The sequence below is a fragment of the Streptomyces sp. NBC_01549 genome (assembly GCF_026339955.1).
In the GTDB taxonomy this organism is placed as follows: Bacteria; Actinomycetota; Actinomycetes; order Streptomycetales; family Streptomycetaceae; genus Streptomyces.
On sequence record NZ_JAPEPW010000007.1, the window covers coordinates 1 to 57,419 of the forward strand.

Below are 57,419 nucleotides of genomic sequence, written 5' to 3' on the forward strand. Positions count from 1 at the left end.
CGAACACCGGAAGGAGTACATGCGACATGCCGCAGCCCACACACCTCGACCGCCGAGGACGCACCACCACCGGCCCGCCGGAAGCGTCACGCAATACACGCGAGCGCGCCCACCCCCACGGCCGCAACACGCCCGAGCAATCAGGACAAACCAACTCGCCCCTCACCAGGCGAACCTCCACCCGCGCCGGGTCGACCTCTACCGTGAGCACAGCGCCTCCGCGCGCTACACGGCCCTCCCGGCGCTCGGCCAAGAGATACCGGGAGGGCCTTTCACATGCCCCTCGTCGGCAAGGTGCCGCCCCAAATCTGCACCTCTTCGTCGGCAGGCACGCTTACCGATCTTGTCGGCGCAAAGCTGCCCAAAGTGCCGCACTCGTAGGCATTTTCAATGACGTCTAACACCCGCCTCGTACGTCCTCGGCCGCCCGCGCGGGATGAGGCGCGACCACCGCCCCGGCCCCGGAGCCGACCGGGGTCATCGATGGACCCAGCAGCGCACTGGCGGCACTGGCCGTCACGGCAACGGATCCGAGTACGCCGTACATGAACGCTCCCCATCTCGACAAGGAACAGACGGGCGGCGAGCCGGCGCTCCCGGCCCGGTTGCCGCCGCCCGCATCACCTCACCACGCCCCGCTGCCGATGCCCCGCCGGCACGTACGCGCGTTCGGGTGAGCCCGCGTCCGGAGCGGGTCGCGCCGCCGCCCGCCAGTCTCACAAAGCGGCTTCGGGCACTGAAGTGAAGAGGCCGCCGAGCCGGGACTCAGCCTGCTCCACGGCTCCGCCGCCCGCGCCGTGGATGCGGTGACGGATTCGGCCAACTAGCCTCTCTCTAAGGCCAGTTGGGCCGTTCTTGTGTGCTCGCGGGTCGACACGCTTCGGTGGGCGGCTGATACGTTGAACCGTGGCCCAACACGACGGACGGACAGCCGATCCACAAGGGCCGGAGCCCACCCCGCTGTGGCGGAACCGGGACTACAACATCTGGTGGTCCGGGGTGGCGGTGTCGAGGCTGGGCACCAGTGTTTCCACCTTGGCGTTCCCGTTGCTGGTGCTGGCTTCCACCGGGTCCGCCGCCGCTGCCGGGGGTGTCGGTACCTGCGGCAGTGTCGGTCTGGTGGCCGGTCTGCTGCCCGCGGGGGTGGCCGCCGACCGCTATCCGAGACGTGCTCTGCTGATCGGGTCCTCACTGGTCCAACTGGCCGCCATGGGTGTCGTCTTCGGGATCGTGGCCGCCGGGCGCCTGTGGCTGCCGCTGATCGCGGTTGTGGCGCTGGTGCAGGGCCTGGCGTCGGCGGCGTTCGCCGGCGCGGCGGCACCGCTGGTGAAACGCATCGTCCCCGCGTCACAGGTCAGGACCGCCTTCGCCCGGGTCGAGGCACGTGACTACGGTGCCCAGCTGGCCGGAGCACCGCTCGGCGGGGCGCTGTTCTCATGGGCGCGCTGGGCACCGTTCCTCGTGGACGCCCTGTCTTTCGGGGCCGTCGCCCTCGCCTGCCTGTTCCTGCGCACCCCCCTGGGACCCGACGCCATCGAGCGGTCCGCCGGCCGCCCTGCGCTGCGCCGCGACCTGGGCGCGGGGCTGGCGTTCATCCGGGGCAGCGCGTTCCTGCGGTACGCACTGCTGTGGATGGCGCTGATGAACCTGTTCTTCACCGGAATCGGTTTCATGTTCATCGTCACGTTGCGGCACCACGGCGCGTCGCCCTCGCAGATCGGCGCGGCCGAGTCGATCGCCACCGCGTGCGGCCTCGGCGGCGCGCTCGCCGCCGGATGGGTCGTGCGACGCCTCTCCGGCTACCGGATCATCCTGATCGTCTCCTGGATGGTCGCCGCGGGCGTCGGCGGGATCGTGCTGCTGGCGTCCCGGCCGTGGCTGGCGGCCCTGTGTCTGGGTGCGAGCATCCTCTTCGTGACTCCGCTGAACGTCGTGTTCGCCAGCGGCATGGTGGCGATGGTTCCGGACGCGATGACCGCACGCGTCATGACATCGGCGAACATGGCCTCGCAGTCGTGCGGCTGGCTCGCCCCGGTGGTGTGCGGCGCGCTGGCGGACGGTCTCGGAGTCCAGGTCCCTCTGATCGCCATCGCCGTCGGCCTGGCGGTGCTGGCGGTCGCCAACCATGTCGTGCCGGTCGTACGCCAGTTGGGCGAACCGCCGGAGGGCGGCGGGGAATCGGAGTCCCGCGCCGACCCGGACGGACAGACCGTCCTGTGAGACGGGCCGCCGGCCCGGGGCTCGGCGGCGTCACCCGGCGGCGGACGCTCCCACGACCAGGCAGGTGTAGTCCACGCCGATCTCGCCGCCCTCCTCGGCGTCGAGGAAGGCGGCCACCTCGCCCAGCAGCCGCCGCCGCAGCGCCTCGGGCAGGGCGAGGTGGCGGCTCTCGGTGGCCAGCAGTTCGCAGAACTGCCGGGAGGTGAGGCGGGTCTGCCAGGGCACGGCGATCCTGGTCACGTGCCGGAATCCGTGGGATCGCAGTTCCTCGGCGTAGTCGTCGAGGTCGGACTCCGACAGGGAGACCCGGCCGCCCGGCCCGGCCGGCAGGCCGCCGGGGAGGACAGCGGCATAGACCTCGTTGAGACGGGGCGCGTCGCGCAGCGCGTAGGAGCCGAAGTTCCAGGCGAGCAGGATCCGGCCGGTCGCGCCGAGGCACCGCGCTGCCTTCTGTGTCCGTTGTCCGGGGCGCAGCCAGTGCCAGGCCTGGCCGCACGCCACCAGGTCGAACCGCCTGCCGTCCGGCTCCCATGTCTCGAACGCGCCGACCTCGACCGCCAGCCCGCCCGCCGAGGCGACCTCCGCCATCCGTGGGTCCGGCTCGACCCCGGTGACCTCGTGGCCGAGCGTCGTCAGCGCGGCCGCGAGCTTGCCGGTTCCGCATCCGATGTCGAGTGCGGTGCCCGGCGGGCCGGCGCCCAGGGCGGCCAGGGTCCCGGTGAGGGCTTCGAGGGGGTAGCCGGGGCGCAGTCGGTCGTAGTCGTGCGCGCGGGCGCCGAAGCTGGTGGGTGCCCACGCCGCTCGGTCCGTCACATCAGTCCTCCGATCAGGGTCACGAACGTGTGCTGCGGGAGGAAGAGCACATAGGTGCCCACCGAGGCGAGGCTGAAGGGGACGAGGCGTTTGGGCAGCAGTGCGGTGAAGGCGGCGTGCGTGAGCAGGCCGAGAAGTGCGCCCGCCGGCCAGGTGGCCGGGAAGATCAGCAGGAGAGGGAGCACGGCCTCCACGGCGATCGTCACCAGTGAGGGCAGGAGCCAGCGGCGGGCGGCGAGCGCGGGGTCGGCGGTGGCGAAACGGCGCGTGAACCAGTCGGGGAAATAGTATTCGCGCCGCCCCGGGGGCAGTTCGTCGCGCAGCGAGACCAGTTGCTCGAACATCTTCTGCAGAGCGTCCCCGCTGGTGAACTGGCGGGAGGCGGCCTTGAACCAGGCGCTGCTCCAGTACACCTGGAACATCAGCACGACGGCGGCGGCCTGCGGCCAGGAGGGTCCTGTCGGGGCCCGCGCGGGATCGAAGAACGCGGCCGGGGACGGGGCGTCCAGCAGCGACTGCAGGCTCAGATAGGCATCGGCCCCGGAGGCGAAGACGAAGGGGACGCACATCATGCCCAGGAAGAGGGTGTTGAACTTGCGGTCGAAGGTGAACTCGAACATGCACCAGGCGGCCACGACTGCCGCGGCGAGCGGGGTGAGCACCCCCGCCAGCAGACACAGCACCGCCAGGGCCCGGGCGGCGTAGAAGACCTTGAACGCCGTGGGGCTCAGCAGCACCTTGACGGCCATGTCGTCCTGCTCGTACCGCCAGCGCACCAGTGACTTGGGGTGGAGGTCGAAGAACCGCGCCATGCCGTAGACGTGGTCGGCGGTGATCTTCCACAGCAGGGCGGCTGCCAGGATCAGGCGGAAGCAGCACAGCGCCGGTCCGGACGCCGTGCCGTGGACCGGGAAAGCGGTCGCCAACAGGTCATGCACGCACGACCCTGCCGTTTCTGACCGCGATCCTGATGTGGCCGAAAGGCACCAGGAGTACGCCGTCCCCGACCACACGCAGGCCGTGTTCCTCATCGAGGTAGCGCACCAGCGAGGCGAGCGCGTCCGGGGAGCCGAAGTGGTCCTGGCGCAGTTCGTACTCCCAGGGGCAGACGGGCCGCCCGTCGCGTACGTCGTGCAGCCGGGCGCGGTAGCCGCCGACGTGGGAGAACATCGCCCAGGAGCCGAAGGACCCCGGCGCGGTGAAGAACCCGCGCCACACCAGCCAGGCCACGGCCCCGCAGGCGAGGACCGCGGCCGCGACGTCATTGACCATGCCGGCTCCTTAGGGAGGTCGGGTCAGCAGGTGGGGGCACCGGTCACAGGACCATGGACGGGACGGGCCACCGGTCGATGAGGCAGGGAGCCCACCAGTCGAGGCCGCCGAAGTCCAGCACGAGGTGCTCGGCGCGCAGTGCCACGAGGACATCGGGATCGACCCCGCTCACCTGCTGCTGCTCCAGCAGGGCCACTGCTTGCAGGTATGCGGGCTGGAGCAGGTTGAACCGTTGCAGCACTCCGTCCCGCCGGTCGCGGATCTGTACGAAGCCGGGGCCTCGGCGCCAGACGCAGCGGCCGATGTAGAACCGGTTGCGCCACTCGGTGAGACGTTCGGCCGACCGGGCGCCGTCGAGGGAGGCGGGTGGCTGAAGGTGTGTCAGGTCGCGTGCGGTCAGGGCCGGATCGGCGCGCCGGCCTGCCCGCAGTTGCCAGCGCACCAGCAGGCCGCGGGCGGTGGCGACCCGGACGAAGTCGAGGGCGCGCAGATCGCGGGGGGTGGGCGAGCTCAGGTTGACGGGCTCGTGGAGTTCGGCGTAGCGCACGCCGCGCGCGTACAGGTCGTGCACTTGACGCGTGGGCAGCGAGCCGTTCGAGGTGGTGGACGGCGGGGTCAGGAGATCGTCACGCATGTGGGCTCCTCGGCCAGTTCCAGGGCCAGCTCGGGTCCGCCGCTCTGCGAGTCGCGCCGGATGCGGCACAGCAACTGGTTCTCGTCCTCGGTGGCGAGGTGGACGGCACGGTCGGCCTCGACGAAGATCAGTCCCTGTCGTCGCCAGTCGCCCAGCAGGGCCTCGACGCGGTTCTCGTCCCAGGCGTGGCCGGCCTGGGCCGTGCGGCGTACCAGTTGAGCGACGGACCTGGGGTCGTGCAGGGCGCGGAACAGTTCGGCCTCGACGGGGTCCTCCAGGGCCATGGACCGCCAGGAGAAGCCCGGCCGGGAGTTGGTGAGCGTGATGCGGTCACCGAGGTCGACGTAGGACAGGCTGCTGCGGATGTAGTTGTCGGCCCACTCCTGAAGGGCTTCGGCGAGCCGTTCGGCGAGCTTGCGGTCGATACCCTGGGCGGGAGTGTCGAACAGGTAGGCGAGATCGGCCAGTTCGGCCTCCGGGAGGTCATAGGTGATCTGGTACTGCGAGTTCGGGCGCCGGTCGGCGAAGCCCAGCTCGGGGCGGTCGAAGTAGGGGCTGAAACGCTCCAGCGCGATCCTGTTCGCTCCGGTGCTGGGGTGGAGGTGGTGCAGGGCCGGAAACTGCTCGATGAGGGGCAGGTAGTCGTCCTGGGTCTCACCCGGGAACCCGTACAGGTAGTTCCACGCCACCGACAGCCCGTGGGTCTCGGCGTCCCGGAGGAAGCGGATGTTGTGGGTGCCGCTCACGCCCTTGTCCATGATCTTCAGCACGCGGCTGCTGAGGCTCTCGATGCCCGGCTGGACGCTGACCACACCCGCCGCACGCATCTGGGCGATCTGCGGCAGCTTCATGTTCGACTTGACCTCGTACTGGATGCGCAGGTCGAAGGGGGCCTCGGCGAGCTTGTCCAGGACGGAGTCGAGGTAGGACATCTCCAGGATGTTGTCCACGGCGTAGAAGTCCAGCACATGGTGGCGCCCGGCGAGCGTGAGGATCTCCTCCAGATAGGTGTGCGGGCTCTTGCTGCGGAAGGTCATCGCCGAACCGTTGAGTCCGCAGAACGTGCAGTGGTGCTTCTCGCCCCACCAGCAGCCGCGCGCGCCCTCGACCACGAGCACCGGCTCGTACCAGGACTGCACGCGCGAGCGCCTGAGGCGCTCGAAGTAGGCGTCGAAGTCGGGCGCGGGGATCTCGGACGGCGCCAGGAGCCGCTCGGTGGACGGGTTGCTCACGCTGGCGCTGCCGTCGCGCCGGCACAGGCCGGGTATGTGCGAGGTCTCCGGCTCGCCGTCGGCGCGAAGGGCCTCGACAAGTTGTGGGAACGTCCGCTCCGCCTCGCCGCGTACGACGTAGTCGAGGAAGTCGAAGTTGCGGTGCAGCGCCTCCCCTTGCGGACCGTCGCAGTTGGCTCCGCCCATGACGGTCGTCGTGCCGGGGGCCAGTTCCTTGATCCGGCGCAGCAGTGCCAGTGACGCCACGTTCTGCTGGAACGTCGAGGTCGCGCCCACGAGATCGGGACCGTCGGCGACTATCTGCCGTGCGGTGGCTTCAATGAAATCGGGAACGATCCGGTGCAGTCGCAGACATGTCTCCAACTGGTTGTCCGTGATCTTTCCCTTCAATCCGGCGGTGAACTCGTCGACCCGCCACGAAGGGTCCTTGTAGAGGGCGGAAGAGAACACCCAGTCGCCGCATCCCAGGAAATAGCTGTGCAGGGAGAAAAAGCTGAACTCCGGGGATCCGAGTCCTCCTTGCTGGTCCATCCAGTCGGCGAACTCGATGTTGGCGTAGACGGTCTTCGTCTCGATGTCCGGGAATGTGTCCGCGATCCTTCGCGAAAGGATCCCGAGTGCGAGCGAGGGGGTTGCTGTCGTGGCCCACGGCATGCAGACCAGCGTGATCTTCATATGCCCTCCGGCGTGAGCCCGTGTCTCCCGGGCGGAAGCACGGAGCAAGGCTTGGAAGCGAGGCCGCGCTGGTCAGAAGCTGACTACCACCATCACCGATATCACCGTAGAATCGACGTCTTTACGGTTTTCCATCTGCGGGTCGTTGTGCACAACGGTCTTCTCCATGGCGCTCCTCCCCCCGGCCGCTCGATGGTGACAGGGCGGGCATGGCATTCGGCTCGCCCCGACGAGGTGACCCTGCCATGCCGATGTTCTTTGAACGCTTCCGGTGCGACCGGATCTTCCGGTTGCGCCGGAAGCGTCTGAAAGACCCCCCGGAAATCCGGCCGGGTTCCTTCCGGACAGCGTCAGAAACTGACGCCGACGCTCACTGTCACCAGCGCGGAATCCGGATCGTCGATCTGCGGGTCGTTCTCCACGACGGTCTTCTCCATGATGTTCCCTCCCCTCCGCTGCTCGATGGAACCGGCACTCGAAAGGTGCGAAAACAGCGCCAGCACGTCGTAACTCTCCGAGAGTGTGGCGGGCGCGGAACGGCCTGTCGTGCCCTGTTCCACTCAGCGGAACCGAAGGCCCGAAACGGCCGGTCCGCTGCCCGGCCTACTGGGGCAGGACCGGGATGTGGCAGGACGGCCTGCCGGAGGTGGCCGCGGAGCTCAGGCGGTCGAGGATTTCGGCGCGCAGGAAGTCGTCGTCGGGCAAGCCGAGTTCGCCGGTGAGGGACAGGGCCCGAATCCAGGCGCCGCGGGCCGCGTCGGGCTGGTGGGCGCTGCGGTGTGTGTCGCCGAGGCAGAGCAGACAGGCGGCCTCGCTGCGGCGCTCGCCGGTGGCGCGGAACAGCTCCGCCGCCTGCCGGTAGCAGTCGACCGCCAGCTGGTACCGGCCCAGGTGATGATGGATGTAGCCCAGACTGTCCAGGATGTGGGCCTGCCCGTCCACGTCCCCGGCCTCGTGCGCGAGCTCAAGGGCCTGCTCGCAGTGTGCCAGCGCGCCGAGGTGGTCGCCGAGGTTGGCCTGCCGCCAGCCGATGTGGTTCAACGCCGCGGCCTGTCCCGCCCGGTCGCCCGCCCTCCGGTAGTGCTCCAGACTCCGGTACGCGTGCTCGAGCGCCTGCTGGGGGCGGCCCTGTGCCCCCGACATCCGCGAGAGATGCTGATGTGTACGGGCCTGCCCCGCGTCGCTGCCCAGCGTGCCGAACAGCTCCAGTGCCCGCAGGTAGTGCTCCCGGGCCGGCCCCGGGCGCTTCAGCCGGTCCAGCGCCAGCCCCAGACCGCGGTAGGAACCTGCCTGTCCGGCGAGGTCGCCCTCGCGTCGGGCCGCCGCCAGCGCGCTGCGCCCGGCCGCCAGCAAGGCCTGCCAGTACCCGTGCCGGTCCAGAAAGCTGGTCAGCACCGTGACCAGCCGCCACACATGGCCGTCGAAGTCCGGCGGCGGCTGCCGCACGATCTCCAGCAGTACCGCGTGCTCGGCGACGAGCCAGGCCCGCGCCTGCCCGTAGTCGGCGGGCTCCCCCACGTTGGACCCCGGCGCGGCCGGCCCCGTCGCCACCGGATTGGGCTGCGGGGTCACCAGGACATCGGCCGCCCTCGCGGTGTGCAGGTAGTGATCCATCATCCGGTGCAGCGCCGCCCGCCGTACCCGCTCACCGTCGTAGGCGGCCGCCAGCTCCCCGGCGTACACCCGCAGGAGGTCGTGGAACGTGTAGCGTCCCGGTACGTGCTCGGCCAGCAGGTGCCCGCCGGTCAGTTCACTCAGCAGTCCCCGGGCCCGTTCCGGTGACACCCCCGCCAGCGCGGCCGCCGCCGCCTGTCCCACGTCCGGCCCCGGATGCAGCGCCAGCAGCCGGAACATCCGGGCCGCACCGGTGCTGAGCGCGCTGTAGGACCAGGAGAACACCGCCCGCACCTGGCTGGCCTCCTCTCCCCCGTCCAGTGCGTCCAGCGGGCCGCCCGCCTGCCGCAGTTCATCCGCCAGCGCTCTGAGCGGCCTGCGCGGCTGTACGGCCGCACGGGCCGCCACCACCGCCAGCGCCAGCGGCAGTCCCGCGCACGAGGCGACGATGTCCGCCACGGCCTCCAGCTCGGCCGCCACCCGTCCCGCCCCGAGCCGCTCCGCCAGCACGTCCCGCGCCGCGTCCGGACTCAGCGAGTCGACCGCCAGCAGATGGGCGCCCTCCGTCACCGCCAGCCCGGTCAGCCGGTTCCGGCTGGTCACCAGCGCCATGCAGCCGACCGCGCCCGGCAGCAGCGGACGGACCTGTTCCTCGTCCCGCGCGTTGTCCAGCACCACGATGATCCGGCGCCCCGCCAACAGGCTCCGGTACAGGCTTACTTGGGCTTCCAGGCCCGGCGGCACCCGTTCGGGCGGCACCCCGAAGGCGTCCAGAAACCCCCGTACCGCCTCCGTCAGAGGCACCGCCGCCCCCTGCGGATCGAATCCCCGCAGGTTCACATACAGCTGTCCGTCGGGGAATGCGCCTGCCACCCGGCGCGCCCAGTGCACCGCCAGCGCCGTCTTCCCGACCCCCGCCATGCCCGACACCGCCGAGATCACCACCGCCGCGGATTCTCCCTCCGCCGAGGCGAGGATCGCCGCGAGGTGGGCCAGTTCCTCGTCACGTCCGGTGAACCCGCGTACGGCCATGGGCAGTTGGGCGGGACGGTCGCCCGGTCGCGCCGCCGCGGACGCCGGCTGCATCGGGGGCTTGGGCCGCGAAGCGGACTCGGACTGGTGGCCCTGCAGGATCGCCTGGTGCAGTTGCCGCAGCGCCACTCCCGGATCCGTGCCCAGCTCCTCCGCCAGCCGCTCACGGACGGCGGCGTAGCAGTCCAGTGCCTCCGCGCTGCGCCCGGTGTCGTGCAGCGCTCGCATCAGTGCTTCGGCCAGGGGTTCTGCCAGTGGATACTCACCGAGCAGGCCAGTCAGCGGGCCGATGACGGACGCGGGATCACCCAGGCGCAGCTCCGCGCGGGCCCACCCGACGGCGGCGTCCTGGCGCTGACGCCGCCAGGCCTCGCGCATCCGCGCCGCCCACTGTCCTTGCAGACCGGACAGGGGGTCTCCGCGCCACAGGCCCAGTGCATCGCCCAGCAGCCGCGCCGCCCGCGCCGGGTCGGTCCGCTCCACCGCCCGTGCCTGGTCGATCAGTTGCCGGAACCGGTACACGTCCACCTGGTCCAGGCGGGCTTCCAGCAGGTACCCGCCCGAGCGCCGCACCAGGCGTAAGGGCTCTCTCGCCGTTTCGGCGGCCTGTTCGCACATCCGCCGGATCCGGGCGACATGGGCGTGCACCGCGGCCCGCGCCCCGTTCGGCGCACGCGTGCCCCAGACCCGCTCGATGACCACGTCGACGGCGACGGGCCGGCCGACGTCCACCGCCAGGGCGGCCATCACCGTACGGCGTTGCGGCGGGCCCACCTCCACCACGTGGCCCCCCACCGACAGTTCCACAGGACCGAGCAACTGCACGTCCACCATGTCGTCTGCCTCCCCTCCGGGAAGCGTCCTCCCCTGGGCGACAAGCATTCGACAAGGTTTCAAGCCACACTCCAGTGCCAGTCTGCTGGGGTGCGGTCGAACGGACGGGCCATGACCGCGCCCCGTCCGAGCACGGCGGCAGGGGCCGTCGCCTGCCGGCCGCGCAACGGGCAGACGGGGGAGGCGGGAGCGTGACCGGACGTGGAGTGATCGCACCGGGGATGCTGGTGGCGGTGCAGCGGTCGGAGGTCATGGCGGAGGTCATGCCGGGAAATCTTCCGTCGCCGCCACCGGCACCGGCATCCGAGTCCGCAGGTGCGGCCGCAGGCGCGGCTGGTGCGACTGCCACGGCTGGTGCGCCTTCGGCGGCGGGCGTTGGCGGACGGAGCGTGCTGGAAGGTGCTTTCGCGTTGCTGGAAGCGGTGGAACGGGCCGTGGAGGCCGGGCCGACCAGGCTGGCGTCCGAATGCGGGCTGCCCAAGACGACCGCGTACCGGCTGCTGGAACAGCTGGCGGACCTGGGTGCGGTGGAGCGGTGCCGCGGGAGTTACCGGGTGGGCCTGCGGATGTTCCGCCTCGGGCGCGAGTGGCAGCCGCACCCCCGGTTGAGGTCCGCCGCGAGGGAACCGGTGCGGCGTCTGGTGGAGATCACGGGGATGACGGTGGGGATCGCCGTGCTGTGGAAGGGCGAGACCCTGATGGTGGAGTGGAGTCCCGGCGAGGCCGAGCAGCCGGTCCCGCTGCGGACCGGTACGACCTGGCCGTGGTTCACCGCGGCGGGCAAGGTGCTGGTGGCCGGGGCCCATCCCAATCCCCTGCTGGGGCCGCTTCCCGCGTCCTGGCTCCAGGAGGCCGCCGCGATCCGGGACCGGGGTGCCGCATTCGACCAGGAGGAAGTGATGAGCGGGGTGTGCTGCACGGCGGTGCCGCTGCTTGGAGCGGACGGTGCCCCGGTGGCGGCCCTCTGCGTCCTGACCGATCCCGCGCACCGCCTGGAACGGCTGGCGGAGGCCGCCCGGCAGGCCGGCCGCGTGATCAGCGTGGGCCTGCGCGGCCGGTGAGCCGGAAACTGACGGACCGGCGGACCTCTACTCCGCGGCTATCGGGTTCACATCCCACACATGCCTCATGCGTGCGCGATGAGTTCGGGCTGGGGATCGGGTCTGCCCTGGCATGACTCGCATCATCGCTGACATCTCGGTCTCCTTCGGCGGCTTCGTCACCGGCCCCGGCCCCGGCCCCGGCCCGGACAACGGTCTGGGCACCGGCGGCGACGCCCATGACGACCCCTCGGTATGTATCAGCGGTGCCCGCGGCGATGCCGGCGCTGCCCGCAGGCCTGGCAGCCCCCACACGGGTAACACGGCGGCGACCGCACCTGGGTCGCCGGTCACGACACGGTCCTCGGGCGCGAGCCCGCTCCGGCTTCATGCGCGCGGGCGAGCAGCGCGTTGACGGCGAGCGCGGCCGCCGGGTCGCAGTCGGGCAGCCGATTGACGGCGGCCCGCTCGTCCTCGCTCAGCGAGTCCGGCGGGCGGCTTCGGCTTCCTCCTCCTGGCGGCGCTTCTCGTCTCCAACTGCCGGGCGCGCTCGCGTTCGGCGTCGGCCGCGAGCTCGTCCTGGACGACGGCCTCGGTATCCGGGGCGTACGCGCCGACGGCGAGCAGCTGCACGATGCGCGCCCATTCTGCGAGTTTCGGCCGGGCCGCGCTCATCGTCGGCCAGGCCTCGCGGTCCCGGCCCAGGTGCTGCTGCAGCTCCGCTTCCTCGAGGTCGGCCGCCGCCTCGGTATGGGTCATGCCGCGGGCGCGTCGCCGGACCGAGGTGTTCTCCGACCCTCGCCCAGTCGACCGGTTCACGAGACGCGACACCTCGGGCAGCGGGCACGCGCGGGCGCCGGTGGGATCGGGGTGCGGGGGCTCACACGAGCTTCCCGATCATCGCGGGAAAACGAACGGATGCTGTCCCGTCTCAGATGATCTGGTCTGCGGGCAGGGCTATGGCCCCACTCCTGCCGACCCCCGAGGGACGCGCCTCCCGCCCCGACCCCGGGCCGCAGTATTTCCCGCCGGCCCTCACGCCGCCGCGTCGTACGCGGCCCGCAACTGGACGCCGCCGCCGGTCCGGGGCTGCGGGGCGCGCTCCGCGAACACAGCCAGGCGCAGCACGAGATAGCGGCCGATCCCGACGAGCGCGGTGGCCGACAGGTACACCGTCTGCTGCAGGACGAGTCCGGCGCCGGGACGGAGCGCGGCCAGCGAGCCGACCGCGGCGGACGTGACCAGCCAGCCGAGGGCCATGGTGGCCGCGCTCTTCAGGTGGCCGGCCAGACCGGGCCGTCCGTGGCCGAACGAGACGCGGGCGTGCAGCTCGGTGGCGAACACGGTGGAGGCGACGGTGGTGAGCGCGTTCGCCGCCATCCACGGGATCCACTGCGAGAGCAGGACCAGGGCCGCCGAGGCCGCCAGGGTGACCCCGCTGCCCAGCCCGGCGAAGCGCCCGAAGGCCGCCGCGTGCCGGCGGATCAGTCGCAGGCCGTCCATGGTGATCCCCTCCCGGTCCGCTGCCCCTGGCGGGGTCGTCGTCGTCATGCCGCAAAGCGTGGCCGCCCCCCCATTCAGCGCGGTTTCAGAGCGTTCTCAGGGGTGCCGGCGGCGATGAAACCGGTGTGGCGATACGCCGCCGCCCGCCTCGACCGTGATCAGCTGCTCAACGGAAGGGAGTTGGGGGAACGCCCCGAGTCGGCCCGTGCCCGCCGGCTGGACCACCGTCACTGTCAAGGCCGCCCCGCTCAACCACCACGATCTGTGAACCGTGGAGGGAGTCGGCGTCTGCGAGGCACCGCAGCCGATGAGATTCGGGGCTACCCCGCTCAGATCAGTGAGACTCATCCAAGCTCAGTGAGAAGGGACCATGCCTCGACGGTCCAGATCACCTGAGACGACGGGCGAATCGGACCAGATCAATTGCGACCAGGACCACATCGCCTGAGACGGAACAGCTGTCCTCACTCACGTGGTACGACTTCGTGTCGCACACTGAGCGCCGTAGTCGGCCATTGCGAGCAGCACAGTTGGCCGCACCGTCTGACCCGGGCAGATGTACCCGCAGGCTCTTCGGGAAGGCTCACCAGCCGGTGCGCTGCGTGATGCCGGTGCCGCAGAACGTCCTCATCGCCATGCCGCCCACTCCTTCACCGCGAACCGGTCGCCGACGCGTCGCACCTCGGCTGCGCCCGGCCCGGGGAAATGCGCGGGGAACAGCAGGGCGCCCCGGTCCGCGGCCTCCCCCAGCACCCGGCGCCGGCTGTCCCGTGCGCGGGGCTCGTCCTCGTCGAAGCTGGGGCAGTCGTCCGGCTCCGAGATCTGCAGTGGGCTGTGCAGCAGGTCCCCGGCGAACACCGCCCGGTCCGTACCCGACCGCAGCCATACCGTGGAGGAGCCGGGCGTATGGCCGGGGGCGGGCTCGATACGGAGTTGGGCGTCGATGTCGTAGTGGTCGCCCTCCCACAGCACGGTCTGTCCGGCCCGGTGCACGGGGGCGACGCTGTCCGGGTCTGTACGGTCTTCGGTGTAACTCCCGATCATGGAAGTAGCACCTGATGAGCGACATGACTGTCTCTGCCGAGGCGGTTGAAGAGGTCCGGCCGGTCGAGTTGTCGACGGACGTGCTGGACGAGCAGTTGATCGGGCAGTTGGTCGACCGGGCCCGCGCGAGCGGGCTGCGCGCCAGCGGCGGCTGACCGGCGTGGACGAGATGGTGCTGTCCCTGTCCGCTCGGGGTCTGACGCATGGTGACATCTCTGCGCACCTGGCCGAGGTCTACGGCGCGAGTGTGTCCAAGCAGACCATCTCCACCATCACCGACAAGGTCATGGACGGGATGGCGGAGTGGCAGAACCGGCCGCTGGACTCGGTCTACCCCGTGATCTTCATCGACCGCGTGCACGTGAAGGTCCGCGACGGGCAGGTGGCGAACCGGCCGATCTACGTTGCCCTCGCGGTGACCGTGGACGGCACCCGGGACATCCTCGGTCTGTGGGCCGGCGACGGCGGCGAGGGCGCCAAGTACGGGCTCCAGGTTCTGACCGAGATCAAGAACCGCGGCGTCGAGGACGTGTGCATGGTGGTCTGCGACGGCCTGAAGGGCGTGTCCGACTCCTGTCCGACTCCATCTCAGCGGTCTGGCCGCAGGCAGTCACGTAGACCTGTGTCGTCCATTTGATCCGGGCCTCGTTCCGCTACGCGGGCCGCCAGGACTGGGACAAGATCTCCCGCGCGCTCAAGCCGGTCTACACCGCGTGACGGCAAAGGCCGCCGAGGACCGCTTCCTGGACTTCCAGGAGGAGTGGGGCGCCAAGTATCCGGCGATCGTGCGGCTTTGGGAGAACGCCTGGGCGGAGTTCGTGCCGTTCCTCCAGCTCGACACGGAGATCCGACGCGTTGTCTGCACCACGAATGCGGTCGAGAGCGTGAACGCGCGCATACGCAAAGCGGTCCGGGCCCGCGGGCACTTGCCGAACGAGGCCGCGGCTCTCAAGTGCGTCTATCTCGCCGTCATGAGCCTGGACCCCACCGGGCAGGGACGCAAACGCTGGACCATGCGCTGGAAGCCCGCACTCCAGGCCTTCGACATCGCCTTCGACGGCCGACTCTGCGTCGGCCGCCGCTAACTCACACCACCCGAGTTACACCGTTGGCTGGACAGACCCAGGGGCACCCCCCGAGCCAGGACGCTGCCGTCCCGGGCGGCTTGGCGGTGGTGGTTCAGTTGGGTGGTGTGCGGATGGTGGCCCGGTCCCAGGCGGGTGTCCTGACGGGTGTTCGGGCAGCGCGGTGTTGTCTTGTCACGGTCATCTGCCAGATCGCGAGGAGCAGCAGCGTGCCGGTCTCGGTGAGGAGGCTGAGGAGGGCTCGTGGGGCGGGCTGCAGGCCGTGTTCGGTGAATCCGAAGACGCCCACGGTGCGTGAGGCGGTGAAGCCGGCGAGGGCGCCGAGCGCAATGCCGGCTGCGGCGGCCCTCAGCAGCAAGGGTGGCGTCCCCATCAGCAGCAGGGCGGCGAGGGCGAAGGAGGCGCCGGCCTGGAGCAGGAACAGGGGGCCGATGATGTGGATGAAGCGGTACTCGTCGACGTAGAGCTGAGCGTGTATGTATCCGCCGGCGGCGAGGGTGGCGGCGCTCGCCGATCGCAGGGTGGGGGCGAGGAGTCTGTGGGTGTTCATGCCAGCCTCCGGTCCTTGATGGCCAGTTCGCGGTCGCCTTGGCGGTAGCTGACGGTGCGGATGCCGAGTGCGTCCTTGAGCTGCCGGGCGGGGACGACCTGCGGAGTGGGGGCGGGGGCGCGGCCCGGTTTGGGCAGGGGGTAGGCGGTGGTGGTGGCGGAGTGGAAGGTGATGTTGCCCTCTGTCTTGGTGAACAGCTGGTGGACGTGCCCGTTGAGACAGGTGACGGAGGAGAAGCGGCGCAGGAGGGCGATGACCTTGAGGGCGTCGTCGGTGCTCCAGCCCCACTGCGGGTACATGGCGAACAGCGGGATGTGGCTGAAGACCACGATGGGGGTGTCCGACGACAGTCCGGCGATGTCCTTGCGGACGAAGTCGATCTGGTCGTTGCCGAGATGGCCGAGCTTCTCCAGGCTCATCGTGTTGACCAGGGCGATGAAGTGCACGCCGTGGGTGTCGAAGCTGTACCAGCCATCACCGAGCGTGCCCCTGCCGAAGGTCTGCCGGTAGGCGCGGCCTGCATCGCCGATGGAGTCGTGCTCGCCCGGTACGGTGAAGACGCGGTCTGTCTGTATACCCGTCATCAGCTGCTTGACCTGGTCGAACTGCCCGGCCGTGGACAGGTGGGTCAGGTCGCCGCTGTGCATGACGAAGTCGGGTCTGAATCCGAGCGAGTTGACCTGGTGGATCGCTTCGGTGAATGAGCCGGTCACGTCCATGTTCGCCGGGCCCTGGAACCCGATGTGGCTGTCGGAGACCTGTACGAACCGCAGCGAGCTGTTCGCCGCTGTGGCGGCGCCGGCGGCGGCCACGGAGTTGGTCTCCCGGGAGTCGGCGATGTGGCTGATCACCTCTCCGCTGGCCACGGTCAGCACCACGGCGCCGCCGAACCAGCCCGCGTGACGGAGCAGTTGGCGCCGGGTCATACCGTGTTCTGTGGCGGGCTGCTCGGCATCGCCGGCCGGCGCGCTGTCGTGGCTGTCGTAGTAGCCGGTCATCGGGTCACCTCCACGGTGGCGGTCATGAACGGATGGATGGTGCAGAGGTAGGAGTAGGTGCCGGGCTTGGTGAACGTGTAGCTGTACGTCGCGTGGGTGTTCAGGGCTGCCGAATGCAACGGTCCGCCGGATCCCGCGCTGGTGACGGTGTGGGCGTCGGTGTCCTGATTGGTCCAGGTCACCGTCGTGCCCACTTTGACCTTGAGCGCGGCCGGGGAGAATGCGAAGTTCTTGATCGCCACGGCGTCCCCGGTCACCGGCGCGGCCGTGCTCGGGGGGCTCATGGGCATGCTCATGCCGGGCATCGGCGAGGCCCCGGGAGCGGAGCCCGCCGCGTTCCCCGGTCCGGTGGCACCGGGCATCCCGGCCGTCTGGTGCTGACCTGGACCGGGTTTGATGGCGCCGGTTCCGGCGGACGAGGAATGCGACGACTGGCCGCATGCGCCAAGGAGCCCCAACGCGCCGGCGGTAGCGACGGCCAGCCCGGCCGCGGCGCGTGATCGCCGGCCTGGTGTACGAAATTTCAGGTACATGGTGTTCGTTCCTCACTGGTCAGGCAGAGATGGGGAATGCGCCGGCTGAGCGCACGCAACCGCAGTGATGTGTGGTGGATGCCGTGTCACGGCCACGTGCCCCTGGCGGCCCCTGCGAACGAGCGCTGGTGCTGTCCTTGTGCCGGCCGGTCGCCTCGACAGGCCCCGCGCTGCGCATCGGCCCTTGCATGCCGCGAAGTCGCAGGCGACATGCGGCAGTTCCCCGTCCGGGGCCACGAGTGACGCATCGCCGTGCGGCGGTGCCTGTGCAGGTGCTGCGCACACTGGGCGGGGGGAGTTCCGCCCTGGTGGCTGCGCAGCCCTCGATCGCTGTCTCGCCGTACGCGTCGAGCGCTCCGCAGGGCCGTCGCCGTGGTGTGCGCGGGGCCCGGCCCGGGGCTGCCCGGTGGTGCCGAGCCCGGTGCCCCGGGGGGGCACGGGCGTGGCCGACACCATGAGCGCGTGCGCCGCGTTGCCTATCTCGGTCACCTCTGATCCATCCTTGTCGCCGGGGAATAGCGGAATAGAGGAGGAATGCCGCGTAAGCCGGCTCTTGTCCGACTCCACGGGCGGCGAGGGGTGCCCGGTTCGGAAGATAGGCACTTTTTGTGATTCTTCTTGGCGATCGCCGCGGACCGGCCGGCCCACGGCGCTCCGCCCGCCCTGGCCCTGGCGGTGCCGTCAGACCCGGCAGGGGCGTGCCGCCCGCGGTGCTCGCAGAGCGTCACCTGCACCACGCCGTATGTTGCACGACAAAGCAATACATATGAGCGATGATCGATTTATGTCCTGGAGTTCCCGAAAGCGTGGTCCAAGGACCGATCCGGATCGCTCCGCGCACCGTGTCTCCGGTAAAGGGACCCTTTCGACCGCAGACGAGGAACTGCTGCGCACTCTGTACGCGGAGCACGCAGGAGCCCTGTTCCACTACGTGCTGCGGCTGACCTCAGGAGACTGGCAGTGGGCGGAGGATGTCGTGCAGGAGACGCTGCTGCGAGCGTGGCAGCATCCCGCCGCGTTCGACCCGGCACGCGGCCCGGCCCGGGCATGGCTGTGTACGGTCGCCCGGCACCTGGTCATCGACGCCCACCGGGCCCGGCAGGCCAGACCGGCCGAGGCCGGCGGCGAGGCGCTGGAGCGAGCCGCCGAGCAGGCACCGGGCGAGGACGAGATCGAGCAGGCACTGCAAAGCTGGGCGGTGGCCGATGCCATCCGGACGCTGTCCCCGGACCACCGCGCGGTCCTGCTGGAGACCTACTACCGGGGCCGGACCATGACGGAGGCCGCCCGGGTGCTGGGCATCCCGCTGGGCACCGTGAAGTCGCGGACGTACTACGCCCTGCACGCCCTGCGGCTGGTGCTGCAGGAACGGGGCATCGAGCCATGACCGCGGCATGCAGGAGGTGGCGACCATGAGCGCAGAGCACGACGCCCTCCGGGTGGCGCTGGGAGGATACGTCCTGGGCACGCTGCCCCCGGCGGAAATGGAACACGTGCGCGCCCACCTCGCGGGATGCGCCGAGTGCCGGGCAGAACACGCCCAGCTGGCGGGGCTGCCCGCGCTGCTCGCGACGGTGACCGCAGCCGAAGCCGCAGGTCAGACGGTGCCGGCCGGCGGGGACCTGGCCGATCGACTGGTGGCGCGGGCAGCCGAGAGCGCTCAGGGCTCCCCGCCCGCACGGCCTGCGGTGCCGCAGGCGCCCGAGTCGGGTGTGCTGGAGGGGCTGCTCCAGCGGGCCGCGGCCCGCCGCCGCAGGACCTGGCGTCTGCAACTGGCCGGCGCCGCCGCCTCCCTGATGTTCATCGCAGCAGCCGCCGGCGGCACATGGCTGGCGGTCGTCGGATCCGTGGGCCCTCAGGCGACGCGGCCCGCACCGACCGCGCCGGCTGCAACGCGCACCTTCTCCGGAAGCGATCCCGCCACTGGCGTCACCGCCTCGGTGAAGGTCTCGCCCTCTGCCTGGGGCAGTGTCCTGCAGGTCTCCGCCAAGGGGGCGCCCGCCGGCATCACCTGCCGGCTGCAGGCGGTCGGGCCCGGCGGGGCCCGGGCGGACGCCGCTACCTGGCGGGCGGGCGAGTACCCTCCCGGCACCACGATCCCCGGGGCGGTTGCCATGTCTCCGGCAGCCATCGAGCACTTCGAGATCTACGCGGACAACGGTCAGAAGCTGGTCACGATCCGGGCATGAGGTGCCGGGAGCCGGCCCGACGCTGCGGCGGACCGGCTCCCGGCGTGTCCGACCGTCCTCAAGGCCGGTGGATGTGGATCACGTTGGTGAGCACGCACGGGGCGTCCGGCCGATGATCATCGAGGCGGCCAGTGCTCGTCGCATCGGCCGCAAAGGCACGCCCGTGGTCACCGTCGCCGACCGACCCCACCACGCCGTACGGCTCCGGAATCGGCGAGATCAAGATCAAGATCGTCCGACAAGGGCGCCCGGCGGATGCCCGCGGTGGCCCCCGAGGCCGACATCGGCGCCTCTATGGCCGAGGGACTGATCGGCACGACGCGCACAGAGACAGCCGGCTGTCGAAGCGGCTGCCACCGGCCGGGAAAGGTCACCACCGCAGCCGGGCCGGTCGGCCCGCCGACCGTGCGGGTGCACGGCCAAAGTGCGGCTGAGGACCGGCCCGGTTCGCGGGGGCCGACGGTGAGGGCGATCAGCTCCCGGGAGCCGTCGGGCGCGCCCCGAGCAGGGCCTTTGCGCCGGCTTCGGCCTCCTCCCGGCGGAGGTTGAGAGAATGCCGCAGGCCCCCACACAGCCGTGCCCACCCACACACGCAGCCGACGCCCGAGGGCGGTCCCGGCGCGGCGTCGCCGGCCTGCCACTGCCGGGACAGCCGTGTCTTGCGCCCATCCCTCGGCCGCCTCTCCCTCTCTTCCAAAGCCCGTGCGGCCCGGAGCGGAGAAGGGGATCCAGGGCATCTGCACGCCGAGGGCCGCCGCGAGCCGGCCGAGCGCGGGCAGGGACGTGTCCAGCTCTACGGCGCGACGTTCCCTGAGGGTCCCAAGAAGACCACGGACGTGGGGGGAGCCGAGCTGCCGCGCCCGGCTCGGCGAGTACGGCATCGAGCTCTGACAGAGGCGAGTGAGCCCAGCCCGGCCATCGGCATTGACCTGACCCGCAAGAAGTTGAACAAAAGCCGCGAATAACTCGAACCGTTCGGCATGCGCCGCCCGTGGAATTGAATGAGCGCTCCCATGCAGGATCCGGCATACCGACCACCCCTCGAAGTCGTTGGCGGTCTCCCCCGTTCCGGTCTCCGCACATCCACAGAATGGCCAGAAGACCATGTTTGTGACCGACTCCCCCCGCCCGAGCTCGCTGCTCTCCCGGCACTGCAGCCACCAGGCGCTGCTCACCCTGCCCGCGCAGGAGGCGCACGTCTCCGCCGCCCGTCACTTCGCGGCCGATCTGCTGGAGACCTGGAGTGTTCCCGCGAGCGAACGGGACTCCGCCGTTCTCATCGTCGACGAACTCGCCGCCAACGCAGCCCAGTACGGCCGCGAGCACATGACCCTGCAGCTCGTCCTCGACCACGACACTTTGCACATAGTGGTCAGTGACTCCGGAATGGCCGTGGAGCACCCTCTCCCCGACATCGCCCCGGACGAACACGGCCGCGGCACCGGCATCGTCCAGTACCTCGCACAGTCGACCGAGGTCCATCAGACACGCAGCGGCCGCGAAGTCCGCGCCTGCCTGAGGTGCTCGGCATGACCAGCCCCGGCGTTCCGCACGAGCTACGGCCCCTCGCCAGGCCCGGCACCACAGCACGGCGACCGGCCACCGGGGGCGGCTGCGGCGCCGGATCACCCGACGACCCCACCGAGTGGGCCTTCGCGACCCACAAGCCGTGCCCCATCGACGTCTGCCCGGGCCCGGCGCAGGTGCGCGTGCCCTCCCCGGCGAACCCGTCGGCCCTCGACCACGGCGACCCCGACCCCGACACGGTGCTCTGCAAACGCTGCGGCGCCGGCCCCGGGGTGCGACGCTGCCGCCCTCACCGAATACCAGGAGATCCGCTCGAAGATCATCCACCGGGGTGACATCGGCCTCGTCCGCCACCATCCGTCTCCCGACTCCCCGAACCGGAACCGCGAAGCGGTGCCCGCCCGTAGGGGCCGAGGGGAGACGAGAATCTGACCGGCGTGCTCGAAGCAACAGTGCGTGGCCCCTCAACAGCCCCCGCACCAGACCGCCCTACGGGCTCAACATCCCAGGAGACGACCGGAGTCGGGCAAGCATCACAGCGCCGGTACGGGGGCGGTGGTCTCACTCGTCCGGACGACAGGCCCCGCCGGCTTCGCGCGCGGCGCGCCACGTCACCCGAGCGCGTCCGGGCTTCGTGCTTAAGGTGACGCCCGGAGGTGGAGAATGCGAGTGGGGTTGCACGCGCTCGGTATCGGTGACGGTGCCCGTCCCGAGGTGATCCGTGCGGTGGCCGCAGCCGCGGAGACGCACGGCTTCGCGAGGCTCTGGTGCGGCGAGCACGTGGTACTCGTGGATGAACCGGCCTCCCGCTACCCCTACTCCGTGGACGGCCGGATCGCCGTGCCCGCGGACGCGGACTGGCTGGACCCGCTGCTTGCCCTGGCCTTCGCGGCGGCGGTCACCAGCCGCATCGAGCTCGCCACCGGCGTACTCCTGCTGCCTGAGCACAACCCCGTCCTGGCAGCCAAACAGGCCGCCACACTCGACGTGCTCTGCGCCGGGCGGTTCAGCCTCGGGGTCGGAGTCGGCTGGTCGGCCGAGGAATTCGCAGCGCTCGGGGTCCCCTTCGCCAGGCGCGGGCAGCGCACCGAAGAGTACCTCGCCGCGATGCGCACCCTCTGGGCCGAGGACCCGGCCTCCTTCTCAGGGGAATTCACCCGCTTCGACGCGATCCGGGTCAACCCGAAGCCGCTGCGCGGCGGCCGGCTCCCGGTCGTGGTCGGCGGCAACAGCGACGCCGCCTTGCGCCGCGCGGTCACGCTCGCCGATGGCTGGTACGGCTTCAACGTCCCGGCGGCCGACGTCCCGGCGCGCATCGCCGTTCTCGCCGACGAGTGCGCCCGCCACGGTCGCCCTTTTGACGAGCTCACAGTCGCCGTCGCGCTGAGCGACGGGACACCGGAGCACCTCCCCGCACTCGGTGCGGCAGGCGTCACCGAACTGGTCGTCGTCGGCGCACCCCCACCCGCTCCGGAGGCGGCGGCCACCTGGGTCGCGGAAATCGCCCAAACCTGGATTGGCCCGGAGCAACAACCAGGGCCGGCCGGGGCCCCAGCCGATGTGTTCACGCCCGCAAGCCGTCCCCAAAGGCAAGATGACTGACCTGCGCTCCTGAGGTACTCAGAGCAGGCAATTTGCGTCGCGTAGAGGACCCGGTCCCACCGGCGCGTACAGGAACTCGGCGTGGGCCTCGGCGGCTTCCCGCTCGATCACCGCGGCGGGCAGTGTGGTGGACAGCGCGTCAGGCTCAACGCCGGGAGGAAGCTCGGGCAGGCCGGCCGTTCAAGCTGGTGCGCGGCCCGGACAAGTTGGCGCCCCTCGGCCCAGGTACGAACGGAGAAACGGACTGCTCCTCATTGTCGCTCACCCCGGTGACGCTAGGGCGCTCGCGGCCGTTTGCGCACGGATGGCGGTCGGCCGGAGGCAGGTACGGTCACCGCTGCTGCGCTCCTGGCGTGGGGCTGGGTCCTGGAGCACCGCCAGAGCCGGACGAGTTCGGGCGACATGGCCGACCGGCCCCGGCCGAGGCGGCCATCGTGATCGCCGTCGTCTCTGCCGTCGACGTGCTGACCGGGCCCCGGAAGAACGGCGCCAGGACGAAGCGTTCAGCCCGGTGCTCTGCCTCGCGGCAGGCAAGGAAGACTGAACCGGGTTGATCCATGAGGGCGCGGCTGAGCCCGCCTTTCCAGGCAGCGGTGTCCGTTGCCACCTCTGTCAGTCCCTCCTGACAGCATGCTGCTGTGACAACCGCATCACCCGGTCAACACCCTGACGAGGCCATCTTGACGTTCCTGCGTTCCGCATTCGCGCCGGAGTGGCGCGAGCCGGCGCTGGGACACGATGGCGTCTTGGCGTGGGAATCCCAGCACGGGGTCGTTCTTCCGGAGCCGTACCGGAGCCTGATCGCCGAGATCACCAACGGGTCATCCCTCGGACCACCGGAAGACGGCGGTCTCCTGCCCCTCGGCTGACACATCTGCTGCGCGGACCAGGCGCCGAAGCTCTGCGCGGAAGTCCGCGATCGGACCTACCGCTGGTACGGCCAACTCCCGACCCTTTCGGTGCGGTTCGGCAGATGTCTCCGAAGGGTACGTCTTCACCGCGGTATACGTGGGCGTCGTACTCCCCGCCGTCTGGGCCTCGGCGCCGCGGGACACACTCCTCGCGGATACACCCAGCCCCGTCTCGTCGCCCACCAGTGCCGCATCGGGCAACGTTCGCCCTCGAGTCCGCTTGGTCTGGAACCGTGTCAGTCATTTTCCAGAGACCTTCCAGGTTCGTGTCGCCGCGCGAACCTGGCACAAGCAGCGTCGTGGGCGCCGCGCAGAAGCTGCACGACCGTGTCCGTTGTCCTCTCACCAGGATTGACGACAGAGACCCAGCCGAGTACCCCGTACAACGGGTGCGGTATCACGCTGTCGGCGGCTGCGTAGTCGCGAGGTCGGGTGAGACTGCGCGGCTCCTCCCCCGTGAGCTCCCGGAACGTCGCACGGTCGGCGTGGATGTTCACGCGCCAGCGGCCCGGAGGGTCAAGGTCGGAGGCGGCGTCGTCGGGGTAGTTCTTGATGACGATCGTCCCGTAAGGCTGGACGTTCTGGGGCATCCGACCGTCGGGGGCGTAGTAGAAGAACGCATCCCCCCACGCGAGCTCGGGGAAGTCGCCGCCCGGCCCCGCAACGACCACGAGCGCGCCGGCGAAGCCTCGCACGGTCGCGATGATCTGTTCCATACTCATGGTTCAAGCATCACCTTCAAGTGCTTATGTGGGGTTGGCTGATGGGCGAGCTGGTGAGCGGTTCGCAACGGGTACCGCTCCGAACCGCCGACGTCGCCATGGAGTCGGGGTACTCGGTGCAACAGGTTCGCGACCTGGAGCGGCTGGGAGTCATTCCCCCAGCCGCTCGATCGAGCAACGGTTACCGCTCCTACACACCGCTGCACGTCCACGCCCTTCGCGCCTACCGGGGACTCGCAGGTGCTGTTGGCCCTGTCGCAGCCCGGCAGATGCTCACGGAACTGCGGACAGAGACCCTCGCGGAGGCAGCCTCGGCGATCAACACGGTCCATGTTCGACTCGCGCGGGAACGAGAGGAGGCCCTGCGCGCTCAACAAGCGTTGCGTGCGATCCAGGCCGAAGCGAACACACCCGAGTTCGAGCAAGACAGTGACGCGATGACGATCACAGAGCTCGCCGGAGCGCTCAATGTACGTCCCTCCACCCTGCGGTTCTGGGAGCAGGAAGGGCTCGTCACCCCCGACCGAGTGACGTCACTGCAAGCACGCCGCTACGGTCTTTCAGCCTCCAGAGCAGCCCGAATCGTTGCGGCCCTCCGCAACGCCGGTTATGGCATTCCCGCAGTGCGCGAGATCATGGGCTCCCTGCGCCAACTCGACGGCCGGGGAGAGACCCAACGCATCCTGCAACAGCGTCTTGACCAGATCGCCACACGGACCGTGGCGCTGCTCCGAGCGGGCGCAGACCTGACAGCCGTCGTTACGGCCGCCCGGGAACCGACGGCCACCCAGTCCGTATCAGGCAACGTTTGCCCTGGCGACCTCGGCTCGTAGGCGCCGGTCGTCAGCGTGGCGGTTTCGCCAGATGAGGTAGAGGCGGATCATGCTGCCGTGCTCTTTGCGGCTGGCGTGATCGGTGTTGTCGAGGGTGAAGTGGCGCAGCGCGGTGAACTGGGCCTCGATGCGGTTCAGCCATGAGGAGTTGGTCGGGGTGCAGGCGGCGAGCAGGCGCCGGATGTCGTACGGTCGGGTGCAGGTCGCGCGCCGCCGTGGCCTGGGTTCACGGTCGGGATCCTTGCCTTTGCCGCCGCGCTCGGCCCACTGCCGACCCGGACGCGACTGGAGGTTGAGCGGACGGAACTCGTCCAGGCGAAACACCACTTCTGGCTCGTCTTCGTCGGGTACAACCTCGCAGTCAGCGATCGCGCACAGGTGCTCGACCCGCGCCTTCTTGGCCGCGTAGTCCGGAACCCGTGCTCACCCCTACGCATGTCTTCCCAGACGGGGCGGCCCTACGTGTCCGGGACGCGCGCACCGGCTTTCTGCGCCACGAGCACACCTGCTCCGGCGAGGGCGAGGCCCGTTGTCCGCGTACGGTACGTGACCGTCACGGCCGCGCTCTGACGGCCCATCTGCTGGGCGACACGCTGATCCTGCACACCCCCTCGGCACCCGAGTCACGTGTGCGCTTGCCGCTCCCCGTCGGGGCCGGCCTCCTCGTGGCACGCGATACGTCGATGTATGTAGCTGGGGCAGGCGGTTTCCTGTCTCTGACATTGACATCCTCCCCCTCTTAAAAGAGGGGGATTCCAACCCGGGTGGGTTGCGGTTCACGGACACTCGACCGCTGTCTGGGCGGTGTTGTCCCTCCGGCACGGGCTTGGCGCCCGGGGCGGCTATCGCCGTCCTGTCCTGCCGCGACGTTGGTTGCTGCATTGGTGTCCGCGTTGCAGGTGAAGCCGCAGGAGGAGCAGACGAACTCGGCTTGGCTCTTGCGCGAGTTCTTGTCGATCCATCCGCAGGCACTGCACCGCAGGCTGGTGTAGGGGGCGGGTACGTCCTCGACCCGCCCGGGGGCCTTGTGCTCGGTGCGCCGGCGCAGCAGGCCCCAGCCCTGCGCGAGGATCGCCCGGTTCAGCCCTGCTTTCTGCGCAACCCGCTTGCCCGGCTCCTTGTTGGTCCCCTTCGCCGAGCGGGTCATGTTCTTGATGTTCAGCTTCTCGAACCGCACCAGGTCGTACGACCTGGCCAGCATGGTCGAGGTCTTCTCGCACCAGTCCTTGCGCCGGTCGGCTTCGCGGGCCCTGAGCTCGGCGACCTTCGCGTACTCGGTCGTCTTCTGCGAGCTGTTCTTGGGCGCGCGGGCGCCGCGCCGCTGATGTTTGCGGATCTGTGCCCGCTCACGGGTGGTGAGCTGGGGACAGTTCAGCATCCGGCCGTCCGACAGGGCCGCGGTGATCGTGACGCCCCGGTCGATGCCGATGACCTCGCCGGTGCCCGGCGCCGTGACCGGGGCGGGGATGACGGCGAAGGCCATGTGCCACTGCCCGTTCTTCCAAGTGACCCGGAACGTCTTCGCCTGCGGCAGCTCGGTCCGGGTGAGGCGGAAGCGGACCCAGCCGCAGCCCGGCACCATCACCTGCGCCCATCGCCGGTTCAGCTTCTGGACCACCACCGAGCGGCCCATGACCTGCCTGCCGGTCTTCGCGTTCAGCTTCGGGCCGCCGTCGGTGTCGAACTCCGGGACGCGGTCGGTGCCGATGACGCGAAAGCCCTCGTGCCGGTGCTTCCTGCGCCAGGTCGGCTCGCCGAACCCGGAGGTGAACCTCGCCTGCCTGGCCCTTCCGAAGTCCTTCAACGCCTGCTGCTGCACATCCGCGTTGCCCTCACGCAGCCACTCACTGGCGGTGCGGGCCTCGGTGAGCTGGCGGCACTGCTCGGCGAAACCGGGCGCGGCCTTCCTGCCCCTGTACCAGTACGAATGCTGCTCGACGGCCAGATTCCACACGTACCGGGCGTGCGCGCAGTGCAGCAGCATCTGCTGCTCCTGCTCGCCCGTGGGGTACATCCGAAACCTTGCCATGGGACCAACCTAGCTCAATCATGGTCCCATGAAGCATGTAAACCTGAGACTCCCCGACGACCTGCACGAACAGGCCCGAGCCGCCGCCGAGGCCGACGACCGTTCCCTGAACTCCTGGCTGATTGCCGCCGTGCGACGCGCCGTCACCCCGGGCAAGACGCCGAATCGCCCTGAAGGCGATTCGGCCACCCCTGCCCCGCTCCGCGGGAGCGAGCATTCACCCCGGCCCTGAAGGACCGGGCACCCTGCCCGAAAACGCGGTGGATGAGCCGTTTCCATAGGGCGCAATCCGCTGCATGGGGCCCTTTCGTGTGCCCGCGTCTGTAGAGGGGCAGCTGAGCAAGATGTCTGTTCGCCTACTGGCGACCGGAGTCGCGGGCCGCGCTCACGATGAGATCCGTGACCGCCTGGGGGTGCGAGATCAGGGACACGTGCGAGGAGTTGATCTCCACCGTCTTGCGCGCGTGTGCGCGCTTGGCCTCGTACCGCTCAAGGCTTGGGTCTATGGCCCGGTCCTGCCTGCCGACGAGCACGTAGACCGGCTTGTCCCGCCAGGCCGCTGCGGTGAGCTTGTCGCTGAACGCCGACTGCGCGATCGGGCGCTGCGTCGACGCCATGACGGACGTCTGCTGCTGCGAGAGGTCCTGGGCGAAGACCGAATGGAGCTTGCCGGCCTGGATGTACACGTCCGTGCCCGTGGTGCCGTCGCCGTTGCGGAAGGGCACTTGCTGAAGCGCCTTGGTCAGCGGGGCGGCCGGGAACTTGCCGGAGAGGCTGGCGAACGACTCACCCTTGTCCGGCATGATCGCGTTGACGTACACCAGCGCCTTGACGTTGTCGAGCCCGGCGGCCGCCTGCGAGATCACCTCGCCGCCGTAGGAGTGTCCGACGAGGACGATCGGCCCCTTGATGGTTTTCAGGAGGCTGTTCAGGTACGTCGAGTCCTGGGGTATGCCGCGCAGCGTGTTGGGCGGGGCGATGACCTGGTAGCCGTCCCGCTGCAGGCGCTGCACCACTGCGTTCCAGCTGGACCCGTCGGCGAATGCTCCGTGTACGAGCACCACGGTCGGCTTCTGGCCCCCCGGGGCCCTGCCGAGGTCGTCTGCGGCGTGAGCCGGCACCACGGTCAGGACGAAGAGCACCGCCGCTCCGAGGGCCAGTCCACCCTTGCCTGATTTCAAGATCCCAGAGGCGGTCACGTGCTTCCCCTTCCTCGGCGTACCAGGTGAACTCGGCTTCTTCGGCGACTGAGCACAGTAAGAATCGTGCGGCGCGGAACGCGGAGAGCCGACGGTGGGTACTTGGCGGCGGCCGCGGTCACCGCTGCCGCCGCTTCGGATATCACAATGTTCGCGTGTCTGCGTTTTCCGCGCATCCGGTGCCCTGCTGGGTGATCGGCAGCGGAAGGTACGGCTCCCGATGGCGAGCGCGCCGCTTCGCAGGTCAGGAGGGGTGCACATGGGTGAATTGCAGGTCTTATCGGCCGGTCTTAGCGTGGATTCATGGCTATGGCAACGACGAGTCCGGTGACCGGTGAGGTCCTCAGGAGGTTCGCCGAGCTGACCCTGCAGTCGGGCATGGCCTTCATCAACGGCAACACGGCCAGCTACCCCGAGATCCCCTTCGGGAGCGTCAAACGCAGCGGCTACGGACGCGAGCTGTCCGACCTCGGCATGCGGGAGTTCATGAACGCCAAGACCGTCTGGATCGGCCAGGACGCCTGAACCCCCCGATAGCGGGCGGCAGTCGACACCGCCCGTGCCGCCGGCCTGCGCCTGGGCATCGCGGAAGTCGTACGCGAACGCCTCCACCTCGCGGCCGACGGCGGACTGGGCCGCGCGGATGTCGCCGCGACCTACCGAATGTCCCGCCGGGCCGCATCCTGACCGGGCCGTCCCGTTCGAGAGAGGCGAGGGAGGAACGATGACCCGTGCCGGCATCGCCGCCGCGCGTTCGAGCACGGCGCAACTGGCGGAGATCATTCCCCAGGTGGACGACGAGCAATGGGACCTGCCGTCCGCATGCGACGGCTGGCGCGTGATCGACGTGCTGGCCCACCTCGCGGCCCTCGCCTCCGAGGCGGTGGACCCGCCACCGCCCGACCCCTCACTGCCGAAGAACCGCGAGCGCTACCACGACCTGCGCGTCGACGAACGCCGTGGCTGGAGCCATGCGGAAGTCCTCGACGAGTGGCGGCGCAGCACACCTCGCCAGCTGGACCTCCTGGAAGCGGCCCAGGAGGTACCCGGGGCCGACGAGGCCGTCCAGGTGGCCGGGCTCGGGACGTATCCGCGCCACCTCCTGGCGAACACCATGGCTTTCAACGTCTTCTGTCACCTCCGCAACGACATGCTCGCCCCGGACGGCCCGCTCCCGTTCACCCTGCCGGAACCGACCGACGACCAGGTCACCCCCGCCGTCGACTTCATGCTCGCCGGCCTCCCCCAGATGCAGGGGCCCGAACTCACCGCCACCGTCCGCAGGCCTCTCGTCCTCGACCTGACCGGGCCGGGCGCCACCACCGTCACCCTCCTCCCCGCGACCGAGCCGGACGGGCAGCTGACCGTGGCACCCGGTGCGGACGCCACCACCCGGGTCCACAGCACGGCACTCGCCTTCATCGCCTGGGCCACCACCCGCAAACCCTGGCGCGACCACTGCCGCATCACGGGGGACACATCCGCCGCGACACCGTTCCTCGACCGCCTCAACATCATTTAGACGATGTCCTGTGCGGTGAGACGAACTCGGGCTGGGTGCCCGTCCGGGCGGCGGGCGTGCAGCGTGCCGGCCCCGATACGCTGCCCGCATGATTCGCGCTGTGACCTCGACCTCGTGATGACGCTCGCACCAGCCCCACGCGCACGGATTCCCCTCATGGCACCGGAGTTCGGGTGCCAGTCTTACGGACGGGCTTGCGTGCGGTCCCGCACGATGATCTTGCCGGTGTTCTCGCCGCGCAGCATTCCCAGGAACGCGTCCAGGATGTGCTCGAAACCGTCGATCACCGTCTCGTCCAGAGCGAGCCGGCCGCTCTGCAGATGCGGTACCGCGACCTCGTACAACTCCTCCTGCACGTCGCGGTAGTTGCTGACCAGGAAGCCCTCCATGCGGAGGCTCTTCTCCACGATGTCCGCGTAGTTGAAGCGCGGCGACGGCGCGTCGGGGGTGTTGTACTGGCTGATCGTGCCGACGCGGACGATGCGCCCGAACTCGCGCAGCGCTCCCACCGCCGCGGCCAGTTGCTCGCCGCCGACGTTGTCGACGAACACGTCGATGCCGCCCGGCGCGGCCTTGCCGAGCAGGTCGGCGGCGGGCCCGTCGTGGTAGTCGAAGACGGCGTCATAGCCCACCTCCCGCATGAGGTGGCCGGCCTTCGCCGCCGAGCCGGCGCTGCCCACGAGCCGTCCGGCGCCGAGCAGTCTGGCGAACCGCCCGGTGGCCGTGCCGACCCCGCCCGCGGCGGCCGACACGAACAGGTCCTCCCCCTCCTGGAGCCGGGCGATCCGGGTCAGGCTCACATAGGCGGTCAGGCCGGTGCCGCCGAGGGCGCTCAAGTACGCGGTCAGGGGCACCCCGTCGAAGAGGGGCAGTCGCCGGATCTCCTCGGGCGTGACCACCGCGTGCGTGCGCCAGCCCTGCCGGTGGAACACGATCTCGCCCTCGGTCAGCCGAGGCGTGCGCGAGGCGATCACCCGCCCGATGGCGCGGCCCTCCAGCGGTGCGTCGAGTGCGAAGCCGCCGGGCACGTCGTCCATCATCTCGCGGTGGTAGGGGTCGACGGACCAGTAGAGGTTCTCCACGAGCGCGCTGCCGGCCGCGGGGTCGGGAAGCGTGGATTCGACGAAGGCAAAGTGCTCGGCGGTGGGAAAGCCGTGGGGGCGGGCGGTCTGGTGCACGGTGAGCGCGGTCTCGTTCATGCCCGGACCGTAGGGCGGGAATGCGCCGCCCGGGCAGCCGGTTGGGCTCATGCGACACACCGTCCCATGAGCAGTTCTCATACGTTGAGGTGAGCGCCCCGTGGCCCGCACGACCGACTCCGATCTCGCCCCACAGGAACTGCGCGTCCTGGTGGCGGTCGCGGACACGGGCGGTTTCTCGGCCGCGGCCGGCGTACTCGGTCTGACCCAGTCCGCGGTCTCCCACTCGGTTCGCGGCAGCGAGCGCAAGATCGGTGCCGTCCTCTTCGAACGCGGCCGCACCGGCGCCCGCCCCACCCCCGCCGGAGACAAGGCCGTCGCGCACGCCCGCCGCATCCTTCGCCTGCTGGACGTCCTGACCGCCGAGGCGCGCGGCGCGGCGCGGCCCGATGCCGCGGAGGGGCCGCTGCGGATCGCGGCTTTCCGCAGCGCGGCTCTCCACCTGCTGCCGGCCGTCCTGCAGCGGCTCCGCGCCCGACATCCCAGGATCGAGCCGCGGGTGCGGATCGTACGCGAGGTGGGGCGCGGCACAGCGGGCGAAGTGGCCGACGGGAAAGCCGACATAGCCATCGCCACACTGGGCGGCTCCGTGCTGCTTCCACCAGGTCTGGTCGCGAACGGACTCCTTGAAGAGCCGTATGCCCTGGTGCACGCGACGGGTCACGCCGCCCCGCGCTCGCTGCCGCTGGTCGACTGGGCCGAGAACTGCGGCTCGTACACCCGCGACTGGTGGGCTGCGCAGGACTGGATCCCGAAGGCAACCGTCGAGGCCGAGGACGACGGAGCGGTGCTCTCCTTGGTGAGCGCAGGTCACGGAATGGCGATCATGCCGGCGCTCTCCTTGGTCGGAGCACCGGACTCGGTCGGGATCACTGATCTCGGCCCCGAGCGCCCGACACGCCAGGTCGGCTATGTCACCACGTCCGAACTGGCCGGATCCGCTGTCGTGCGCGCCTTGGTGAGGGAACTGCGGGCGACGCTCCCGCAGGATGTGAGCCTTCTCAGCCGCGAGGCTTGACCAGGTCGAGTGGGCCAGTTGCCTGACGTGGGCAGCCGTGGTGTGCCACGGCCGTCTTGTGAGCCGCCTCGCTCAGGTTCTTCCACGGACGGAAGCGGTCCGCGACCTGTACGGCATCCGGCGCGCCGGCCCGGACGCCCGGCCGCCACTCCTTCTCCGCCTTCAGCAACCGGGCGTTCTCCGCCCGCAACCGGGCCAGTTCCCCAGCCGGACTCCCGCCGGCCTCGCGGCGCTCGGGCAGTGCCTGGAACTCGTTTTCCTTGCGGCCCCACGTCCTCAGCGACTCGGCGGTGAGGCCGAGGTCCGCCGCCACCGCCGCGTATGTGCGCTTGCCGCCCACGGCGCGACAGAGCGCGACCGCGTCCTTCCTGAACTCCTCCGGATACGGAGACCTGCGTCCGTCCCACCTGGACATCCCTCCCTGGACCATCAAGATCCACTGTCAGGGTGTCCACTCCAAAGGATCAGCCTCAGCCGTCACAAGGGAGGTGACTTGCCGGTCAACTAGTTGCCGGGAATCACCGCTCTGGACGACCTCCGCCATGTCCGACACCACAAGGAGAACTGAGATGACCACCACCGCCACCCCCCTCGCACCGCAGGACGACCAGCTGGCCGCCGACTTCTACCTCTACGAGGCACTGCTGTCGGACGAGGAGCGCAAGATACTGCTCAAGGCCCGCACCTTCCTGCGCGAAGAGGTCAAGCCGCTGGTCAACGAGTACTGGAGCAAGGGCGAGTTCCCCAAGGAGCTGATCGAGAAATTCCGCGGCAGCGGACTGGCCGCTCTGTCCTACGAGGGCTACGGCGAGCACCTGCCGGCCATCAGCCACCTGCTCGACGGCATGCTCGCCATGGAGATGAGCCGCGTCGACGCCTCGTGCGCCACCTTCTTCGGCGTCCACAACGGGCTCGGCTTCTACTCCATCTACTACGGCGGCGACCAGGAACAGCGCGACCGGTGGCTGCCCGCCATGGCCTCGATGGAGAAGATCGGCGCCTTCGCCCTGACCGAGCCGCTCGGCGGCTCCGACGTCTCCGGCGGCATGCGCACCACCGCCAGGCGCGAGGGCGACACCTGGGTCCTCAACGGCGCCAAGAAGTGGATCGGCAACGCCACCTTCGCCGACTACGTCGTGGTGTGGGCGCGGGACGTCGACGACAACCAGGTCAAGGGCTTCGTCGTGGAGAAGGGCGCCCCCGGCTTCGAGCCGGTGAAGATCGAGGGCAAGATCGCGCTGCGGATCGTGGAGAACGCCGAGATCACCCTGACCGACGTACGCGTGGCGGAGGCGAACCGCCTCCAGAAGATCAACTCCTTCCGGGACGTCGCGGAGATCCTGCGCTTCACCCGCAGCGGAGTCGCCTGGCAAGCCCTGGGCGTCATGATCGGCGCCTATGAACTCGCGCTCGACTACGCCAAGGAGCGCCGGCAGTTCGGCCGTCCGATCGCCAAGTTCCAGATCGTCCAGGACCTGTTGGTGAAGAGCCTGGGCAACATCACCGCCTCCTGGGGCATGCTGGTACAGCTCGCCCGGCTGCAGGACCAGGGCATCTTCCGCGACGAGCACTCGTCGCTGGCCAAGGCGTTCGTCACCTCCCGTATGCGGGAGGTTGTCGCCTTCAGCCGCGAGATCTTCGGCGGCAACGGCATCCTCCTCGACTACGACGTCGCCCGGTTCTTCGCCGACGCAGAAGCCCTCTACTCCTACGAGGGCACCCGCGAGATGCAGACCCTCATCGTCGGCAAGTCCATCACCGGGCACAGCGCCTTCGTGTAGGCCGTCCGGCAACCTCCGAGGAAGCGTGTGCCGCTCGCGCGATGACAGCACGGACGGCACACGCCCTGACACGACATGCCGCCGACGCCGGCGCATCTCGACCACGGCGGCCACTCTCGGAGGATCTCTGTCAGACGCTGTTGCCTTTCCGTACGTGATCGACGGGTTTCCGCTGGTCGGGGACAGGAACGGTGGTTCCGTGGGATACGGACGCGCAGTCGGCGCCCGGGCGTGCGGCAAAGCCGAAGTCGCAGGTACCGGTGTGGCGCCAAGGGCCGGCCTGGTCGGTGCTGTCGGTGGCCTACCAACGCTTCCTTAAGGTGCTCGCGGACCCGGCCCGGCTCCATCAAAGCCCATTGACCAAGCAGCTCTCCCCCGAACGCCTCCACGAACGCGGTGCGGACCACCGGATCCGCACGGCACATTGCCGCGACCATGCCCATGCCGAAGCCCGCGACGGAGGCCACGGCGCGCACCCGCGCGTCCCCAGCCGCGGTCATCAGCGCGGCACCCCGGAACTTCTTGTCGTGTGACCGTGAACGTGATCTTGAGATGTCGTGGGATGTGCGGGAGTGGCTGCCGCCCGAGCACCTGTGCTGGAAGATGCTCGACGTCGTCGAGCTACTGGCGGATACACATGGATCTCACCTTTCGGTGGGGTGTGCTGTTTGCACGGTGTCTGCAGGTCGGCATCCGCCAACAAATTTGTATGGCGGATGCCGATCCCACTCCCCCAAGCCGAGCCCCATGGCCGTCCAACAGCCCGTCGCTGAACGGCTACCCCCCGGGGCTCGCAACACCGAGTTCAGCGGCTGTCGCATTGTTCGGCAGCGGTGTTCCAGCAGCCGAACAATGGCCGGGCGCGACCTTTAACCGGGGTCGTGGAGGTGCGTAGGTTGTCCGGCAGGCCGGTGGGGGGTGTGTTGTGGCGGGACGTCGTGAGGTGCCGGTGGATCCGGAGGCGGGCCCGGTGCAGCGGTTCGCGTTCGAGTTGCGCAAGTTGCGCACCGAGGCGGGCGGGATCACCTATCGGGTGCTGGCGGATCGGGCCGGGTATTCGGTCACGACGCTGTCGCAGGCGGCCGCCGGAGAGCAGTTGCCGACGCTGCCGGTGGTCCTGGCTTACGTAGCGGCGTGCGGGGGCGATGCGGCGCACTGGGAGTCGCGGTGGAAGCAGGCGGTGGAGGAGGCCGCCTCCGCCCTGGAGGATGAGGGTGAGGGTGCGGATCCGCCGTACCGGGGGCTGGCCCGGTTTGAGACCGGGGACAGCGCACGGTTCTTCGGACGCGACCGGCTCACCACTGACCTGCTGGAACTGCTGCTTCGACGGCGGTTCGCGGCGGTGTTCGGCCCGTCCGGCAGCGGCAAGTCCTCCCTCCTGCGCGCCGCCGTCATCCCCACCCTCCAGCACACCCAGCACGCTGGCCTGCGCCCGGCCGCGATCCGCATACTCACTCCCGGCGACCGCCCGGCCCACACCCACGCCCACGTGTTCGAGCCCAGCGACACCAACCCCGGCATTGGCACCGTCGAAGCGGATACGCTCATCGTTGTCGACCAGTTCGAGGAGATCTTCACCCTCTGCCAGGACCCCGCAGAGCGCGCCCGTTTCATCGACAAGTTGCTGGCCGCCCGTCGGCCCGAGAACCGATTACGGGTCCTCATCGCCGTGCGCGCCGACTTCTACGGTCACTGCGCCGAACACCGCGACCTCGCCGACGCCCTGCGCGACGCCCACCTGCTCGCCGGCCCCATGAGACCGGCCGAGTTGCGTGAGGCCATCGTCAGACCCGCCGCCGCGGCCGGCCTGACTGTGGAACGGGCCCTGACCTCCCGGCTGGTCCAAGAGGTCGCCGGCGCCCCGGGCGGACTGCCGCTGTTGTCGCACGTCTTGCTGGAGACCTGGCGCCGCCGCCGCGGCAAGACACTGACCACGGCCGGCTACGAAGCCGCCGGCGGTCTGGAAAGCGCGGTCGCCAAGACCGCCGAGGACGTCTACGGCCGGTTCACCCCAGCCCAGCAGGCGACGGCCCGCCGGGTGCTGCTGCGCCTGGTCACCCCCGGCGATGGCACCCCCGACACCCGCAGACCCGCCGAGCGGGAGGATCTGGAGGCCCTTGGCCGGCCGGAGACCGCCGGAGTGGTGGAGGTGCTGGCCGCCGCACGGCTGCTCACCCTCGACGACGACACCGTCGATCTCGCCCACGAAGCCCTGCTGACCGCCTGGCCCCGACTGCACGCCTGGATCGAAGAAGACCGCGAACGCCTGCGCACCCACCGCAAACTGACCGAGGCCGCCCGCACCTGGGAGGGACTGGGCCGCGACCCGGGGGCTCTGTACCGGGGAAGTCGTCTCGTCCCTGCCGAGGAACGCTTCAGCAGCGGTCCTGCCGAAGATCTGACCGCCGGCGAGGACAGCACCATCCGGGTGTGGAACGCGGCCCTGCCCACACCCACCGCGGCAATCAACACAGTCTGCCGGGCCGTCCACCGCGACCTCACCCCGCAGGAACGCTCGACGTACCTGCCGGACCAGCCGGCACACGCCACGTGCCCAGACTGAGCTGGATCGGCCGCTCGCTATCGACATGCCGACCTCAGACACAAACACATAGGCACGGTGAGCCCAGCGCCGGGAACGTGGTTCACGCAGCAGACACACCAAGGAGGGCGCCGCCGGCCGGCATCGCCCTCAACGCCTTCCGCCTGCCGAAGCGAGGAGACACGGCCTAATGCGGGAAGCTGCGGGGTGGGCGAGTGACTATGGATTCGCGGAACTCGGCAATCCGCGAGTGGACTTGGTGCATCAGGTGGGTGTCCTCGATCCGGTCCAGGTAGAGGCAGCGGACTGCCAGGCCCGGGAGGTCGAAGGCGAAGTACAGGGACATCAGCGGGTTCACGAACAACTCGCTGCCCCGGGTGCGGTCAGTGAACCGAACATCGCCGAACGAGCCGCGCACGGCTGCCGCGATTGAACCGTTCACGATGCTGGGGTGCTCCGGGGTGTGGTCCTGAGCGTGCGTCACCGCGTCAAGGTAGAGGGCGCCCTCACGGGTGGCGCGCGGTATCGAGAACGCGCCGAGGTACGCGCCGTCGCGCTCCAGTGCGGCGATGTTCTCCAATACCTGCGTGTGGTTTACGCCGTGGGACGCGTCTACGCCGAAGCCGACTGACACGACGAGCCGGGTCGGTATGCCGTCCAGCGCGGCCAGCGCCGCCACGCTCGTCAGGTCCTCCTCCGGAGTGCCGAGCCCGGCTTCATCGCCGCGCATCAGAATGTCCGTACCGCCGTCGACCAGCACCACAGCGTCGACGCGGTGCAGCTCGATCAGTGCTTCGTAGGCGGCGCGCAGCGGGCGCACCCCGGTCTGGGGGAAGGCGTACACGGTGGGCGGGTAGCCGTGTTGGCGCAGCCACTGAGCGAGGGTCCGCTCCGGGAAGTAGCTCTGGTGCAAAGCGGAGTCGGGAGTGACGGCGGCCAGGTCGGGGGCGACCCAGTCATCGATCGGGAGACCGGCGAGTGCGCTGAAGGACAGGTTCGCGAGATATACCTGCTTGCCTTGATGCAGGAGGGAGAGAGCCAACGGCAGGCCGGAGTAGATGTCGAAGCCGCCACCCGCGCCCGCGACGAGGATCCGTTCGGCATCGGCGAGCCGGGTGAAGAGTGGGTTGGAGTGGAGGGACGTCATGACGATCATTGTCCGGGGACCCGGCCTCGGACGCTCCCGAGTTCTCGACGCGACGACGGAGCCACGGAGCAACCGGAATCAAGACCTCCGACCCTCGACCGCCCGGAGTCAACCTGTTGCGGTGACGGCCCTGAATGGCGCCCGCTCATGAGATGTCTGCAGCAGTTCGCATACCTGTTGTCGCCTGGACACCTCACGCCCCGTTAGCCCGGGAGGACGGCCAAGTGGCCTCTCGGACGGGGCTGTTGTGGAGGTGGCTGTGCGGGTCCTGCATCAGCGGCGCGAGCACGGCCTGACCTGGGAGGCGTTCGCCCCGCCGCACGCGATCCCGCAGGAAGCTCGTCACCTTCTTGACCGGTGACGAGGTTGGGTGTCACGATATCACCTGCTCAACCGGTGACGAGCTGGGACGTGCACGCCTCCGTCCGCGAAAGAGAAGGCAAAGATGGATCTGAAACTCGAAGTTGTGGTGCTGCCCGTCTCCGACGTGGACCGGGCCAGGGCCTTCTACGAGAAGGCGGGGTTCCGTCTGGACGTCGACCACGTCGCCGACGACAGCTACCGCGTGGTGCACCTGACGCCCCCCGGCTCGCAGTGCTCGATCCTCTTCGGCACCGGGGTCACCACGGCCGCACCGGGTTCGGTGCAGGGTCTGCACCTCATCGTCTCGGACATCATGGCGGCCCACGCCGAACTGACCGACCGCGGCATCCCGATGAGCGAGATCTTCCACGACGCGGGCGGGGTGTTCCACCGCGGCACGGAAGCGGGCCGGGTCGGCGGCCCGCACCCGCAGCACGCCAGCTACGGCTCGTTCGCCGCCTTCAGCGACCCCGACGGCAACGGGTGGGTGCTGCAGGAGGTGACGACCCGGCTTCCTGGCCGGTGAGGACGAGTCCGCCCACCGGACACGGCTGACGGCACGCATATTCCGGCCGACCCGCCCCGCCGTGTCCTGAGCAGTGACGAACGACACCCTGACAATGGATCTTGAGGTCCGGGAAGGGATGTCCGGGTGGGACGCCGGTCACCGTATCCGGAGGAGTTCCGGAGGAGTTCCGGAGGAGTTCCGGAGGAGTTCCGGAGGGATGCCGTCGCGCTGTACCGCGCGGCATCACTCCCCTTTCCCCAGGCTTGGGGTGTCATGGTCCGGGCTCAGGGCGCGGCCTGGTGCCGTGTCAGCATCGCGTCGTAGCCCTGCGCTTCCTTGCGTTCGCGCCAGTCCCACTGGATACGGCGGCAGGGCCGGTGCGCTGGCCGACGGGCAGCTGCGGTGGGCTGAGTCGGACGCCGTTGTTCAGCCACAGTGGACGTTGTAAATGGGGGTGTCGTAGCCGTTTGCGGGCCCCTCGGGGCTGTCCTCGGCCGCGTTCAGGGATATACACACGTTGTCGACGTGGGTCACCTTTACGGGACCCGCGTATTCCTCGAAGTATCCCGTGTTGAGTGATTTCGTGTGGGGCTGGCCATGGGCACAGCTCTGCCCGCGGTCGTGGGGGGCTCTGGGTGAGGCGCGGGAGCTGGCGGTCGATGAGGCGCAGCGCCTGCCGGGGCCGTGCCTGGAGTACTGGCAGAGCCTGTGGGATCACCCCGGCACGCGGATCACGCTGTGCTGTGCGGGGCGGGCGGGTAGTGAGTGGGCGCTGCCCTGTCTGCCGCAGCCGGCGTCCCGGATCGGCGCGTGGCAGGAGGTTCCGCGTCCGATCGGAGCGGAGGCGGCGTCCGCGGTCGATCGGCTTCCACCCGCTGCGGGCGCCCTGTACGACGACTTCACCGGCGCGGGCGACAGTTGGGGTGAGCAGCGGTGGAAGGCCTCCAACGATCTGTGGACCCATGCCAAGTGCCCGCACCGGCGAGGCCCGCACCAGCCGCGCCCCTGCCGGCAGCACCACACCCGCCACCATGGCGCTCTCACCCGCCGGCAACTCACCCGGCGCCGGTCTCGGCCGCCCGCGCACAGCGGTATCCGGCGCGGCACCCTCAGCGGATGCCGCCAGGGCAAGCTCTGCCAGCGCCTGCCGCGTCTCCCCTTCCGCCCGGACACGCCCGCACCACCGCACGGTCCGGCAGCACCCTGCCGCCCTCCAGGTCCCGGCGCACCACCCGGTACAACGACACAAGCGACGGCACCTCTCCCCCGGCATCCTCCAGGTGCCGGTGCAGCACCGCCACATACCCGCCGGCCCGGACGCCCGGGCACACATGAGCCGTCGTCAATGCCCGAGCCGCATCCAGCTCAAGCAACCGCGCCACCAGCACCCATCCCTGACACGCCGTCACTGTCATGACTCCACTGACACCACTGACACCAAACCGAGAGATCGCACGCGGCTCTCCCCGCCGCACCGCCGCGCCACTACACCGCGGTGAATCCGCCGTCGACGGTGAGCGTGGCGCCGTGAACCTGGGACGCCTCGTCGCTCGCGAGGAACACGACGGCGGCGGCCACCTCCGCCGGGGTACCGGCGCGGCGGGAGGGCATGCCCGCGATGATCGGGGCCAGGTGCTCCTCCATCGCCGCCACCTTCTCCGTCAGCGTGGGGCCGGGAGCGACGGTGTTGACCCGGACGCCGTGCGGCCCGTACTCCGCGGCCCACGACGCGGTGAGCGAGTGCACGGCCGCCTTGGTCATGCTGTAGAGCGCCGAATGCGCCATGCCCCGCATGCCGCTGATGGACCCCAGGTTGACCACGGCGCCGTGGCCGCGCTCGGCCATGGGCGGTACCAGCAGGCCGGTGAGGAGGAACACCGACCGCACGCTCACGGCCAGCGCCTCGTCGATGGTCTCCTGCGCAACCTCGGCGGTGGGGGCCGGCGCGAGCAGGAGCGCCGCGTTGTTGACGAGCACGTCGATCCGCCCGCCGGCCGCGGCGACCGCGTCGGTGGCGAAGCGGCCGATCGCATCGGCGCCCGCGGACAGATCCGCCTTCACGAAGGCCGCCGCACCGCCGTCCTTCTCGATGCGCGCCACCACCTCTGCGCCGCGGTGCTCGTCACGTCCGCTGACGACGACGAACGCGCCCTCGGCAGCCAGGGCCGCCGCGATGGCGGCGCCGATGCCCGCGGTGGAACCGGTGACCAGGGCCGTCCGCCCGGTGAGTCGCTGGGTCATGGTGCCGTGCCTTTCTGTACTGAACCGGTCTGTACTGAACCGGCTGGGAACGGCAAACCTGCCACCCAAAAAATGGACCTGCAAGTCCAGAAAGTGGCAGGATGGCGGCATGGCACCACGACTGACCCCCAAGGGTGCGGCCACCCGGCAACGCATCATCGAAGGAGCCGCGGAGGAGATCCGCGAGCGCGGCGTGACCGAGACGACCCTGGACGACATCCGCGCCCGCACGGCCACCAGCAAGAGCCAGCTCTTCCACTACTTCCCCAGCGGCAAGGAGGAGCTCCTGCTCGCCGTGGCCCGGCACGAGGCCGACCGCGTCCTGTCCGACCAGCAACCCCACCTCGGTGAACTCACCTCCTGGCAGGCCTGGCACAACTGGCGCGACGCCGTCGTCGACCGCTACCGCAGACAGGGGCAGCAGTGCCCGCTCGGCACGCTCATGTCACAGCTGACACCCACCACGCCCGGCGCGCAGGCCGTCACCAGACAACTGATTTCCTCGTGGCAGACCCAGATCGCGGCCGGCATCCGGGCCATGCAGGACCAGCGCGAGATCCCGCTCAGCCTCGACGCCGACCGCGCCGCGGCCGCCCTGCTCGCCGGTATCCAAGGCGGCGTCTTGATCATGATGTCCACCGGCTCCCTCACCCACCTCGAAGCGGCCCTCGATCTGGGCATCCACCAGCTCCTGGCCCCGCCCGCGCCGGTACGCACGACGCCGACGGCCTGACCGGCCCGCGGGCGCACGCACACGCCGCCGACTCGGGCCGGTCAGGGAGGTGGTCGGCCGGCAGCGGACGCCGCTCTGCGATCCGGCCGGCTCGCCCTCCGCGCTCGCGTTCTGCGCGTCGACTGCCGCGAGCACCGAGTCGGCCAGTTCCGCGATGGACCGTCCGCCACCCGCGTCGATGCGATCCATGCCCAGCCTGTCGATGGCATCGATCATGCCCTTCGGTTTCTTGGGCGGGGCGCTGACCTGGTCGGGGAACTCGTTGGCCAGGCCGCGGTAGCCGTCGTCGGCCTCGGACTTCACGCCGGGGTGCCGGTGGAACTGCTCGGCGATGCCCTCGGTGCGCACGGCGGTCGTGCACCCGGCCCGGGCGCCGGCCCCGGACCACAGGGTGCGGCCCTGGCCGTCGCTGATCGTGGCGGTGACGGTGTTCTGCCTGCGCTTGCCGCGGACGAAGGCCCGTCGGCCGGGACGGCCCGCGCTTGGGCGGCGGACCTGGGTCTGCATCCCGTCGATCCGCAAGGAGACGTCCTCGGCCGCGGCATGTCTGTCCCCACACTCACCGACCAAGATCAATCGCGGGTCGGCCCATTAGGGTCGGAGGCATGACGACACCTCTTGCCGGCAGTGCCTTCGACTCGCTCCGCCTCGACGCCGTGCCCGACCAGGAGGCGTTGCGCCGGGTCTACGAACTCCCCGGCACCGCGGCCGTGCGCAAGCAGATGACCGAACTCACCGAGCAGACCCGGCGGTTGATCGGCTGCTCATCGCTGGTCCTGGTCGCCAGCGCGGATGCCGAGGGCAACTGTGACGTCTCCCCGCGCGGCGGCCCCGCCGGGTTCGTCGCCGTCCTGGACACACGGACGGTGGCGATACCGGACGCGACCGGCAACAAGCGTCTGGACACCCTGCAGAACGTCATCGCCACCGGACGGGCCGGGCTGCTGTTCGTCATTCCAGGGCGCACCACGACGCTCAGGGTGAACGGCCGGGCCTGCGTCTCCACCCGCCCAGAGCTGCTGTCGCAGCTGACCGCCGTGGGCAAGCCGCCGGCCAGTGCGCTGGTGCTGGGGATCGAGGAGGTCTACCCGCACTGCCCCAAGTCGCTGCTGCGTAGCGGGGCCTGGAAGCCGGAGGAGTGGCTGCCGGCGGACGCCCAGCCGGCCTCGGCCGAGGTGACACTGGCCCAACTGCGGATGCCGGAGCTGACGATCGCCGACATCGAGCAGGCGGAGGCGGACTCGCTGAAGTACCGGTACGAGTAACGGGCCGACCTGCGATTACTGAACCACCAGCCGGCCGAACCCCAGGCCGGCACGCCCCAAAATCAATCGCGGGGCAGCCCGTTGGCGTCCTGCATCGCGCTGGGCTGGTCACCCGGGCCCGACACGGACGCACAGTCTTGTACCTGCGCAGTTGGCTGAGCACTTCTCATCCGCCTCAGAACGGGTGGCGGACGTAACCGTCCTGACGTGCGCGGCTTCCTGACCGGGTGGCTCTCACACGAGTGACGATGAGAAGCACTCAGCCATTGTTGGACACCATTTCCGATCAGAATTCCCAGATCCCCGCAACTCCACGGCCAGTGGCCCGCAGAGGGCGCTGCACCCTTCCGGCCGACGCGGAGACGCCCGCCGCCCTGGACGGTTCGACGTCGTCCTGCGCCTGGGGCAGCGACCCCGACGCGCTCGTGCCGGGCGTCTACGGCCCCTCCCACCAGCCGAAGCTGAGCCGCACCGACTACGTCGCCAACTCCAACAACGGGCCCCAGTACACCAACCCCGAGGCGCCCCTCACCGGCCTCCCCGGCGTCTACGACATCGATCCCCGTCTCGACCAGCGGCCCCAGCTCGGACTCCGCATGATCGCCCAACGCCGGGACGGCACGGACGGACTCGGCGCCCCGGGCTTCACCGAGGACACCCTGCGCGCGTCGATGCTCGGCAACCGTGTCCTGTCGGCTGAGACGGGCCGCTACGACGTGGTCGACATGTGCCGCGCCCACCCGAGCCTGACGGCCACGGACGGCAAGAAGGTCGACGTATGGCAGGCCTGCACGACCCTCGCCGGCTGGGACACCCGCGCCGACACCACCAGCCGGGGCGCCGCGCTCTGGATCACCTTCTACGCCCACCTTCTCGACGAAGGCCCGCCCGACACCTGGCGCCGCGTCCCCTACGACCCCGCCCAGCCCCTCACCACGCCGCGCGGCATCAACGGCGACGACGTACGCGTCCAGCGCGCCCTGGCCTCCGCCGTCCAGGACTTCGCCGCCCGTGACCTCCCGGTCGACACCGAACTCGGCGCCGTACAGAAGTGGGCGGGCATCCCGCTGCCCGGCTGCGACGTGGGCTGCTTCGACGTCGTGGAGGCAGGCCCCGACTCGGGCACCGGCACCCCGCCCGCCGGCGCCTTCGGCACCAGCTTCCTGATGGCCGTCGAACTGACCGCCGACGGCCCCCGCGCCCACACCCTCCTCACCTACGGCGAGTCGGCGAACCCGGCCTCACCCCACTATGCGGACCAGACCCGCCTCTTCTCCCGCAAGCAGTGGGTCACCGAACGCTTCACACAAGCGGAGATCGCCGGCGACCCTGCCCTGAAGGTGACGACCTTGCACAGCTGACCCGCCTGCCGCATCACGGGGCCTACCGCGGATCGGTATCCGTCGGCATCTCTGCACGGCGGATACCGATCCGCGTCCCCCGTCCCCCGTCCCCCGTCCCCCTGAACGGAACCACGTGACCGTCCGGCAGTCCGTCGTGCCGGAGGGGTTCCTCGTCGGCTCGTAACACCGAGTTCAGCGGCCAGCGCATTGTTCGGCAGGGCTGTTCCGGCGACCAAACAATGGCCGGAGACGATCTGCTTGAGGGGTCGCGACGGTACGTGGCGTGGCTTGGTACGGGGGCGGCAAGCCCTCCCTCCTGCACGCCGCCGTCACCCCCAGCATCGGCACCGCCGAAGCGCCGGTGCGCGCCGTCGGCCCTCCCGGTCAGTCGGCGCGGAGCATGATGTACGCGAGCTGGGTGCGGGAGTTGACACCGAGCTTGGCGTAGATCTTCGTCAGATGGGACTCCACGGTCCGTCGGCTGACGTACAACTGCTCGGCGATCTCAGGGTTGGACGCGCCCTCCGCGGCAAGCCGGGCGATCCGCGCTTCCTGAGGGGTCAGCGCCTCGGCCGCCACGTCGGACGTGCGCCGCCGGGCGTGCTCGCCCGTGGCTTCGAGTTCGGCGCGGGCCCGTTCGGCGAATCCTCTCGTCCCCAGCGAGGAGAACATCTCGTACGCGGTGCGCAGTTGTTCACGCGCCTCCCGGCGTCTGCGCCGGCGCCGCAGCCACTCGCCGTACAGCTGATGGGTCCGGGCCACCTGCAGCACGGCGCGGGTCTGCCGCAGATGGCCGAGAGCGGACACGTACAGATCTTCCGCGAGGGCGTCGTCGGCCACCAGGGCGCGGGTTCTGGCATCGACTCCGAGGCCGAGGGGCGTGCCGCTCGCCTGCGTCGGCAAAGACAGCTGGTCCGCCGCGCGGCATGCAAGTTCCGGCTCGTCGGCCCGGGCCGCCGCCTCTGCCAGATCGGGCAGCACGCGGGTGGAGACGAAGAAGTAGGGGGTGGTGAGAGCGAACCGCAGATGCCTCACCGCCTCCGCGTGCCGCCCGTAGCCGATCTCCAGGATGCCCAGGCTGTGCGACGCCACGTCCGCCAGCGTACCGAGAACTCCCCGCGTACGAAGGCGACCTCGCTCACTCAGGTGACGGCCTCGTTGCGCGCGCAGGGTCGCTCGAGCGCCGCCGTCTGCACAGGCGTCGGCAGCAGTCCGGCGTGCGTCGACGCCTTGGCTGGACGAGCGACCCGGCCGCCCTCGTCCGCGCAGACATCATGACCCGCACGGAAGGATCGGGAAATCACCGTGCTGGTCCCGAGGGCGGCCCCGCCCTCTCACCGCCGCGAGACGTGTCATGCGTTGAAGCGGTCGGGATCGGCGGCCTTCCAGTGCGCGGCCCAGGACTCGGGCGGATCGATCAGCAACTGCCCGGGAGCCAGCCAGTCGTAGAGTTCCGCGTAGGACTGGACGGTGACCGGGTCCACACGCCGGCGCAGCATGTGCGGGCGCAGTTCGGCGGGTTCGCTCACGCCCAGCGAGGCGATGATCTGCTGTGCGCTTTTCACCGTGGCGGACTGGAAGCGGTGGACCCGGGCCGACTTGTCGTCGACGTGCAAGGCGCGTGCGCGGCGCGGATCCTGTGTGGCGACGCCGACGGGGCAGGCGTTGGTGTGGCAGCTCTGCGCCTGGATGCATCCGATGGCGAACATCATGGCGCGTGCCGAATTGGTGAAGTCGGCGCCTTGCACGATGCGCTTGACGATGTCGGCTCCCGTGGCCACCTTGCCGCTGGCCCCGATCTTGATCCGGTCCCGCAGGCCGACGCCGACCAAGGCGTTGTGGACGGTGATGAGTCCCTCGGTGAGTGGGCTGCCGAGGTGGTCGGCGAACTCCAGCGGGGCCGCTCCGGTGCCGCCCTCCGCTCCGTCCACGATGATGAAGTCCGGCGCGGTGCCCTCTTCGATCATGGCCTTGCACACCGCCAGGAACTCGCGCCGGGAGCCCACACACAGTTTGAAGCCGACCGGCTTGCCCCCGGACAGCTCGCGCATTTCGGCGATGAACCGGATCAGCTCCCGGGGCGTGCTGAAGACCTGGTGGTAGGGGGGCGAGATGACGGTCTTCCCCTCGGGAACCTCGCGTACCCGGGCGATCTCGGCGGTGACCTTCTCTCCGGGCAGCACTCCCCCGATGCCGGGCTTGGCTCCCTGGGACAGCTTGAGTGACACGCATTTCACGTTGTCGTGAGCGGCCTTTTCGGCGAACCGCGCGCGGTCGAAGCCTCCGTCCGCGGTGCGGCAGCCGAAGTACGCGGTGCCGATCTCCCACACCAGGTCACCACCGTGGCGCAGGTGGTAGTCCGACAGGCCGCCTTCGCCGGTGTCGTGGGCGAAGCCTCCGAGGGCGGCCCCCCGGTTCAGGGCGAGGATGGCGTTGGCGGACAGCGAACCGAAGCTCATCGCCGAGACGTTGAGCAAGGACATGTCGTAGGGCTTGGTGCAGTCCGGGCCGCCGATGCGGACCCGGGGCTCCTCCACCCCCACCGCGAGTGGCCTGATCGACGATTCGAAGTATTCGTAGCCCTCGGCGTAGACGTTCCGCTCGGTTCCGAACGGAAGCTCCGCTTCGTCTCCCTTGGCGCGCTGGTAGACGAGACTGCGCACATCCCGGTCGAACGGACGGCCGTCGTAATTGCGCTCAATGAAATACTGCTGCAACTCCGGCCGGATCGACTCCAGCATGAAGCGGATATGTCCCAGCACCGGATAGTTGCGCAGGATTGAATGGCGTCTTTGAAGCAGATCATGAGTGCCGACTCCGGCTATCGCCGCGCACAATACGGCGACCGGCCACCACCAGGGTGAGACGGTCAGCGCCGTGACACCAAAGGCGATTGCGACGGCCCCGATGAGTCCGATCACTGCAATTCTGATCATGCGTGGAACATACATCCTTCCCGGGATGCACAACAATGCCCAACTGATGCGATATCCGGCACATTTGGCGGACGGAATCTCTGCCGGATCGACGTGCGCGGATTGCACGAAGGGCGGAACGGGCCGAGGTCCGGGTCACGCCACCGGTCGCGGGGAGGGGGCGGAGGGGGCGGAGGGCTGGGCGGCTGCCGCCACCCGCAGGTGCGCGGCCCCTGACCCGAGGCCGGCCGGTTGACGATCTCGGGCTCCGGTGGTCCGTGGCCCGAGCGCCGTGAGGCCGCCCGCTCCCGGACCGCCTCACCGCCTGCCGCGGTCGACGCCCTCACGAGGGGCCGGCTCCGACCGGCATCCGTCCCGAACGGCGCGCATTCCCCGTCCGCCCAGAGTGCGCCGGATGGCCACTGAGGCGCATCGCATAATCTAGTGATTGGCCTGGCCCCACCAGCGTTGCGCCCTTCGCCTCGGTGCTTACGGTGGCGGCGTGGCCGGCAGGTCAGCCGGAAGGCCTCGCCCAGCTCGTCACGGCGATCGACCAGCGGCGCCAGGACCGGCCTCGCACCCGCACCACCGGCATGTGTCCACGTCGGCCCCAGGTACGCGCGACGGGCGGCGTCATCGAGAAACCCGGCCTCGTCCTCGGAAAACGGTGAAGGCCCCCAGCGCCAACTCCTGCTCCGGCTCCGGCTCCGGCTCCGGCTCGGCGAACTGGTCATCGGACAGCCCGGGCAGTTTCGGCAGCCCCGCCGAGGCGAGCGCGGCCGTCCCGTCCCCCCGCCAGGCACGACGCCGGCCCTCCACCGACCGCTCACTCGCCCGCACATAGGACACGGCCTTATTCGAGGTCCTCTCTCCCCAGGTATTCACTTATATACCTGGAAAAATCGCACCCCTCGCCGATCACTTCACCCTGGGCGTCAAGCACCAGAGCGTAGTCTTCGGTATCCACCAGATAGATGCGACCGTCGAACATATACGCCCCAGAATGCTTCACGGACATGCGCTCCCTCTATTTTCGTGTTGGTACGGCTGCAGGGGGTCCTCGCATCGCCTGGATGATGAAATTGCGCGAGGGAGACGCTGGACCTCTTACGGTTGAGTGTCCTGTGGCTTCTCGGTGACACGGCGAACCGCGAAGCAGAAGAACTGGGCGCTGACACCCAGCAGGTACACGGCGGTCGTGGTCGTCCCGACGAGCCCCCACAGGAGGGGCCCTGAGCAACACCGTGTCAGCAACATGGTGACCAGCGCGGCACAAGCCGCCATGGGCAGATGGAAGGCCGCCCAGATCCGCGTACCGGCCGGGGCGGATCTGTCCGGCATCATGGGGGCGCCGCCGTGTGCGACAGCGGCCAACGCGACGAAGGTGAGCGTCGCACCGGCAAGCAGCGCCAGGACTTCGGCTGCCCTGGGGGCGCCCCGTTCGGACGACGTCACCGCGGTGGCGGTCCACAGCGCCAGGGTGTAGCCGTGCGGGGCCGCGCTCGCGGTCACAGCGGCCCGGAGTTGGCCGCGGTATCCGCGCCCCGGGCCCCTGGCACCGGGCCAGACCGCCCTGGGCTGCGGCTGACCGTCCTTCCGCGACATGGATGACGACCTTGCCACGCCGGTGCTCCTTCTCAGGCGCCTTGTACGCGGCGCGGGTTGTGCGAGGGGGACGATCCGGTCGGCCTTCGGGCCCGACCGTCCGGTTGTGATCAACTCGCCGGTGGAGTCGAGTGCGCCGCGGTCCGGTTGGACGATGAAGAACACCCCGCGTGCAGCATGGGCCGGGCCGGGATCGGGGTCGGGCGGCGCGACGATGCCGGCAGGACGCCGGACGCCTCGTGTGCGGGAATGACGGCTGACCACTCACGCCCGGATCCGTCGAAGCTGTCGGTCCAGGTGGGTTCGGTGCCTCCGCGCCGGTGGGCGCGTGCTGCGCGCATCGTGTTCAAGAAGCGTCACTTCCTGAGAGAGATGAATGACGGTGCCGTGCCGGAGGCCACGCCGTGGCATCCAGCATCACGGGTGGTGCCGGAGCCGGGCGTCACCCATTCAAGGGATCCCTGCCACCGTGTCCTGCGGTCGGTGCACCGCTCAGTCGGCTCCGTCGACGCTGATGCCCCGCTCGATCGCCAGCCGGGTCAGCTCGACCCGCGAGTTGATGCCGAGTTTGGTGAAGATGTGCTTCATATGCGTGTTGACGGTGTGCACGGACACGTAGAGCCGGTCGGCGATGGCCCGGTTGGTGATGCCCTCAAGGACGAGCGGGATCACCTTCCGCTCGGATTCGGTCAGGTTCCCCCACTCCTGGGGGCCGGCCGTGTGGTTGCGCACGGGGGCGGTGCGTACGCCGAGCTGGCGGAGGCGCCCCCTGATCCGTTCTTGATCGCGCCCGGCTCCTGAGGCCGACGCCAGGTGACCCGATTCTTCGAAGTACGGGATCGCCGACGTCGTATCACCCGATGCGGTCATGAGCTCGCCGAGGTCCTCACAGGCATCCGCCAGGACCAACGGCCTGCCGGTGCTCCGGTAGCCGGTGATGGCGGACTCCAGTGCACCGGGGTCGCGGTGGAGCAGGCCGTCGACGTGGGCGCGGACTGCCCCGATGATCTGCCGGCTCTCGTCCTGTGCGGTCAGGCTGCGCAGTGCGCCGGACACGGCCTGCGCGACCGAGGCGTCTTCGCCGCGGAGCGCGATACGTACGATCCCGGGCCAGTGGGACGGAGGTATCGCAAGCAGCCGCGTCGGCTCACGGCTTGTGAAGCTTGCCGTGAGTGCCACCGCCGCTTCGCCGTCGTCGCCCTCCGCGTCCGCCAGAGCGGCGTGCGCGAGAGACACCCAGGGGCCGTAGCGCTGCGTGTGCGTGCCGGGAGCGGTTTCGGCGGCACGGAGGTGGTCCCTGGCCTTGGCGAGGTCACCGCGTCTGATCTCCACCAATGCCAGCACGGAGCGGGCCTGCGGATTCGGCAGAGTGATCTCGAGTTCGTCCGCCACCATCAGACTGGACTCGGCCTCCACGGCCGCGTCGTCCAGCGCTCCTTGTTCGAGTAGTGCGCAGGCACGGGCGGCATGCCAGTGGGGAAGTGACCAGCCGAGGCCCATCGCCTCCGCTTCGCGCTGTCCCTCCCGCAGAATGCGCCCGGTGTCCGCGAGCCGGTCGGTGGCGGTCAGCACGGTGGCCAGCCACAGCGCCGGGATCCGCGGGGGCCGCAGGTACAGTGCGGCGGACTGGGTGCCGGCGCGTCGGGTGGCCTCCTCGGCGAACTCGAGGGCGCGGGGCAGGCGCCCACGGTAGAAGGACGTCTGCGACTGGAACACCATGGCGCTGACGACGACGGCCGGATCGTCGCTGCGGTAGGAGGCCTCGACCAGCCAGGGGCCGGTCTGTTCGGCGGCGGTGAGGTCCCCGAGGTAGACGTGGCCCGTCGCCTTGGTCTTCAGCAGCCGCACGCGCAGGTCGGCCGGCAGCGCGGGAAGGTCCAGGGCCTGCTGGAGGTGTGTCATCGCGGCGGCGTCGTCGCCCGCGGCCTGGTGGATCTCGGCGGCCACCAGGCGCAGGCATGCTTCCTGCAGTGGTTCGAGTCCTTCCGGCAAAGTGGCGTCGACCAGGTCGAGCGCCTCGTGAACCCGGCGGGTCCGGCCGAGGTACTCGGCGGCGTCGGTCAGCAGGGGGATGCGACGCCGGTCGTGTGGGGGCAGCAGTCCGGCGACCCGCTGGGCCAGGTCCGCGGCCGCGTCGGGGGCCGACGACGACAGTTCCCGTACGGCGGTGGTCAGCGAGGTCACGGCATCGTCGTCAACTGGGCCTCCTGACATGACGACGTGCCAGGCCACCTCGGCCGATCGTGCCCCGATGCCCCGCAGACTGTCGGCCGCCTCCCGGTGCAGGGCGGTCCGGATGGCCAGGGGCAGGTTCTCGTGGAAGGCCTGCCGTATGAGGTCGTGACGGAAGGCGAGTCGCGGGCCGTCGGCCGAGAGCAGACCGGCGTTCAGGGCGGCCTCGGCGCCCGACAGCAGGCTGCCGACCGGCCTGCCGAGCATCCGGGCGGCTGTGCCGAAGTCGAATTCGCGGCCGAGGACGGATCCGACCTGGAGCAGGCGCACGGCGTCTTCGGGGAGCCGTTCCAGGCGCGCGGTGATACTCCGCCGGAAACTGGCGGGGATGCCGTCGTGCAGGAGGCTCGCCTCGCCCGCCTCCATGGCGGCATCCGTGTCGGCGAAAGCGCGTACCAGTTCGATCGCCAGGAAGGGATTGCCCCCGACGCCCCGCAGGAGTCTGACCAGACCGGGTGACGGCCTCACCCCGAGGACGTCGGTCGCGATGTGCTGCAGTTCCTGCTGTGGCAGGGGGCCGAGGGTCAGCCATCGGGCTCCGAGGCGTTCGAGGTCCTCCCGCACCCTGGCCACGGTCGGTCGCTCGGTGTCCGACCGTACCGCCAGCACCCACAGGATCCGCGAGGCGGCCAGTCGTCCGGGCAGGGTGCGCAGCACGAAGAGCGTGGCCGGATCCGCCCACTGCGCGTCGTCCACGAGCACGGCCACCGGGGCGCGCTGAGCCCGGTCCTCCAGAGCGTCCGTGATGCTGTCCAGCAGCCAGAGCCGCTGGTCGTCGGTGGCTGCGGCGGCCCGGTCGGAACCATCCAAGGACTGCGGGGCGGATTGCAAGGCAGACTGCAGGGCGGCTCCTGCCGCGTACTGGTCGAGCTCATCGGCCCGTACCGACACCACATCGAAGCCGGACCGCCGCGCCATCTGGTCCAGCTCCGCGAGCAGCCGGCTCTTGCCGACGCCGGGCGTGCCTTCCACGACGACGCAGGCACCCCGTCCGCCACGTACCGCGTCCAACGCGTCACGCACAGCCGCGATCTCGCGGTCCCGTCCCCGCAGCCGCAGCCCGGCCATGGCCTGGTTCCCACGCCCACCTGCCTGGCCGTCAGCGGGGTCTGTGCTGCTCATGGGGCAAGCATGACGCACGGCCACATCCGCCCTCAATGCGGATTCCCCGGTGATCGCCGCTTTCACCCGGGTGATTGCCCCTTGCGCGCCGTCCTCTCACCCTGCCGCGACGCATGCTCCGTGCCATCCGGATCTGTTGCCCCTGGAGAGGAGCACGACGTGCGTACAGGCAAGGAATACCTGGAAGCGCTGAACGACGGCCGCAAGGTGTGGGTGGGTGACGAACTCGTCGACAACGTGGCCACGCACCCGAAGACCCGGGCGTATGCCAGGAGCCTCGCGGCGTTCTACGACCTTCACCACCGCCCGGACCTCCAGGACGTCATGACGTTCGTGGACGAGGACGGCGTCCGGCGGTCCATGACCTGGTTCCAGCACCGCTCCAAGGAGGACCTGCTGCGCAAGCGGACCTACCTGGAGACGGTGCAGCGGGAACTCGGCGGCGGATCCATCCCGCGCACGCCGGATGTCAACAACTACGTCCTGCTGACCTACGTCGACGACCCGGAGCCGTGGAGCAGCCAGTCCGTCGGGACCGACGGGAGGGACCTGACCGCGGGGATCCTCGACTTCTGGAACGTGGTGCGGGACGGTGACCTCAACGCGACGCCGGCCTTCGTCGACCCGCAGGCGAACCGCTCGCGCGATTCCGCCCAGGCCGAGTCCCCTGCCCTGCAGGTGGTCGGCACCTCGGACGAGGGCATCACCGTGCGGGGTGTGAAGGCGATCAGCACCGGCGCGGCCTTCGGGGACTGGATCCACATCGGCGTCTTCTACCGCCCCGGCATCATCGCGGAACAGATCATCTACGGGGCGGTGAAGCCCGACACCCCCGGCGTCACCATCATCTGCCGGGAGAGCAACGTCCGGGACGGCGAGGAGGTGGAGCACCCGCTCGCCTCGCAGGGTGACGAGCTGGACAGCGTCATCGTGTTCGAGGACGTGCTCATCCCCTGGAACCGGGTCTTCCACATCGGTAACCCCGAGCACGCGTCGCTGTACCCGCAGCGCGTCTTCGACTGGCTGCACTACCACTCGGCGATGCGTGCGATGGTGAAGGCCGAGCTGATGCTCGGTCTGGCCCTGCTCATCACCGAGCACATCGGCACCTACCAGCTGCCGCCGGTCCAGGCCCGGGTCGCCCGGTTCGCCGGCTTCCACCAGACACTCAAGGCGCATCTGATCGCTTCGGAGGACCAGGGGTTCTTCACCCCCGGTGGCATCTACAAGCCGAACGTCCTGATGTTCGACTTCGGGCGGGCGTACTACCTCGAGCACATCGCCGAGATGGCCCACGAGCTCATCGACCTGTCCGGTCGTGCCGCGCTCATCTTCCCCACCGAGGGCCAGTGGCAGCAGCCCGAACTGCGGCCGTGGCTGGAGGCACTGCAGACCGGACCGGTCGGCAGGCCCTACGAGCGGCTGAAGATCAGCCGGGTGATCCGCGACATGTTCCTGTCCGACTGGGGCGACCGCATCACCACCTTCGAGAACTTCAACGGCACGCCCCTGCTGGCCATCCGTACCCTCACCATGAAGCGCGCCGAGATGTCCCCGAGCGGCAGCATGGCAGACCTCGCGCGCAAGGTCTGCGGCATCGAGAACGTGAGCGACGACGGGGAGACCGCGTACAAGGCTCAGGCGGACTACGCCCGACGCCAGGACGCCAAGTAGCAGGATGCCAGGGCCCGGGTCAGAGCACGCCGCACTCCCGGGCCCTGGCGACCGCCTCGCTCCTGTCGTGCGCGTCGAGTTTGCGGAAGATCGCGCGTACCTGTGTCTTGACGGTGTTGTGGGACACATAGAGCTCGGAGGCGATCTCACGCAGTGTCAGCGGACCGCACAGGGCGCGCAGCACCCGGCGCTCCCCCAGCGACAGGTCCTGGGGGCGGGGGGCGGCAGGCGGCACCACGGTGTCCTCGCCGGTCCGGCCGAGCAGGTCCGTCAGCACCCCGGGTGACTCGCACCGGGCCGCCGCCCGCTCGGCCGCCTCGCGGGCCTTTCGCGCCGCATCCGGGTTGCGGCGCGCACTCTCAACTCGCGACCGCGTGAAGTGGCACAAGGCCCGTATGTGGGGCTCGCCTCCGGTCCGGGACGAGCCCGCCAGCACCGCTTCCGCGGCGGCCAGAGCCCGTTCGGCCTCCTTCGCCTGTCCCTCTTCGAGGAGCAGGCCGGCCCGGCTGATGTAGGCGGGCACAGAGACGAAGTGCCCGCCCAGGCCGGCCGTCGCGACCGCGTCGAGGGCCTCGTCACTCAGGATGCGCGCCAGTTCGTGCCGTCCGGCCAGCAGCGCGCACACCGCCCGCGATCCCAGCGCGCGTACGAGCACCAGGCCGTGCCCGGCGGCATGCGCATCACGGGTCGCCTCGCCGAGCAGCGCCTCCGCCTCCTCGTAGCGGCCCGCCCACAGCAGAGCCGCACCGCGGGCCGTGCAGGCCAGGGCACGCCAGGACGTCAACGGCAGGGTGCCGGCAACGGCGGATTCGCCCAGCCGGCCGGCGGCCAGGACCTCCCCCTTCAGACAGCAGGCCATGGCCTGCGCGGCGGCTGCCGCATCGGACACCGTGCTGCCTTCGCCGACCGTCTCCGGTCCCGTCTGCCTGAGCTGGGCCACATCCAGCCAGCGCCGGGCCGTTTCCGGGGCGCCCCCGGAGAGAGCCGCCATCGCCGCCACGACGCACAGTCGCGCGTCGACGGCGACCGTGCGGGGCGGCAGGAGGTCCAGCCAGTGCGCGACCTCCGCGCTACGTCCCGCCGAGATCGCCTTCTCCCAGCCGTCGAGAACCGACGCGACGGCCGCGGACTCGTCGCCGCCCAGCGTCCAGTGCCGTACGGCCGCGGTCGTCTCGCCCTGCCGGGAGTACCACTGGGCCGCCGACCGGTGCAGGGACACGACGGTGTCCGACCCTTCGGACCTGACGATGTCGGACAGCACCGAAGACAGTGCCCGGTGATGCCGGTACGCCGACGGATCGGCGGCGACGGGCACGAGCAGCTGTACGGTCCGTGCGAGCTCGCGCAGCAGTACACCCGCCCGGTCCCCGACGAGGGCCTGGCACGGCCCGGTGCTCAGCTCGTCGAGCACACTGGTACGCAGCAGGAACTCGCGCTGTTCGGTGGTGAGCCGGTAGAGCACCTCGGTGGCCAGATACTCGGTGACCGCCTGCCTGCCGCGGGCCAGGTTCCCTTCCGTGTCGGCCTCGTTCGCCGAGCGGGCGAGGGCGCGCCCCATGATGCACAGCGCCGCCGCCCATCCCTGCGTGGCCTCGTACAGCGCGCTCGACGTGTCCGCGGCCGGAGCTGACCCGAGCAGATCGGTGAGTACTGTCTGTGCTTCCTCAGGGGTGAAGGCCAGGTCGTGCTGGTCGAGTTCGGCGGTCAGCCCCCGGGCGCGCAGGGTCGGAAGGGGGCTTCCGGGAATGTGCCGGGTCGACAGGACGACGCGGAAGCCGGCGGGAAGCCTTGTCAGGAAGTCCGCCAGGCTGCGCACCGCGTCGGCGTCCGTGATGGATTCCAGTCCGTCGAGGATCAGCGTGAGCGGCTTTTCTCCGCCCAGTCCGGCCGCCAGACTCGGCAGGATGTCCTCGAGCCATGCGTCGAGCGTCCACCCGTCGCTGTCGAGGCGGGTCGGCAGATCCGGTCGTGCGTGGTGCACCGCTCGCAGGATGCAGGTCCAGAGCCGGCCCGGGGCGTTGTCGTACGCGTCCAGGCTGAGCCAGGCGCACTCTCCACGAGCCGCCAGGCCTTGCGACCACTCGGTCAGGAGCACCGTTTTCCCGGCGCCGGCCGGCGCGGAGACCACCACCACGGGCTCGGTCGCCGCGTCGAGCCGACGCAGCAGACGCGGGCGGGTCAGCAGATGCGGAGGCTGGGCCGGAGGGTGCAGCTTGAATGTCGCAACGGAGCTGGTCATGGCACTTTCCGTCGAGTCGTCGGGACGGGCGGAGCCCCCGACACCCATGGCTCGCCTCGTAGGAGCCGGACATCGGGGGCGGTGGCGGCCCGGTCACGGGCGCCGTAGCGGCCTCCGCCGGACCGCTGCCACCAGGACTAGCGCGAAGCCCTGAGCGCGCCGAAGCCGCCCGCGAAGTGGAGCAGCGGACGGGAGTCCGCCTTGTGTTCGCAGTAGCGGACCTCACCCACGAAGATGGTGTGATCGCCGCCGGGGAGCGCCTCGGCGACGTCACACACGACAGCCGCGATGGCGTCCTTCAGCACCGGCACGCCGTGGTCGTCGATGGTCTCGACGCCCGCGAACTTGTCCGCCTTCGAGGCGGCGAAGTGCCGTGCCAGGTGCTCGCTGTCCTCGCCGAGGACGTTCACGGCGAATCGGCCGTGTTCCGCGATCGCGGTCCGTGTGTACAGGTGGTTGCTGATACACACGAGCAGCTGGAGCGGGTCCAGGGAGAGGGCGGACACGGCGCTCGCCGTCATGCCGATGGGCGTGCTTCCAGAGCGCGTGGTGATCACGCTGACACCCGTGGCGAGCCGGCTCATCGTGGCTCGGAAATCGACTGGCGTGTGAAGGGTTTCAGTCATCGGAGTACCTCCGTGAAGTCGGGGAGAACTTCGGCCTGTCGCGCAGGACACTGGGTGAACTCACCGTGCCGCTGGGTGCGTTGGCGGGCATGTCGTTCGAGCTGGGCAAGAAGGCGGGGCGGCTGCCCCATGACGTACGCGAGGTCAACGCCCGCGTGGCGGACGGATCGCGCTTCGCCGAGTCCAAGGCGGAGTTGCACGCCGGCCCCGTACCCGGGGCTCGACCGCACCAGTGCCGTGCTGGGCCCCTGGTGCCTGTGCCGAAGCGTGCAACGCCGCCTGTTGATGCCGGAGGAATCGCGTCCTACCCCGGACCGACTGCGCGTGCGGCGCCAGTCACCCTCATTGCGCGGGGAGGGATTCGAGGACGAAGGTGTGACGCAGCAGGGTGTAGGGCACGTCGGTCAGTCCGCGGCAGGGCCCGGCGTCGGCCTCGTAGGTGTCATAGGACTCGACCAGCGACTCCTTGACCCCGAACACCGGGTCGGAGTCCAGGTACGGGTCGTCCGAAGGGAACAGCATGCTGGTCACGCGCTGGAATCCCGGAGCGTCGATCAGCAGGTGCACATGGGCGGGACGCATGGGCGACCTGCTGGTCGCGGTCAGGAGTTCGCCGACCGGGCCGTCACCGGGGATCGGGTAGCTGGAGGGGCGAATGGACCGGAAGCTGAAGTGTCCCCTCTCGTCGGTCCTGAACAGCGCGCGCATGGCCGGGTCGACCTGCCCGGGCACATCCACGTCGTAATGGCCCTCCGCGTCACTGTGCCAGACATCGACCCCGGCGCCGGTCACCGGTGCTCCCTCACTGTTCACGACCCGTCCCTCGAAGAACAGCGGGGTGCCGGGCAGACCTTCGGAGATGTCGGCGGCGTCGGCGTGCTGCGGCCTGTCCTCCCTGAAGAAGGGGCCCAGGACGCTGTTCTGTGTGGCATTGGCGGGGCGTCGGTTGTTCAGGGCGTCGACCAGCATGGTGACGCCCAGCACGTCGGACAGCAGGATGAACTCCTGGCGCGTCGGCGTGCACGTCTGCCCGGTGCGTGTCAGGAAGTCCACTCCCTGCGCCCACTCCTCCTCCGTCAGTTCGACATCGCGGACGAAGGCGTGGAGGTGCCGTACCAGTGATTCCAGGATCTCCGCGACGCGGGCATCCTTGGTGTCCCGCATGGTCGAGATCACGGCATCGGTGATGGTGTCGCTGGTCAGATCACGCATGGCGCGCTCCCTTGGTCATTGAGTGTTCGATGACGGAGTCG

Annotated in this window: 47 protein-coding genes and 7 pseudogenes; 24 read left to right on the top strand and 30 right to left on the bottom strand. The window is 70.0% G+C overall.

What is annotated here, in order from left to right:
* Positions 1-906: 906 nt before the first annotated feature.
* On the top strand, positions 907-2,220 hold the full coding sequence (locus OG819_RS57170; RefSeq protein ID WP_266658136.1) for an MFS transporter: 1,314 nt from the start codon (positions 907-909) through the stop codon (positions 2,218-2,220).
* 30 nt (positions 2,221-2,250) lie between these two features.
* Here the strand turns inward: OG819_RS57170 and OG819_RS57175 are convergent, their stop codons facing one another.
* The 7 genes from OG819_RS57175 to OG819_RS57205 form a co-directional block, all read right to left on the bottom strand.
* The gene (locus tag OG819_RS57175) at positions 2,251-3,033 is read right to left on the bottom strand and encodes a class I SAM-dependent methyltransferase (protein ID WP_266658138.1); all 783 of its coding nucleotides are present in this window, start codon (positions 3,031-3,033) and stop codon (positions 2,251-2,253) included.
* Entirely contained in the window at positions 3,030-3,971 is a 942-nt protein-coding gene (locus tag OG819_RS57180) for a hypothetical protein (RefSeq protein WP_266658140.1), read from the bottom strand. The genes OG819_RS57175 and OG819_RS57180 overlap by 4 nt, the downstream gene beginning before the upstream one ends.
* Positions 3,964-4,305: a hypothetical protein gene (locus OG819_RS57185; RefSeq protein WP_266594400.1), complete on the bottom strand. Its 342-nt coding sequence runs from the start codon at positions 4,303-4,305 to the stop codon at positions 3,964-3,966. The genes OG819_RS57180 and OG819_RS57185 overlap by 8 nt, the downstream gene beginning before the upstream one ends.
* A gap of 43 nt (positions 4,306-4,348) precedes the next feature.
* Positions 4,349-4,939: a DUF5825 family protein gene (locus OG819_RS57190; RefSeq protein WP_266438501.1), complete on the bottom strand. Its 591-nt coding sequence runs from the start codon at positions 4,937-4,939 to the stop codon at positions 4,349-4,351.
* On the bottom strand, positions 4,921-6,846 hold the full coding sequence (locus OG819_RS57195; RefSeq protein ID WP_266658142.1) for a RiPP maturation radical SAM C-methyltransferase: 1,926 nt from the start codon (positions 6,844-6,846) through the stop codon (positions 4,921-4,923). Before OG819_RS57195 ends, OG819_RS57190 begins: the two co-directional genes overlap by 19 nt.
* A 350-nt stretch (positions 6,847-7,196) precedes the next feature.
* Positions 7,197-7,406 carry a hypothetical protein gene (locus OG819_RS57200; RefSeq protein WP_266658144.1) on the bottom strand — a complete coding sequence of 70 codons (210 nt, stop codon included), beginning with the start codon at positions 7,404-7,406 and terminating at the stop codon, positions 7,197-7,199.
* A 43-nt stretch (positions 7,407-7,449) separates the two neighbouring features.
* Complete coding sequence (locus OG819_RS57205; RefSeq protein WP_266658146.1) at positions 7,450-10,326, bottom strand: BTAD domain-containing putative transcriptional regulator; 2,877 nt, start codon at positions 10,324-10,326, stop codon at positions 7,450-7,452.
* Between the two features lie 389 nt (positions 10,327-10,715).
* On the opposite strand from OG819_RS57205, the gene OG819_RS57210 reads away from it, so the two are divergent.
* Positions 10,716-11,387, top strand: coding sequence for a helix-turn-helix domain-containing protein (locus OG819_RS57210; RefSeq protein ID WP_266658148.1), 672 nt, complete (start codon positions 10,716-10,718; stop codon positions 11,385-11,387).
* Between the two features lie 112 nt (positions 11,388-11,499).
* Positions 11,500-11,604, top strand: a pseudogene (locus OG819_RS57215) (dihydrofolate reductase); the annotation flags it as partial.
* 149 nt (positions 11,605-11,753) lie between these two features.
* Here OG819_RS57215 and OG819_RS57220 read toward each other — a convergent pair.
* Positions 11,754-12,185 carry a hypothetical protein gene (locus OG819_RS57220; RefSeq protein ID WP_266638835.1) on the bottom strand — a complete coding sequence of 144 codons (432 nt, stop codon included), beginning with the start codon at positions 12,183-12,185 and terminating at the stop codon, positions 11,754-11,756.
* A gap of 216 nt (positions 12,186-12,401) precedes the next feature.
* Positions 12,402-12,917 carry a hypothetical protein gene (locus tag OG819_RS57225; protein ID WP_266658150.1) on the bottom strand — a complete coding sequence of 172 codons (516 nt, stop codon included), beginning with the start codon at positions 12,915-12,917 and terminating at the stop codon, positions 12,402-12,404.
* Positions 12,918-12,992: 75 nt separating this feature from the next.
* Between OG819_RS57225 and OG819_RS57230 the strand changes: the two are divergent.
* Positions 12,993-13,134 (top strand): annotated as a pseudogene (locus tag OG819_RS57230) (Zn-dependent oxidoreductase); the annotation flags it as partial.
* A 362-nt stretch (positions 13,135-13,496) separates the two neighbouring features.
* Here the strand turns inward: OG819_RS57230 and OG819_RS57235 are convergent.
* The gene (locus OG819_RS57235) at positions 13,497-13,913 is read right to left on the bottom strand and encodes an MBL fold metallo-hydrolase (RefSeq protein ID WP_266638837.1); all 417 of its coding nucleotides are present in this window, start codon (positions 13,911-13,913) and stop codon (positions 13,497-13,499) included.
* Positions 13,914-13,927: 14 nt separating this feature from the next.
* Between OG819_RS57235 and OG819_RS57240 the strand changes: the two genes are divergently transcribed.
* Entirely contained in the window at positions 13,928-14,068 is a 141-nt protein-coding gene (locus OG819_RS57240; RefSeq protein ID WP_266638838.1) for a hypothetical protein, read from the top strand.
* A pseudogene (locus OG819_RS57245) lies at positions 14,053-14,998 on the top strand (IS256 family transposase); the annotation flags it as partial. The gene OG819_RS57240 and the pseudogene OG819_RS57245, both read left to right, overlap by 16 nt.
* A gap of 94 nt (positions 14,999-15,092) precedes the next feature.
* On the opposite strand, the gene OG819_RS57250 reads toward OG819_RS57245, so the two are convergent.
* Genes OG819_RS57250 through OG819_RS57260 form a run of 3 tightly spaced genes read right to left on the bottom strand, consistent with a single transcriptional unit; the run spans position 15,093 to position 16,830 of the window.
* A complete protein-coding gene (locus tag OG819_RS57250; protein ID WP_266638839.1) occupies positions 15,093-15,548 on the bottom strand; it encodes a hypothetical protein in 456 nt (151 codons plus the stop codon).
* Complete coding sequence (locus OG819_RS57255) at positions 15,545-16,546, bottom strand: metallophosphoesterase (protein ID WP_266658152.1); 1,002 nt, start codon at positions 16,544-16,546, stop codon at positions 15,545-15,547. Before OG819_RS57255 ends, OG819_RS57250 begins: the two co-directional genes overlap by 4 nt.
* Positions 16,543-16,830, bottom strand: coding sequence for a plastocyanin/azurin family copper-binding protein (locus tag OG819_RS57260; protein WP_266638841.1), 288 nt, complete (start codon positions 16,828-16,830; stop codon positions 16,543-16,545). Before OG819_RS57260 ends, OG819_RS57255 begins: the two co-directional genes overlap by 4 nt.
* 1,033 nt (positions 16,831-17,863) lie before the next feature.
* Between OG819_RS57260 and OG819_RS57265 the strand changes: the two genes are divergently transcribed.
* From OG819_RS57265 to OG819_RS57290, 6 genes are all read left to right on the top strand, one after another.
* Positions 17,864-18,466: a sigma-70 family RNA polymerase sigma factor gene (locus OG819_RS57265; protein ID WP_266638842.1), complete on the top strand. Its 603-nt coding sequence runs from the start codon at positions 17,864-17,866 to the stop codon at positions 18,464-18,466.
* Between the two features lie 25 nt (positions 18,467-18,491).
* Positions 18,492-19,268: a zf-HC2 domain-containing protein gene (locus OG819_RS57270; protein ID WP_266638843.1), complete on the top strand. Its 777-nt coding sequence runs from the start codon at positions 18,492-18,494 to the stop codon at positions 19,266-19,268.
* A 1,104-nt stretch (positions 19,269-20,372) separates the two neighbouring features.
* Positions 20,373-20,801, top strand: a complete 429-nt coding sequence (locus OG819_RS57275; protein WP_266638844.1) for an ATP-binding protein — start codon at positions 20,373-20,375, stop codon at positions 20,799-20,801.
* Positions 20,798-21,130: a hypothetical protein gene (locus tag OG819_RS57280; protein WP_266658154.1), complete on the top strand. Its 333-nt coding sequence runs from the start codon at positions 20,798-20,800 to the stop codon at positions 21,128-21,130. Before OG819_RS57275 ends, OG819_RS57280 begins: the two co-directional genes overlap by 4 nt.
* A 328-nt stretch (positions 21,131-21,458) precedes the next feature.
* A complete protein-coding gene (locus OG819_RS57285) occupies positions 21,459-22,397 on the top strand; it encodes an LLM class F420-dependent oxidoreductase (RefSeq protein WP_266638846.1) in 939 nt (312 codons plus the stop codon).
* 746 nt (positions 22,398-23,143) lie between these two features.
* On the top strand, positions 23,144-23,266 hold the full coding sequence (locus tag OG819_RS57290; protein WP_266658156.1) for a hypothetical protein: 123 nt from the start codon (positions 23,144-23,146) through the stop codon (positions 23,264-23,266).
* Between the two features lie 278 nt (positions 23,267-23,544).
* On the opposite strand, the gene OG819_RS57295 is transcribed toward OG819_RS57290, so the two are convergent.
* The gene (locus tag OG819_RS57295) at positions 23,545-24,024 is read right to left on the bottom strand and encodes a DUF6194 family protein (RefSeq protein ID WP_266658209.1); all 480 of its coding nucleotides are present in this window, start codon (positions 24,022-24,024) and stop codon (positions 23,545-23,547) included.
* Between the two features lie 47 nt (positions 24,025-24,071).
* Between OG819_RS57295 and OG819_RS57300 the strand changes: the two genes are divergently transcribed.
* The gene (locus tag OG819_RS57300) at positions 24,072-24,863 is read left to right on the top strand and encodes a MerR family transcriptional regulator (RefSeq protein WP_266658158.1); all 792 of its coding nucleotides are present in this window, start codon (positions 24,072-24,074) and stop codon (positions 24,861-24,863) included.
* Here the strand turns inward: OG819_RS57300 and OG819_RS57305 are convergent.
* The 3 genes and pseudogenes from OG819_RS57305 to OG819_RS57315 all read right to left on the bottom strand — a co-directional run.
* Positions 24,828-25,277 (bottom strand): annotated as a pseudogene (locus tag OG819_RS57305) (IS630 family transposase); the annotation flags it as partial. The gene OG819_RS57300 and the pseudogene OG819_RS57305 overlap by 36 nt on opposite strands.
* A 44-nt stretch (positions 25,278-25,321) precedes the next feature.
* Positions 25,322-25,468 carry a hypothetical protein gene (locus OG819_RS57310; protein ID WP_266658162.1) on the bottom strand — a complete coding sequence of 49 codons (147 nt, stop codon included), beginning with the start codon at positions 25,466-25,468 and terminating at the stop codon, positions 25,322-25,324.
* Between the two features lie 134 nt (positions 25,469-25,602).
* Positions 25,603-26,892, bottom strand: a complete 1,290-nt coding sequence (locus tag OG819_RS57315; protein WP_266658164.1) for a transposase — start codon at positions 26,890-26,892, stop codon at positions 25,603-25,605.
* Positions 26,893-26,920: 28 nt separating this feature from the next.
* Here OG819_RS57315 and OG819_RS57320 point away from each other — a divergent pair, with 28 nt between their 5' ends.
* A complete protein-coding gene (locus tag OG819_RS57320; RefSeq protein ID WP_266658166.1) occupies positions 26,921-27,124 on the top strand; it encodes a YlcI/YnfO family protein in 204 nt (67 codons plus the stop codon).
* Positions 27,125-27,248: 124 nt separating this feature from the next.
* On the opposite strand, the gene OG819_RS57325 is transcribed toward OG819_RS57320, so the two are convergent.
* Positions 27,249-28,091 carry an alpha/beta fold hydrolase gene (locus OG819_RS57325; protein WP_266658172.1) on the bottom strand — a complete coding sequence of 281 codons (843 nt, stop codon included), beginning with the start codon at positions 28,089-28,091 and terminating at the stop codon, positions 27,249-27,251.
* A gap of 348 nt (positions 28,092-28,439) precedes the next feature.
* Between OG819_RS57325 and OG819_RS57330 the strand changes: the two are divergent.
* Positions 28,440-28,616: pseudogene (locus tag OG819_RS57330) on the top strand (aldehyde dehydrogenase family protein); the annotation flags it as partial.
* Between the two features lie 199 nt (positions 28,617-28,815).
* Positions 28,816-29,613: a maleylpyruvate isomerase family mycothiol-dependent enzyme gene (locus OG819_RS57335; RefSeq protein WP_266658173.1), complete on the top strand. Its 798-nt coding sequence runs from the start codon at positions 28,816-28,818 to the stop codon at positions 29,611-29,613.
* Between the two features lie 182 nt (positions 29,614-29,795).
* Here the strand turns inward: OG819_RS57335 and OG819_RS57340 are convergent, their stop codons facing one another.
* A complete protein-coding gene (locus OG819_RS57340; RefSeq protein ID WP_266658175.1) occupies positions 29,796-30,812 on the bottom strand; it encodes an NADP-dependent oxidoreductase in 1,017 nt (338 codons plus the stop codon).
* A gap of 100 nt (positions 30,813-30,912) precedes the next feature.
* Between OG819_RS57340 and OG819_RS57345 the strand changes: the two genes are divergently transcribed.
* Positions 30,913-31,830: a LysR family transcriptional regulator gene (locus OG819_RS57345; protein ID WP_266658177.1), complete on the top strand. Its 918-nt coding sequence runs from the start codon at positions 30,913-30,915 to the stop codon at positions 31,828-31,830.
* 151 nt (positions 31,831-31,981) lie between these two features.
* Here OG819_RS57345 and OG819_RS57350 read toward each other — a convergent pair.
* Positions 31,982-32,245 (bottom strand): annotated as a pseudogene (locus OG819_RS57350) (transposase); the annotation flags it as partial.
* A gap of 154 nt (positions 32,246-32,399) precedes the next feature.
* On the opposite strand from OG819_RS57350, the gene OG819_RS57355 reads away from it, so the two are divergent.
* Both OG819_RS57355 and OG819_RS57360 read left to right on the top strand, forming a co-directional pair.
* Complete coding sequence (locus OG819_RS57355) at positions 32,400-33,611, top strand: acyl-CoA dehydrogenase family protein (RefSeq protein WP_266638853.1); 1,212 nt, start codon at positions 32,400-32,402, stop codon at positions 33,609-33,611.
* Between the two features lie 925 nt (positions 33,612-34,536).
* Positions 34,537-36,015 (top strand): annotated as a pseudogene (locus OG819_RS57360) (helix-turn-helix domain-containing protein); the annotation flags it as partial.
* Positions 36,016-36,340: 325 nt separating this feature from the next.
* Here OG819_RS57360 and OG819_RS57365 read toward each other — a convergent pair.
* Positions 36,341-37,300, bottom strand: coding sequence for a DUF1152 domain-containing protein (locus tag OG819_RS57365; protein WP_266658179.1), 960 nt, complete (start codon positions 37,298-37,300; stop codon positions 36,341-36,343).
* Positions 37,301-37,745: 445 nt separating this feature from the next.
* On the opposite strand from OG819_RS57365, the gene OG819_RS57370 reads away from it, so the two are divergent.
* Positions 37,746-38,189, top strand: coding sequence for a VOC family protein (locus OG819_RS57370; RefSeq protein WP_266658181.1), 444 nt, complete (start codon positions 37,746-37,748; stop codon positions 38,187-38,189).
* Positions 38,190-39,656: 1,467 nt separating this feature from the next.
* On the opposite strand, the gene OG819_RS57375 is transcribed toward OG819_RS57370, so the two are convergent.
* Positions 39,657-40,412, bottom strand: coding sequence for an SDR family NAD(P)-dependent oxidoreductase (locus tag OG819_RS57375; RefSeq protein ID WP_266638858.1), 756 nt, complete (start codon positions 40,410-40,412; stop codon positions 39,657-39,659).
* Between the two features lie 109 nt (positions 40,413-40,521).
* On the opposite strand from OG819_RS57375, the gene OG819_RS57380 reads away from it, so the two are divergent.
* From OG819_RS57380 to OG819_RS57390, 3 genes are all read left to right on the top strand, one after another.
* Positions 40,522-41,145, top strand: coding sequence for a TetR/AcrR family transcriptional regulator (locus OG819_RS57380; RefSeq protein ID WP_266658183.1), 624 nt, complete (start codon positions 40,522-40,524; stop codon positions 41,143-41,145).
* Between the two features lie 605 nt (positions 41,146-41,750).
* Positions 41,751-42,410, top strand: a complete 660-nt coding sequence (locus OG819_RS57385; protein ID WP_266658185.1) for an MSMEG_1061 family FMN-dependent PPOX-type flavoprotein — start codon at positions 41,751-41,753, stop codon at positions 42,408-42,410.
* 320 nt (positions 42,411-42,730) lie between these two features.
* A complete protein-coding gene (locus tag OG819_RS57390; protein WP_266658186.1) occupies positions 42,731-43,771 on the top strand; it encodes a penicillin acylase family protein in 1,041 nt (346 codons plus the stop codon).
* A gap of 366 nt (positions 43,772-44,137) precedes the next feature.
* On the opposite strand, the gene OG819_RS57395 is transcribed toward OG819_RS57390, so the two are convergent.
* The 5 genes from OG819_RS57395 to OG819_RS57420 form a co-directional block, all read right to left on the bottom strand.
* Positions 44,138-44,845 (bottom strand): helix-turn-helix transcriptional regulator, encoded by a 708-nt coding sequence (locus OG819_RS57395; RefSeq protein ID WP_266638863.1) that lies wholly within the window; start codon positions 44,843-44,845, stop codon positions 44,138-44,140.
* A 260-nt stretch (positions 44,846-45,105) separates the two neighbouring features.
* A complete protein-coding gene (locus tag OG819_RS57400; RefSeq protein WP_266638864.1) occupies positions 45,106-46,689 on the bottom strand; it encodes an FMN-binding glutamate synthase family protein in 1,584 nt (527 codons plus the stop codon).
* A gap of 612 nt (positions 46,690-47,301) precedes the next feature.
* Positions 47,302-47,517 carry a hypothetical protein gene (locus OG819_RS57410; protein ID WP_266658188.1) on the bottom strand — a complete coding sequence of 72 codons (216 nt, stop codon included), beginning with the start codon at positions 47,515-47,517 and terminating at the stop codon, positions 47,302-47,304.
* A 258-nt stretch (positions 47,518-47,775) separates the two neighbouring features.
* Positions 47,776-48,273 (bottom strand): hypothetical protein, encoded by a 498-nt coding sequence (locus OG819_RS57415; RefSeq protein WP_266658189.1) that lies wholly within the window; start codon positions 48,271-48,273, stop codon positions 47,776-47,778.
* Positions 48,274-48,765: 492 nt separating this feature from the next.
* Complete coding sequence (locus tag OG819_RS57420) at positions 48,766-51,627, bottom strand: LuxR family transcriptional regulator (protein ID WP_266658190.1); 2,862 nt, start codon at positions 51,625-51,627, stop codon at positions 48,766-48,768.
* 159 nt (positions 51,628-51,786) lie between these two features.
* On the opposite strand from OG819_RS57420, the gene OG819_RS57425 reads away from it, so the two are divergent.
* Positions 51,787-53,301 carry a 4-hydroxyphenylacetate 3-hydroxylase family protein gene (locus OG819_RS57425; protein ID WP_266638868.1) on the top strand — a complete coding sequence of 505 codons (1,515 nt, stop codon included), beginning with the start codon at positions 51,787-51,789 and terminating at the stop codon, positions 53,299-53,301.
* A 19-nt stretch (positions 53,302-53,320) separates the two neighbouring features.
* On the opposite strand, the gene OG819_RS57430 is transcribed toward OG819_RS57425, so the two are convergent.
* The 3 genes from OG819_RS57430 to OG819_RS57440 form a co-directional block, all read right to left on the bottom strand.
* Positions 53,321-55,540, bottom strand: coding sequence for a LuxR C-terminal-related transcriptional regulator (locus OG819_RS57430; protein ID WP_266638869.1), 2,220 nt, complete (start codon positions 55,538-55,540; stop codon positions 53,321-53,323).
* 137 nt (positions 55,541-55,677) lie between these two features.
* Positions 55,678-56,166, bottom strand: coding sequence for a flavin reductase family protein (locus tag OG819_RS57435; protein ID WP_266638870.1), 489 nt, complete (start codon positions 56,164-56,166; stop codon positions 55,678-55,680).
* Positions 56,167-56,508: 342 nt separating this feature from the next.
* A complete protein-coding gene (locus OG819_RS57440) occupies positions 56,509-57,378 on the bottom strand; it encodes a dioxygenase (protein WP_266658192.1) in 870 nt (289 codons plus the stop codon).
* Positions 57,379-57,419: the final 41 nt, after the last annotated feature.

Bases quoted from the DNA above. Each gene is read 5' to 3' on its own strand.
- OG819_RS57435 (WP_266638870.1), bottom strand. From the start codon at position 56,166: ATGACTGAAACCCTTCACACGCCAGTCGATTTCCGAGCCACGATGAGC.
- OG819_RS57240 (WP_266638838.1), top strand. From the start codon at position 13,928: ATGAGCGACATGACTGTCTCTGCCGAGGCGGTTGAAGAGGTCCGGCCG.
- OG819_RS57190 (WP_266438501.1), bottom strand. From the start codon at position 4,939: ATGCGTGACGATCTCCTGACCCCGCCGTCCACCACCTCGAACGGCTCG.
- OG819_RS57270 (WP_266638843.1), top strand. From the start codon at position 18,492: ATGAGCGCAGAGCACGACGCCCTCCGGGTGGCGCTGGGAGGATACGTC.
- OG819_RS57300 (WP_266658158.1), top strand. From the start codon at position 24,072: ATGGGCGAGCTGGTGAGCGGTTCGCAACGGGTACCGCTCCGAACCGCC.
- OG819_RS57375 (WP_266638858.1), bottom strand. From the start codon at position 40,412: ATGACCCAGCGACTCACCGGGCGGACGGCCCTGGTCACCGGTTCCACC.
- OG819_RS57295 (WP_266658209.1), bottom strand. From the start codon at position 24,024: ATGGAACAGATCATCGCGACCGTGCGAGGCTTCGCCGGCGCGCTCGTG.
- OG819_RS57195 (WP_266658142.1), bottom strand. From the start codon at position 6,846: ATGAAGATCACGCTGGTCTGCATGCCGTGGGCCACGACAGCAACCCCC.
- OG819_RS57275 (WP_266638844.1), top strand. From the start codon at position 20,373: ATGTTTGTGACCGACTCCCCCCGCCCGAGCTCGCTGCTCTCCCGGCAC.
- OG819_RS57420 (WP_266658190.1), bottom strand. From the start codon at position 51,627: ATGAGCAGCACAGACCCCGCTGACGGCCAGGCAGGTGGGCGTGGGAAC.
- OG819_RS57430 (WP_266638869.1), bottom strand. From the start codon at position 55,540: ATGACCAGCTCCGTTGCGACATTCAAGCTGCACCCTCCGGCCCAGCCT.
- OG819_RS57340 (WP_266658175.1), bottom strand. From the start codon at position 30,812: ATGAACGAGACCGCGCTCACCGTGCACCAGACCGCCCGCCCCCACGGC.
- OG819_RS57370 (WP_266658181.1), top strand. From the start codon at position 37,746: ATGGATCTGAAACTCGAAGTTGTGGTGCTGCCCGTCTCCGACGTGGAC.
- OG819_RS57185 (WP_266594400.1), bottom strand. From the start codon at position 4,305: ATGGTCAATGACGTCGCGGCCGCGGTCCTCGCCTGCGGGGCCGTGGCC.
- OG819_RS57380 (WP_266658183.1), top strand. From the start codon at position 40,522: ATGGCACCACGACTGACCCCCAAGGGTGCGGCCACCCGGCAACGCATC.
- OG819_RS57285 (WP_266638846.1), top strand. From the start codon at position 21,459: ATGCGAGTGGGGTTGCACGCGCTCGGTATCGGTGACGGTGCCCGTCCC.
- OG819_RS57415 (WP_266658189.1), bottom strand. From the start codon at position 48,273: ATGTCGCGGAAGGACGGTCAGCCGCAGCCCAGGGCGGTCTGGCCCGGT.
- OG819_RS57440 (WP_266658192.1), bottom strand. From the start codon at position 57,378: ATGCGTGATCTGACCAGCGACACCATCACCGATGCCGTGATCTCGACC.
- OG819_RS57205 (WP_266658146.1), bottom strand. From the start codon at position 10,326: ATGGTGGACGTGCAGTTGCTCGGTCCTGTGGAACTGTCGGTGGGGGGC.
- OG819_RS57260 (WP_266638841.1), bottom strand. From the start codon at position 16,830: ATGAGCCCCCCGAGCACGGCCGCGCCGGTGACCGGGGACGCCGTGGCG.
- OG819_RS57365 (WP_266658179.1), bottom strand. From the start codon at position 37,300: ATGACGTCCCTCCACTCCAACCCACTCTTCACCCGGCTCGCCGATGCC.
- OG819_RS57235 (WP_266638837.1), bottom strand. From the start codon at position 13,913: ATGATCGGGAGTTACACCGAAGACCGTACAGACCCGGACAGCGTCGCC.
- OG819_RS57265 (WP_266638842.1), top strand. From the start codon at position 17,864: ATGTCCTGGAGTTCCCGAAAGCGTGGTCCAAGGACCGATCCGGATCGC.
- OG819_RS57225 (WP_266658150.1), bottom strand. From the start codon at position 12,917: ATGACGACGACGACCCCGCCAGGGGCAGCGGACCGGGAGGGGATCACC.
- OG819_RS57335 (WP_266658173.1), top strand. From the start codon at position 28,816: ATGACCCGTGCCGGCATCGCCGCCGCGCGTTCGAGCACGGCGCAACTG.
- OG819_RS57400 (WP_266638864.1), bottom strand. From the start codon at position 46,689: ATGATCAGAATTGCAGTGATCGGACTCATCGGGGCCGTCGCAATCGCC.
- OG819_RS57355 (WP_266638853.1), top strand. From the start codon at position 32,400: ATGACCACCACCGCCACCCCCCTCGCACCGCAGGACGACCAGCTGGCC.
- OG819_RS57280 (WP_266658154.1), top strand. From the start codon at position 20,798: ATGACCAGCCCCGGCGTTCCGCACGAGCTACGGCCCCTCGCCAGGCCC.
- OG819_RS57255 (WP_266658152.1), bottom strand. From the start codon at position 16,546: ATGACCGGCTACTACGACAGCCACGACAGCGCGCCGGCCGGCGATGCC.
- OG819_RS57250 (WP_266638839.1), bottom strand. From the start codon at position 15,548: ATGAACACCCACAGACTCCTCGCCCCCACCCTGCGATCGGCGAGCGCC.
- OG819_RS57385 (WP_266658185.1), top strand. From the start codon at position 41,751: ATGACGACACCTCTTGCCGGCAGTGCCTTCGACTCGCTCCGCCTCGAC.
- OG819_RS57320 (WP_266658166.1), top strand. From the start codon at position 26,921: ATGAAGCATGTAAACCTGAGACTCCCCGACGACCTGCACGAACAGGCC.
- OG819_RS57315 (WP_266658164.1), bottom strand. From the start codon at position 26,892: ATGGCAAGGTTTCGGATGTACCCCACGGGCGAGCAGGAGCAGCAGATG.